Here is a 57,671-nt window from a genome sequence, read left to right as displayed (position 1 = left end):
TCGCCGAGCCCGGCGTCGTCGATCGGGCGCGGATGGCGGTGCTGCGCAAGCTCAAGCCCGCCCTCGCCGACTACACCGGCGACCGCGAGGTGCAGGACCTGCTCGCCACGCTCGCTCCGAAGGGGCGCCCCGCGGAGCGGGTGGCGTCGTTCACCGACGGTTGCGATCCGGTGCCGTTCCCGACGGCGTGACCCGTTCGAAGGGAAAAACGACGGGTTACCAGGGAATCCGCAACGCCTCCGCCATCTCCGGCGCCAACCGGTACGGCGTCGTCGCTTCGGATCGCCGCTCCGCCTGAACCCCCGCCCCCCACAGGATCATCGGGACGTGGCGGTCGGACTCCTGGACCGATCCGTGGGTCGATCCCCTCCCCTCGTACCAGTCGGGGATGAAGCCGGGCTTCGGGAAGGCGACCGCATCGGGGGATCGGCCCGGGAAGTCGGAAGCGCGAATCGCCTCGGCGCGCTCGTCGTGACGGTGGGCGATGGACGCGACGGGGATCAACTCGTCGATCCAGCTCCCCCACACCGCGCCCGCCGCGGCCCCGATCGCCGCATCGATTTTCGCGCGGTCGGCGCCCGCGGCGTACCAGACCCCCGAGCCGTCGAACGCGGCCACCTTCTCGGGGAGCGCGGCGTTGAGCTCGACCAGCGCGACGTCGACGTCGAAGCGTCGTGCCCCGCTCGGGGGGATCGGGCAGAAGCCGTGGTCGGCCGAGAGGCCGACGACGAGTCGCTCGCGGCCGACGCGGCGCACGAGCGCGTCGAGCAGATCGCCGATGTCGCGATCCAGACGGCGCACGGCGTCGAATGCGGGCTCCGTGTCGGGGCCGTACGCGTGGGCCACGTAGTCCTGCCCGGAGAACGACACGACGAGCAGGTCGGTCGCCCCGCGCCTTCCGAGGCCGAGGGCATCGTCCTCGACGAGCGCGATCGCCACGTCCGCCAGCGCGCGGTCGAGCATCGGGGAACGCGTGAAGCCGTACCCGTACCCGCGCTTCGCGGAGGCGAGGTCGAAGTCGAAGTCCGCACCCACGTACGGGTCGTACGCCGCCTTCGCCGCCGGGTCGGGCGGCCTGGCGGGAGAAACCGCGGGAGGGGGAAGGCGCGACCAGATCCTCCCGTAGGTGGCCTCGAGCCTCTCCCCCGCCCGCGCCGCGTCGAACCGCTCCACCACCTCCCGCGCCGATCCGATCCCGTCGTAATACGGCGCGGTGACGAAGGTGCGCTCGGCGGGGTCGTACCAGAACGGCTGGTGTCGCCGGTCGCGCCCCGCAGTGAGGAACGCCGAGCGGTCCTTCCCGGCGACCGTCACCACGCGCGCGCGCGGATCGCGTCTCACGAGCCGGTCGCCGAGGGTGTCGGCTTCCAGGCGCCACGGGCCGACCCCCTTCCCCGCTTCGAGGGGCGCCCCGCAGTAGACCCTGCGCAACGTGCCGTCGGAGGCACGCTCGAACCACTCGTTGGCGACGATGCCGTGTTCGTTCGGCGGCACGCCCGTCATCAGCGAGGCGTGCCCCGGCCCGGTCTCCGTCGGAACGTGCCGGTAGCGGCATTCCGTGTGGACGCGCCCCTCGTCGAGCAGCCGCCTCAGCCCGGAATCGAACGCATCGCTCCACGCCTCGACACGATGCCAGGCGAACCCGTCGACGACGATCAGCACCGCGAGGGCCGAGGGCGTCCCGGGAGCGGGACGCGTCGTGCCTTGCGGGGCGCAGGCGGCGACCGCGAGCAGGACGACCGCGGCGAACACGCGTTTCCCGATCATCGGCGACAGCGTACATTGCGGGCCATGGGTCGGAACGTCGAGATCAAGGCGAGGCTGCACGATCGGGTGACGATCGAGCGACGGGTGCGCGAGCTCGCCGGCCCCGCGGTCCGGACGATGGCGCAGGAGGACACGTTCTTCGCCTGCCCCGGCGCGCGCCTCAAGCTGAGGGTGATCGACGGCGTCGAGGGGGAGCTGATCGTCTACCGCCGCCCCGACGCGACGGGGCCGAAGGCGTCGGACTACGCGATCTACCGCACCTCCGCCCCGTCGAGCCTGAAGACCGTGATGGAGGCCGCGTGCGGGACGATCGGGGTCGTGCGCAAGCTGCGCACTCTGTACCTCGACGGCGCGATGCGGATCCACCTCGACGCGGTCGAGGGGCGCGGGGACTTCCTCGAGCTCGAATACGTCCTGCGGGACGACGAGTCGGCTGGCGAAGGGACGACGGCCGTGCACTCCTATCGGGAGGCGCTCGGTATCCCCGAGGGCGACCTCGTCGCCGGCGCCTATCTCGACCTGAAGGAGGCTCCATGAAACCGATGACGCGCGAAGCAGTGACGGGACGCATGCCGCTCGTGGCGGCCTGGTCGGTCGACGACCAGTTCCGCGAGCTCCGCAGGGAGTTCCGCTTCAAGAACTACTACGAGACGATGGCGTTCGTGAACGCCGTCGCGTGGATCGCCCACGCCGCCGACCACCACCCCGACCTCGAGGTCGGGTACAACCGTTGCGTCGTGCGGTACTCCACCCACGACGCGGGGGGGCTGACGGAGAAGGACTTCGCGTCGGTTCTGAAGGTCGAGGCGCTTTAAAGGGGTCAGGCCCCTTTTTCTTATCAACTCGCGGTGCGCTTGGGCGCGAGCAGCTTGTCGTAGGCGAGCATCAGGATCGTCGAGACGACGCCGATCGCCCCGACCCAGTACCACATCTGGCCGGGATTCCCCGCGCCGGGACCGGGGACGAGCGTTCCGTCCACCGTCCGTCCGACGTAGTGCTCGACGAGGGGGCCGGCGATCAACCCGGCGGTGAAGGTCCCGATCGCCACGGGAAGGAACGCGAACCCCATGTACGTCCCGACCTGATCGCTCGGGGCCAGGTCGGAGACGTATTCGTAGAAGCGCGGGGCCTGCGTCGCCTCGCCGATCGCGAAGAGCGCCAGCGCCCCGACGGTGACCCAGAAATCCGGAACCGATCCCATCACGAACCACGACGCCGTCGCCAGGGCGAACCCCAGCGCCATCGCCCGGATCGGGAGCATCTGCCGCGCGAGGGCCGCCGCCAGGACCGTCGTGCAGATGATCGTCAACGGCCCGACCATCTCGGTCAACTCGAAGCGCGGGTAGTGCAGGGCGTCGCGGACGTAGAGCGGAAGCGAGTAGAAGATCTGCCAGAACATCGTCCAGAAGCCGCTGAAGATGACGAGGAACGCCATGAACCGCAGGTCGGCGAAGACCTTGAACATGTCGGCGACGACTTTCGCCATCGATCGCGGCGGCGGCATGTCCGCCGGTCGGGGCGGTTCCGAGAAGAACAGCCGGGTCGCGATCAACAGGAGCAGGCTCGTCGTCGAGGACATGACGAGCACCCAGGCGATCCCCACGTTCTCCCGCACGAACAGCGCCAGCATCGGTCCGAAGAAGCCGCCGATGTTCACGAGGGTGTAGTAGATCGAGTAGCCGAGCGACTTCGTCACGTCCGACGTCGTGCGGGCCACCGTCCCGACGATGCAGGGCTTGATCAGCGATCCGCCGATCGCGGTGACGATCAGCGCGAAGATCATGTACCACCGCGCCCCGCCCAGCGCCGCGACGAGAGGCTGACCGGCCGGAAGGCCGGCGAGCCCGATCAGGAAGTAGCCGACGGAGAAGATCGCGAAACACAGCGACAGGCTGGTCTTGAAGCCGTACCGGTCGACGATCGTCCCGGCGAGCGCGGGGAGGAAGAAGACGAGAAAGCCGAAGAGGCTCCCCGCAAGCCACGTCGCCTCCGTCGGGCCGAGCCCGACCTTGTCGGCGATGTAGACGACGAGGACCGCCTTCGTGCCGTAGAACGCGAACCGCTCGAACAACTCGAGGGTATTGGCGACCCAGAAGTTGGGGGTGAACCCCGTGCGCATCGCCTGGATCGTGTCGCGAACTCCCACGCGTCCTCCTTCGGCCCGAATCGGGCGCTTATCTAACCATGCGGGCGACGCCCGTCAACGGGAACCTTGACGGGACGCCCGACTCGGGGCGGAATGGAACCACCATGCCCGTCACCTCTCGCAGCCTTCTCGCCGCCGCCGGCGGCCTCCTCGCCGTGACCGCCATCGTGCTGCTGACGATCGTGAGCATCGGGACCGTGGAGCACCGGTCCGCCACCGTGCGGTTCGTCGCGCAGGTCGGCCCGCTCGAGCCCGAGAAATACGCCCCGGAACGGGTCCCCGACATCGAGAACGCCACGCGGTGGATCCAGCGCGGGTCCGATGCGCTGCGGTTCGAGTCGGACGGCCCCGGTCTCGAGGGCGACCGTCACTGGATCGAGCGCTGCGCGACGGAGGGCCCGGCCGTGATCCCGGCCGACCGCCTCGAAACCGTGCGCGCCGCCCTCTCGCGCAACGAGCCCGCCTTCGCCGACGTGGACAAGGCGATCGCCCTCCCGCGCTCCAGCTGGAACATCGACTACGAGAACGGCGCCACAGCGGACCTCCCGGATCTCCTCGCCGGCATCCGGCTCGCCAAGGCCCTGGCGTGCGACGGCCGCCTCGCGATCGCCGAAGGGGACGCCGCTCGCGCGACGCGACGCATCGAGGCGCTCGGGCGGATGGCCCGCGCCTACCAGATCGAGCCCGCGATGGTCGTATTCCTCGTGGGGATCGCCGTCGAGCGCATCCAGCTCGTCGTCGTGAGGGACGCGCTCGCGTCGGACGCGATGCCCCCCGACGCGCTCGTGGCCGTCGACGCCTCCCTGGGCGACGCGCCGCTGCGCGATCGCTGGCGTGCCTCCATCGCCGCGGACGCGGCGGCGATCCACAGGACCCTGCAGCGCACCGGCGCCCCGGGCGACCACCACGCCGCAGGCCCGTGGGAGCGCGTCGCGCAGCGGGCGTTGTGGTCGATCGCAGGCCAGCTCTGGATGGCGGAGCACCTCGACCGCACGACGCGCCTTCACGCCGCGTTCGAGACCGTGCCCACGCGATCGGCGAAGGTGGAGGCGAGCCTCCTCGCGCCGCGCCCGTGGTGGGCGAAGCTCTTCCCCGACGTCCTGCCGAATCTGATGAACGGGCTGGAGCGCGCCGCGGCGACCGAGACGCAGCGCACGCTCGCCCGCCGCGCGATCGGCATCCGACTCGAGGCGATCGTGACCCGGACGTACCCGCCGGCTCTCGACCCGCCCTCGACCCCCGCCGACGATCCGTTCTCGGGGGAGCCGTTCGCGTGGTCGGTCGCCGCGGACGGCTCGGCGACGCTCTCGGCTCCCGCCACGGCGCGGGAAGCACCGAAGGTGCTTCTCGCGGTGGACGAGGGATGGTGGACGTTCCGGCTCCCGCCGCCGAAGGCGCCGACGCCGCCTCCTGCGCCTTCGCCCGCGCCCGGAGGACCTCCTCCCGCCCCTTGACGCGGTCGAGGATCGCGGGCCGAATAGGGGCATCTCCGGAGGCGCCACGCTTGCCCGGATCGACGCGCACGCTTCTCGCCACGCTCGGCGTCGTCGCCGCAATCGTGGCCGCGTTGGCGCTCACGCTGTTCAGCGTCGGCACCGTCGAGCGCCGGGGCGCCCTCGAGCGCTTCGTAGCGGACGTCGGGCCGATCGAGCCCGAAGCGTACGCCCCCGGCCCCGTCCCCGACGCGGAGAACGCGGCCTCGAAGATCCGCGGCGCGAGCGAAGCCCTGAGCTTCCGAACCGCCGAAGGAGACGGCAAGGGCGACCTCCACTGGATCCGGCGCTGCGCGGAAGAAGGCCCCGGGGTCGTCCCCGCGTGGAACCTCGACGAGGTGCGCTCCACGCTCGCCGGCAACGCCGCGGCGTTCGAGGCGTTCGAGTCCGCGGTTCCGCTCGCGCGCGCGGATTGGAAGATCGACTACAGACTCGGGCTCGAGGCGATGCTGCCGGACTGGCGCAGGGTCCTTCGCGGGGCCCACGCCCTGGCCTGCGACGGGCGCCTGGCGATCGCGGACGGGGAGTTCGATCGCGCGACGCGACGCATCGCCACGCTCGGCCGGCTCGCCCGCGCCGTCGAGGAGGAGCCCACCCCGCTGTTCGTCTCGATCGGCAGCGCGCTCGAGCGGATCCATCTCGCCGTGGTCCAGGACGCGGTCCGATCCCCGGTCGCCCCGGCCGAGCTGCTGACCGGTTCGGCGGCGAGCCTGCTCGACGTGGACCTGCGCGGGCGGTGGCGCACCGCCATCGCCGTGGACGCGGCGTGCACCCACCGAAGCATGGAGCGGCACGGCATGCTCCCCGACTCCATGAGCGGCAACCTCTTCCAACGAGGCATGAGCGTCGCGGTCTGGAGCGTCGCGGGGGAGGGATGGCTCGCCTACCACCTGGACCGCACGACGGCGCTGGCCGAGGCCCACGACGGGACGCCGCTGATCGAGAGCCGGACCCGCGCGCCTCTCGCCGCGGATCCGCCGTGGTGGTCGCCCTGGCTTCGCGACTTCACGGCCTTCCACCGCCTCACCCTGGAACGCGCCGCCGTCACCGAAGCGCAACGCGCGATCGCGCGCCGGGCCCTCGCTTTACGTCTCGCGTCGATGGGGGGCGACGCGTACCCCTCGCGCCTCGACCCGCCGTCCACACCGTCCGACGATCCGTTCTCCGGCGAACCCTTCTCTTGGACGGTCGCGGCCGACGGCTCGGCGGTCCTCTCGGCGCCCGTGACGGGAGAGTTCGCGGCCCGGACGCTCAGCGCGAAGCGGTCGTGGTGGAGCTGGTCGCTTCCGCCGCCGTCGCGAGCCGGTGACAAACCCCCCGCCCCCACCCGTCTTACCGAATGATGACCCTTCGCCGTGCGGCCTCGATCGCCCTCCGGGGGGTCCTCCTCCTCGCGGCCCTCGCGCTGGCCGCGGGGCTCGGTGTGCGCATTTACGGGATGTACCGCTTCAGCGAGGTCGCGAAGCAGTTCGAGCGAGACGCCGGCAGTCTCATCCCGGCGCAGTACGCCCCACCGGACGTCCCGATGCTCGAGAACGCCGCGACCTGGTTCCGTCGCGGAATCGACGCGATGGTCGTGTTTCGCGACCCGGATCATCCGATCAGCAGCCACGAGGTCGACCTCCTGGCGACCTGCGAAGACGAAGGCCCCTCGGCGCTCGACGCGCAGGCGCGGGCCCTCGTGGAAGAGGTCCTGAACCGGAATCGACCGGCACTGGCGCTCATCGAACGAGGCGCCACGCGGCCGCGGTCGCGCTGGTCCTTCTCCTACCGGGAAGGCTCGCACACCGAGATCCCCAATCTGCGGGCCGCCGTCGATGCCGCTCGCGCCCTCGCGTGCGACGCAAGACTGGCCCTCGAACGCGACCAGCTCGACGCCGCGATCGCGCGATTCGAGCAGATCGCCGCGCTCGCACGATCCCACGAACACGAGCCCATCCTGTGGATGCAGATGATCGGCGCCGCGATCGAGCGCATGCAGCTCTTCCTGGGCCGCGACCTGCTGAGCCGTGGCGACCTCGAGCTGAACCACCTCGATCGTCTCGAGCGCGGCATCTGCGTCATCGACGTCGAAGAGCAGACGCGACGAGCGTTCGCGCTCGAGGCCGCCACCTTGAACGAGGTCCTGCGCGGCGAGCTGCCTCCCATCGACGCGAACCACAAGACCTACACACCCCACTGGTCCGAGCGCGTCGAGCTCTACTTCGACGGGCACCTGCAGCGCGCGGCTCTCCTCGAGGAGCGCGGCGCCCTCGTCGCGGCGATGCGCCGCCCCTGGATCGAAGGGGCCGCCGAGGCCCGCGCGGCACTGGGGTCGCGGGGCGTCGCCGTACCGAACCTGCTCGACATCGCCGGAAGATCACAGGCGAGCCGAACCCTTCGGGAGGGGTTTCGCACCGCCCTCGCGCTGCGGCGCGAGGGTCTGCTTGCCGGACGGTATCCCGCGTCAATCCCGGAAAACCTCCAGGGGAACGCGATCGATCGACTCACGGCGCGCCCCCTCGCCTACGCCGTGCGTCCCGACGGCTCCGCGCGCCTCGAGCGGGTGGACGATCCGGAGGAAACGAAGGAGATCCTCTCCTCCACGCGGTTCGACGGGTTCTACTGGGAGCTCCCGGCCCCCGAGGTCCGCCGATGACCGCGGCCCTGGTCTGGTCGTTCGCGACCATCCCGCCGGAAGAGGACGGCGCCCCGCGCGCATGGTTCGCCACGCTGGCGGAAGGGAAGCGCGAGCCGCTCGGCGCGATCTACGACCGCTTCGCCGCGGAGCTCCACGCGCTCGCCCTCCGGCGGACCGGCTCCCGGGAGGACGCCGTGTACGCCTGGAACGTCCCCGCCCCTACCCCTCCCGCTGCACCTTCTTCGTCATCGCCCACGAAACCTGACCGCCCGGGTACACCCCCGTCTCCCCGTCCGCCCGCTCGAACCCCTCCGAGCTGAACAGGCTTCGGGCGCGGTCGTTGTCCTCGGCGACGTCGAGGCAGACCCAGCGGATCTCCCCCGGGCGCAGCGACTCCTCCGCCAGGTGCAGGGCGTGGCGCAGCAGCCGTCGGCCGAGGCCGCGGCTCTGGTGGCCGGGCGCGACGGCGATCGCGAGAAGGTGGAGCACGAAGCGGGCGTGGGGATCGTCGGAGAGCATGAAGAAGCCGATCGGCTCGCCGTCGGACTCGGCGATCACCGTCCGGTTCTCGCGCAGGTCGAAGTACTCGTCGAGGATCGTCTCGTAGTCGCCGAAGCGCGAGAACAGGGCGCGGCTGAGCGAGCGAACGAAGCCGCGGTCGGCCTCGCGGGCGACGCGAAAGACGATCGCGGGGGGCGACGGCGGGACGTGGATCACTTCCCCCCCAATCGGGTGACGATCGCCCACTCCTCCTTCGTCACCGGCATCACCGACAGGCGCATGCCGCGCTTGAGCAGGAGCATTCCCTCGAGACCGGGGGTCGAACGCAGGGCCTCGAGGCCGACGGGCGTCCTGAAGGCGCGTTCGAGCTTGATCTCCACGGCGTACCAGGTCGGTGCGTCGGACTTGGACTTGGGGTCGAATCCCGGGTGTTTCCGGTCGAATTGCGTGGGGTCCGGAAAACCCGCGCGCGCGATCGTCGCGGTCCCCACGACCGACTTGTCCGCCTGGGAGTGATAGAAGAGGACGCCGTCCCCGATGCGGACGTCGTCGCGGAGCGTGTTGCGGGCCTGGTAGTTGCGGATTCCGTCCCAGACGGTGGTTTGTCCCGGTGCCTTCTCGAGGTCGCCCCAACCGAACGTGTCGGGGTCGGACTTCATCAGCCAGAATCGCCGAGCCACTTCGATCCCCCGATAGCGGGCCCGTTCCGGATCCGCTCAGACTGCGGCAACCCTAGCACATCGCGACGGGGTTGTTTCCGAAGCGTCGATTCCTGTTACCCTTCGCGCCCTGTCGGGGGAGGGGTCGTGAGCGATCACCGTGAAGAGCGGTTGCCGGTGCGGCGCGACGCGCTGAAGTTGCGATGGCGCGAGCGGATCGAGAGCAACACCGCCGCCATCAACCGCGCCGTGCGTGAGGTGCTCAAGCGCGCGCGCGCGACGAAGTCCGTGCGGCTCGACGCCCGTTCCGAGGTCGAGATCGCCCTGCGGGAAGCGCTGGCCAACGCCGTGTTCCACGGAAACGAGGGCGATCCCGACAAGCGCGTCTTCCTCCGCGTGTACGGCGGCGGCAACTGGGGGCTCCTCGTGGTCGTGCGCGACGAAGGCCCCGGATTCGATCCGAAGGCGGTCCCCGATCCTCGCGAGGGAGACCGACTCGAGCTCACGCACGGCCGCGGCGTCTTTCTGATGAAAGAGCTGATGGATTACGTCGAGTGGCGCAAGCAGGGGCGCGAGGTCGTGCTCTTCAAGAAGCGCGCCCGCGTCCGTCGCGCCGGGTCCGGACGCACCGAACCGGCGTGAGGGGTCGGGTCTCCACCCGCGCGCCGTTCCCGGTCCTGCAACCGTCGGTAAAGACGTGACCCCTTCGCCGGGTGCTACGATTCCGGGTCGATGCGCTCCTCCTGGGTGAAGCGCCTGCTGCTCGTCGGCGCCGGGCTCGCGGCGCTGGTGGCGTTGCGATTCACGGTCTTCGAGCCCGAGTCGATTCCCGTCACCGTTTACCGCGCCGCGGCGGGACGCGTCGAGGAGACCGTCACCAACAGCAAGGCGGGGACGGTCAAGTCGAGGCGGCGCGCGACCCTCTCCACGGAGATCGGCGGCCGCGTCGCCGAGCTTCCGGCACGCGAGGGGAAGAGCGTGAAGTCCGGGGAAGTGCTCCTGCGGCTGAGCGACGACGATCCCGCCGCGCAGGTCGCGCTGCAGGAGCGCTCGGCCGAGGCCGCGGAGGCTTCCGCGCGCGAGGCGTGCGACGCCGCCGGGCAGGCCGACCGCGACCTCGAGCGCAACCGCGCGCTGGCCTCGCAGTCGATCGTGTCGCCGTCGCTCCTCGAGCAGTCGCAGAGCGTGAAGGACACCGCGCGCTCCGCGTGCGAGGCGGCGAAGGCGCGGGCGCGGCAGGCGCAGGCGGCGGTGAAGCTCGCGCGCGTCCAGCGGGACAAGTCGACGCTGCGCGCGCCGTTCGACGGCGTGATCGCGGAGATCTCGACGGAGGTCGGCGAGTGGATCACGCCGTCGCCGCCGGGCGTTCCCATCCCGCCCGTGATCGAGCTCATCGACCCGGCGGCGATCTACGTCTCGGCCCCCCTCGACGAGGTGGACGTCGCGCGCGTCACGACGGGCCGGACGGTGCGGGTGACGATGGACGCGTTCCCCGGACGGTCGTTCGGCGGGAAGGTCGTGCGGGTCGCACCGTACGTGCTGGACCGGGAGGAGCAGAACCGGACCTTCGAGATCGAGGTCGAGCTCGACGACGCCGCGTTCGCGCGCACCCTCGTGCCGGGTTCGTCGGCGGACGTCGAGGTGATCCTCGACGCGCGGGAGGGCGTCCTTCGCGTGCCGAGTTACGCGCTCCTCGAAGGGGGGCGGGTGCTCGTCGCGCGCGAGGGGCGCGTGGTCGAGAGGAAGGTGCGCACCGGGCTCCGGAACTGGGCGTTCACCGAGGTCCTCGAGGGGCTTACCGCCGGAGACGCCGTCTGCGTCACCCTCGATCGCGCCGAGATCAGGGACGGCGCCCGCGTACGCGTCGAGGGCGAGACCGACCGGTGATCGCCCTCGCCGGAGTCTCCCGCACCTACGACGTCGGCGGGAGGCCCGTGCGCGCGCTGCAGGAGGTGTCGTTCGAGATCCCGTCCGGCGGGTACGTGTCGATCATGGGACCGTCGGGATCGGGGAAGTCCACCCTCCTCAACATCCTCGGGTGCCTCGACCGGCCGACCGCCGGAACCTACGTCCTCGACGGGGAGGAGGTCGGCGGCTTCGACGACGACCGCCTCTCGCTCGTGCGGCGGCACAAGATCGGGTTCGTCTTCCAGGCGTTCCACCTCGTTCCGCGGCTGACCGCGGCGGGGAACGTCGAGTTGCCGATGGTCTTCGCCGGCGTCGCGAGCGCCGAAAGGGCCGAGCGCGTCGCCGCGGCCCTCGCCGCAGTGGGATTGTCCGATCGCGCGGATCACCGGCCCGACCAGCTCTCGGGGGGCGAGCGCCAGCGGGTCGCGATCGCGCGCGCGGTCGTGATGCGGCCGGCGATCCTGCTCGCCGACGAGCCGACCGGGAACCTCGACAGCCGATCGGGGGCGGAGGTTCTGGGGTTGCTCGAGCGGATGAACGCCGACGGGCTCACCTTGATCGTCGTCACCCACGACGCGGCCCTCGGGGCGCGGGCGAGGACGCACGTCCGCCTCGCCGACGGACGGATCGTGGAGCGGGCGTGAGCCCCGGCGACCTGCTGCGCTTCGCGTCGGGGGCCTTGCGGGGACACCGCCTGCGCACCGCGATGTCCCTGCTCGGGGTCGCGATCGGCGTCGCCTCCGTCATCTTGCTCACGAGCCTGGGCGAGGGGGCCCGGCTCTACGTCACCGGGGAGTTCACCGCGCTCGGGAGCAACCTGCTGATCCTGATCCCGGGGAAGACCGAAACCACCGGCGCGGCGCCGGTGTTCGGCGGGGCGGTCAACGACCTCATCCTCGAGGACGTGGAGGCTCTGCGGCGGCGCGTGCCGCGGGCCCGCCGGATCGCTCCCCTCGTCGTCGGGACGACGACGGTGCGCTTCGCCGAACGCTCGCGCGACGTCGTCGTCGCGGGGACGAGTCCCGACCTGCTCGAGATCCGGCACATCCGCCTGGGGAGCGGGCGATACCTTCCCGCCGGCGACGAGGCGCGGGGCTCGCGCGTGGCGGTCCTGGGCGCGAAGATCGCGACGGAGCTGTTTCCCGGGGCGAATCCGCTCGGGGAGATCGTGCGCATCGGGGACGAGCGCTACCGCGTAATCGGCGTGATGCTCCCGCGCGGGGTCTCGCTGGGCGAGAACCTCGACGAAGTGATCCACATCCCGGTCGCGTCGGGGCTGAAGCTGTTCAACCGGTCGGGCCTGTTCCGCGTCCTCGTCGAGGTTGCGGCGTTCGAGGAGGTCGACGCGGCGCGCAAGGATGTCCTGCGCGTGCTGACCGAGCGCCACGACGGGGTCGAGGACGTCACCGTGCTCACGCAGGACGCCGTGCTGTCCGCGTTCGGGAGGATCCTCGCGATCCTCACCGCCGCGCTCGCCGGGATCGCCGCGGTGTCGCTGACCGTCGCGGGGGTGGGGATCATGAACGTGATGCTCGTCTCCGTCTCCGAGCGGGTGCGGGAGATCGGGCTGCTCAAGGCGGTCGGCGTGACGCGTCGGCAGGTGCTCGCCGTGTTCCTCACGGAGGCGACGCTGCTCTCCGCCCTGGGCGGCGTCGTGGGGCTCGTGGCCGGCTTCGGCGCCACGCGGGCCCTGCGCGTGGTGTGGCCGGCGTTCCCCGCGCAGCCTCCGGTCTGGGCCGTCGTCGGCGCGCTCGCGTTGTCGGCGGTCGTGGGTGTTGCGTTCGGCTCGCTCCCCGCGCGCCGCGCGTCGCGCCTCGATCCCGTCACCGCGCTGGCGCGCCGGTAAAAAAGGGGTCAGGCCCCTTTCTCTTCCAAAGTCGCGGGCCGATCGACTTTAGAAGAAAAAGGGGCCTGACCCCTTTTCGTTAGTCGCAGACGGTCATGGAGACGACCTTGTAGAAACGCGGGTTGGCGTTTCCGAGCTCGTCTCGATCGTCCCAGAAGGTCGCGCTCGTCTCGGCCCGTTCCACGAACGGTCCCGCGGGGGAGTCCGCCCGGTAGATGACGTATTTCCCCGCGCCGGGCTGGGCCGCCCAGCTCAGGCGCAGTTGCGAGGCGTTGACCGGGTCGACGCGCAGGGTGCCGGCGACGTCCCCCGGATCGGGCTGGCTCGTGGCGTCGACCGCCGCGACCCTGACGAGGTTGGCGTCGACGACCCCGCCGTTCGCGGGCCCGCCGCCGCACGTCTCGTCGTTCTCCGCGCGGACGACGTAGTAGAGGGGGACGTCGTTCGGCGCGGCGGCGTCGGTCCATGTCGTGGCGGCGATCCCGGAGGCGATCCGGTTCGACGCCGACGGGATGAAGCCCGGGTCGGTCGAGCGGAATACCGAATAGGTCCCGCCGCGGCCGGTGCCCCATGACGGCGCGATGCTCCAGGTCAACTCGACGCCGGTGTCGGCGCAGCCGTGGAGGTCGCGCACCGACTCGAGACCGGCGAAGGTCGGAGCCCCTCCGCAGCCGCCGCACGCGTCGAACTCCGGCGTGTTCGTCCCCTTCACGACGAACCGGTCGACGTTCCAGCCGGCGCGGTTCGACGAGCCGCTGAGCCCCGCCCTCACACGGAACGCGATCTGGAGGTTGGCGTTCCCGTCGGCCCACGGGCTGATGTCCACCGTCTGCAGCGACCACGCCGATTCGGTCACCCCGGCGGCCCCCTGGTTCGTCCAGGCGGTCACCCAGGTGTTCCCCTGCTTCACCTCGACGTAAGCGATCCCGCCGCCGCCGACGTTGAGCCAGCGCCGGAACTTGATCCGCCCGCCGGTCAGCGCCGAGCCGTTCAGCACGGGGCTGATCGCCCGCGTATCCGAGTTCAGCTCGTAATCCCCCGGCTTCGCGCCGAGTCCGGTGAGGTCGAGCCCGAGCACGCTGGCGCCGGTGAACGCCGCCGTCGGGTCGCCGGGGCTCGTGCCCCTCCCCTGCGGGCCGGTGACCTGCCACTCCCCTTCGAGGGTCCAGCCGTGCGAGGCGTCGAAATTCTCGCGGTAGATCCCCGGGATCATCCCGGCGTTGAACTGGAACGGCGCCCCCGACGCATCGAGCACGCGCGTGTTCCCGTAGGTGTCGGAGGAGGTCACGCGAAAGTGGAACCGCCCGCACTCGGCGAGCGTTCCGATCGTCAAGGCGTGGGACGTGGTGAGCGTCGCGCTCTGCGCGACGTTCCCGAGCGCCGCCGTCGGGCCCCAGTCCACCCGCGAGGTCGACGGCTCCTGCGTCGTCCAGCGCACGATCGCGCTGTCGTCGGTGACGTCGGTGACGCGAACCTGGGAGAACTGCGGCCCGGAGCAATCGACGTCGGCGCTCGCGAACGAGACGGCGGGCGAACCCGTCCCGTCGTTCCCGTCGTGGTAGGTCGCGGAGATCACGTCCCCGCCGCTCACCTGCAGCACGCCGTCCCCGGGAACCGGCGCGCCCGAGGAGGTCGGGACCGTGCCCACGAACTGGGCGGTGTTCGGTCCCGTCTCGGTCAGGACGATCGTCTCCGGGGTCGGCTGGCTCGTCGACGACACCTGAACCTGCACGACGTCGGCGACGGCCGCGGAGAGATTGAGATCGATGTCGATCACCTTGACCGGCACCGCGTCGGCGCAGTCGTAGACGTTGCGCGCGAGCGAGAGCTTGCCGGCGTGGCAGGGCTGCAGGCCGTCGCCGAAGTCCCCGAGGGTTTCGAAGGAGTGGTAGAGCCCGCCGTTGTCGTCGGAGGCGACGTTCCCCGGGGCGTCGGTCGAGCTGACCCGGTACCAGTACACGGTGCACGACTGGAGCCCCGAGAGGCTCACGCTGTGCGAGGTCGTCAACCCGCCGGTGCTCGAGGTCGATCCCGGAGGTTTCGTCTCGCCCCAGGTCACGACGGAGCCCGACGCCTCGTCGGTCTGCCAGACGATCGTCGCCGCGACGTCGGAGACGTTCGTCTCCCCGACCTGCGAGATCGAAGGGCCGCGGCAGTCCGCCGCCGCCGTCGCCGTCTTGACGACGTTCGTCCCCCCCTTGCCGTCGTCGGCGTCGACGTAGCGGACGGTGATCACGTCGCCGTCCCGCACCTGCACCTTCCCGTCGGCCGCGACCCCCCCGCCGTCGGTCGCCAGCGTCCCCTTGAACACCCCCGAGGTCGGGCCGGTCTCGGTCAGCACCACCGACTCGAACGCCGCCTCGGTCGAGGAGAACGCCTGGACCGCGTGCGTCCCGAGGCCCTTGAGGTCGGAGTCGGCGAGCGTGAGGCTCAACGACCCCTGGCACGAGGCCGAGGCCTCCTTGATGCGCACCCGCCCGTCGGGATTCGCGACGTTCTGCACCGCCGCGTAGGCGTCCACGCGGCCGGAGCCGTATTCGTTGTCCTTCCCCGCCGCCCCGCGGTCGATCGCCGATTCCTCGAGGATCTGCTTGATGTCGTCGTGGCCGAGCCCCGGGCTCGCCGAGACCATCAGCGCGACCGCGCCCGCGACGTGCGGCGTCGCCATCGACGTGCCGCTCTTGAACGAGTACCCGTTGCAGACGTTGTGGCTCTTGGTGTTGTCGCCGGGGGCCGCCACGTCGGGCTTCACGAGCCCCGGCGGGAACGGCCAGTCGTTGAACGGCGCCACGGTCGACCACGAGACGGGTCCACGCGACGAGAAACCGGTGATGTTGTCCGAGCAGTCGGTCGCCGCGACGGTGATCACGCGGGGGACGTCCCCGGGGGTGCGGATGTTGTCGGGCTCGGCGCCCCACCCCTCGTTCCCCGCGGCGATGACCATCGCGGTCCCCGCCTCGATCGTCGCCTCGCAGTTCTGCCGCCAGGTCGCCCGATCGGGGTTCTGGTTGTGCGGCCAGCCCAGGGACATCGAGATCGCGTCGGCGCCGTTGTCGGCGGCGTACTGCATCGCATTCCAGACGTCGACCTCGTCGGAGAAGTTGAGCCCGACGCGCACGACCATGATCTTGGCGTCGGGGGCCATGCCGGTCTGGGTCCCCGCCGTGCCGTCGCCGGCGACCGTCCCCGCGCAGTGCGAGCCGTGCGAGTTGTCGTCGGAGGGCTGGTTGTCGAGCTGGTCGAAGTCCCAGCCGATCAGGTCGTCGACGAATCCGTTGCCGTCGTTGTCCACGCCGTTCAGGTCGTCGCCGTCCATGACGACGCCGTCGTGGTCGAGGTCCTCGCCCGGGTTGACCCAGATCTGGTTCGCGATGTCGCTGTGCGTCCAGCAGACGCCCGAGTCGATCACCGCGACGACCGCGCCCTCGCCGGTGTTCCCGAATTCGTTCCAGACTTCGGGGGCGCGCATCAATCCGACGCCGCACTCGATCTCCTCGAACCCTCTCGGCTCGACCGTGGGAAACGCCGGCGGCGCCGGGGTGAACTTGTCGAGAGACACGTCGGTCTTCGGGTTGTGGTTGACCCACGCGACCTCGGGGCGCGCGGCGATCGCGCGGATCACCTCGGGGGTCGCGTCCACGCCCACGATGTTCCCGATCCACAGTGGACGGATGCGGGAGACCTTCCCCTCGAGCTCGAGGGCGCGCAGCCGCCCGAGCAGGGGCGCCTGCGTCGCCTGCGCCGTTTCCTTGAGGAGGGCCGCGACCTGACGCCGCCCCGCACGCCGCTCGAACCCCTTCGCCGCCTCCCGCATGCGCTCGGCGGAAACCTGGTCCTTCAGCACGATGCTCACCGGCACGAGCGCGTCGGGCGCCGAGGCCTCGAGGACCTGCGCCAGCGGCGGCCGCAGCCCGGAGGGGTACTCGGGACCGGCGGCGAGAGCGGCCGGAAGGCAGACGGCAAGAACGAGGACCGGCAGGGCGCGACGGAAGAACATGGGAGCTCCTCGAAACCGGGGGTACCTCTGTATACGTCGATCCGGGGCCCGCACTCAAGCGCTACGATGCGTCCGTGCGGATTCGCGACCTCTTCCGCCTCGCCTGGGGCTCGATCGCGGCCCACCGCCTGCGTTCGGGACTGACCACCCTCGGCATCGTCATCGGGATCGCCTCGGTGATCCTCCTGACCTCCATCGGCGAGGGGACGCGCACGTTCATCCTCGCGGAGTTCACGCAGTTCGGGACCAACCTGCTCGCCGTCACCCCGGGGAAGATCAAGACCACCGGCGTCCCGGGCTCGGTCGTGAGCACCGTGAAGAAGCTGACCGTCGAGGACGCCCTCGCCCTCGAGCGCGTGCCGGGGGTGAAGCGCGTGGTGCCGCTCGCCCTGGGCATGGCGCGCGTCGAGAACGGGCCGCGCGGGCGGAGCGTCTACGTCTACGGCGTCAACGACGCCGTCCCCGAGGTCTGGAAGTTCGGCGTGCGCCAGGGACGGTTCATTCCCCCCTCCGACCCCCGGCGGGGCGCCCCCGTCGCGGTCCTCGGCCAGAAGCTCAGGAAGGAGCTCTTCGGCGACGAGAACGCCCTCGGCCGCTACGTGCGGATCGGCGGCGACCGCTACCAGGTGATCGGGATCCTCGAGCCGAAGGGGCGGTTCCTCTCCTTCGACCTGGACGACACCGCCTACATCCCCATCGGCCGCGCCCTCAAGGCGTTCAACCGGGACGAGCTCGTCGAGATCGACGTGTTGTTCGACGAGCGCCGATCCTCCGCCGAGGTCGCCGAGGGGATCCGTCGCGTCATGCTCGCCCGCCACGACGGCGAGGAGGACTTCACGATCGTCACGCAGGACGAGATGATCTCGGTCCTCGGGCGCGTGATGGACATCGTCAACGTCGCGGTCGGCGGGATCGGCGGGATCTCGCTCCTCGTCGGCGCGCTGGGGATCCTCACGATGATGTGGATCTCGGTCAGCGAGCGAACCTCCGAGATCGGACTCGCCATCGCGCTGGGGGCGGGCCGCCGTCAGGTCCTCGCGTTGTTCCTCACCGAAGCCGCGCTCCTCGCCGGCGCCGGCGGCGCGATCGGCGTCGCCACGGGGATGGGGATCGCCCGCGCGCTGCGACTCGCGGTGCCCGCGCTGCCGGTCGTCACTCCGCTCACCTTCGTCGTCGCGGCGATCGCCGTCAGCGTCGTGGTCGGGCTCGCCAGCGGCGCGCTCCCGGCGCGGCGCGCGGCGTCGCTGGATCCGGTCGAGGCGCTGCGCGCGGAGTAAGGGGGGACAGTCCCTCTTTTCCCCTCCGACCCCGTAACAGGCGCCTTCGGGGTCGGAGGGGAAAAGAGGGACAGTCCCCTCTTAATGCAGCTTCTCGACGAACAGCCGCAGGACGTGCATGAAGTCCTGGGCGTTGGTGACGACGCCGTAGGCCTGGTGGGTTCCGCGGTCCTTGAGCTTGTTGACGACGAACTCGGTCTGGTCCACGCAGATCGTCATCAGCTCGGTCGGGACGCCGTCGTAGTGGCAATGGAACGCGGGGAGCATGTTTCCGACGGCGATCGCGTGGAGCGCGGTCGCGATGAAGATCGCCCCCGTCGCCTTCACCGCGTGCTCGCGCATCGCGTCCTGCGCCGCCTGGCCGTCGCTGTAAACTCCGGGAAGCGGGCCGTCGTCGCGGATCGAGCCCGCGAGCACGTAGGGGACCTCGTTGGCGACGAGCGCGTGCATGATCCCGCTCCGGACGATCCCCTGCTCGACGGCCTTCTCGATCGAGCCGACCGCGCGGATCCGGTTGATCGCGCGCATGTGCAGGCCGTGGCCGCCCTCGGTGGGGTTCCCCTTGTGATCCATCCCGAGAGTCGTCCCGTAGATCGCCGCCTCGATGTCGTGAACGGCGACCGCGTTCCCCGCGAGGAACGCGCCGACGTAGCCGTTCGCGATGAACCACTCGAAGTCGTGGCGCGCGCGGGAGTGGACGACGGCCGGCCCCGCGACCCACAAGACGTGGCCGCCCTTCCGGCGCTCCTCGATCAGCCGCCAGGCCAGGGTCTCGTAGTTGACCGGGCGCTCGCGGCTGACTTCCGTCGACATGAACTTGAACTCGCTCGCACCGGCTCCGGGAGTCGCCGCGGCGAGGAACCCCTCGGCGTGGACGTAGATTCCCGCGCTCGCGTCCTCGTGCTCCCCCATGGCCACGGGCTCGCCCCGCTTCAGGCGCCGCGGCTCGATCACCTCGACACCCTCGCCTCGCCGGGTGATCACGCAGTCCATCCGGGGCCGCGACGGCATGACCCAGCGGCCCGAGAGCTTCACGTAGGTCGGGAGATTCGAGGTCGAGAAGAACCCCTCCGGAAGGACGCCGTCCGCGGGGCACGGCTCGAACCGCGCCTCGGGAGCGGAGGCGAATCGGGGCTGGTCGAAGTCGGGGGGTCGGTAGCTGGGGCTCGCCATGGCGGCGGAAGGTAGCATGAGCCCGATGCCCGCACCGTCAGCCGCGAAGCCGCTCCTCGCTCTCCTCGCCGTCACCGTGATCTGGGGCTGGACGTTTTCCTGGATGAAGCAGTCCCTCAACGCCGCCGAGGCGGCATGGGGTCCCGGCCGGGGCCTGCTCGCCATCGCCTGGTTCGTGGCGCTGCGCTTCGGGCTCGCGGCGATCCTGATGCTCGCCGTTCCCGCGGCGCGCCGCGGCTTCGACGGGCCGGTCCTTCGCGGGGGCGGCCTTCTCGGCGCCCTGCTCCTCGCGGGGTTCGTCCTGCAGATGGCCGGGTTGCAGGGGGTCACCCCCGCGGTGTCGGCGTTCCTGACCAGCCTCTACGTCGTCTTCACCGCGGCGTGGATCGCGCTGCGGGCGACCCATCGGCTGCGCCCGGCGCTCGTGGGCGGCGTCGTGCTCGCGACCTTCGGCGCCGGGTTCATCAACGGCCCGCCGCAGCTGACCTTCGGCACCGCCGAGTGGCTCACCGTCGCCAGCGCCGCAGTCTTCGCGATGCACATCCTGGCGACCGACGCGGTCACGAAAGCCGCCGCGCCGCTGCCGATCACGACCGTGTCCTTCGCGGCGACGTCGCTCGGGGCGATCGGCCTCACCGCAGCGGCGGTGGCGGCTCCGGGAGGTCCCGGCGTCCGCGACCTCGTGACGCTCGCGATCGATCCGGCCTTCGCGACGCCTCTGCTCCTGTCCTGCGGGCTCGCGACGGTCGTCGCGCTGTCGCTGATGAACCTCTTCCAGCGCGACCTCGACCCCGTGCGCGCCGCGGTCGTGTACGCCCTGGAGCCGGTCTGGGCGGCCATGGTCTCGATCCACCTGGGCCTCGGCGCGATGGACCGCTGGTTGTGGGTCGGCGGGGCGGCGCTGCTCGCGGGGAACCTCGTCGCGGAGCTCGGCGCCGCGCGCGATCGCGCGTCGACATCGTCCGCCGCCGGGTTGTAAACTCCCCGCTTCGCCCGGAGGCCCTCGCCCATGTCGCTGCTCGAACGGATCTCGATCGATCGCCTGTCCCCGCTGCGCCTGTGGTCGGCCCTCGACCCCGACGCGCGCCTGCTCGCCGCTCGCTCGCTCTACGCCCACGACTGGGGGCAGGCCCCGACCAAACGCGAGGCCGACCTGACGATCGCGACGGCGATGCGGTTCCGCGACGCGATGGTCCGGCAGCTCCCGGTCGACAAACGCGCGGCCTACCTCGCGAAGATCGGGAGCCCGACCGAGAACCTCGCCTCGTCGCTGCTTCTCGCGCTCCACCTCGAGCAGCGCCGCCCGATCCTGGCCGCCTTCCTCGACGCGTTGGGCGTTCCGCACGCCGACGGGCTCATCGCCGAGGACCACGAGCTGAAGGCGCCGGAGGCCCCCGCGCTCGCGAAGGCCGTCGCGGCGCTCTCGAAGGGATTCGACGCCGCGGAGGTCGACCTCTACCTCGCCACGCTTCTCGCCCTCGACCCCGACACCTGGGGCGGGCTCGCCCCGTTGCTCGCGGATCGTTCGGCCTGAGGCTCCGGAGTCGCGACCGATGCCGATCTACGAGTTCTACTGCGCGGATTGCCACACGGTCTTCAGCTTCCTCTCCCGCTCCGTGAACACGGACAAGCGTCCGGACTGCCCGAAGTGCGGGAAACCCGGGCTCGAGCGCCGGCCGTCGCGTTTCGCGGTCTCCCGCGGCCTCGAGGAGAAGCCGGACGGGGACCTTCCCGACGGGGTGGACGACGCGAAACTCGAGCAGGCGATGGCCTCCCTCGCGGGCGAGCTCGACTCGGTGGACGAAAACGACCCCCGCGGCGCCGCGCGCCTCATGCGCCGCCTGTACGAGACCGCGGGGCTGCCCGTCGGCGGCGTGCTCGCGGAGGCGCTGAAACGGATGGAGGCCGGAGAGGACCCCGACGCCATCGACGCGGAGTACGGCGACGCCCTCGACGCCGAGGACCCCTTCCTCGGCGAGCCCGGCGGCGGGAAACCCTCCGCGTCCAAGCTGGCGCGGCGGTTCCTCCCGCCGCGGACCGATCCCGAGCTGTACGAGCTCTAGGAGAGATCGCGATGAAGGTCTTCGTCACCGGCGCCACCGGTTACATCGGCTACAACGTCGCGCGGGCCTTCCGGCGCGCCGGGCACGAGGTCGTCGGACTCGCCCGCAGCGAAGGGAAGGCGCGCCGGCTCGTCGAGAACGAGATCCGCCCCGTGATCGGAACCTTGCAGGACGCCTCCATCTGGCGCCCGGTAGCCGAATCGGCGTCGGTCCTGATCCACGCGGCCGTCGACTACCAGGCCGATACGGTCGCGCTCGACCGCGCGACCGTCGCGACGCTGCTCGACGCGGCGAAACACGGTCCCGGCCCCAAGACGGTCGTCTACACGAGCGGGGTCTGGGTCAGCGGCGACACGGGGACCGACGCCGTCGACGAGACGAGCGTCCCGCACCCTCCCGCCCTCGTCGCCCATCGTCCCGAGGTCGAGCGCAGCGTCCTCGCGGCGACGCACGCCAAGGGCCTCGTCCTGCGCCCGGGCCTCGTGTACGGTCACCAGGGCGGGCTCACCGGACTGCTCTTCGCCGGGGCCGTCTCCGGCGGGTTGTCGGTCGTGGGCGACGGTCGGAACCGCTGGGCGATGGTCCACGTCGACGACCTCGCGGAAGGGTACGTGCGCGCCGTCGAGAGCGGGCTCGGCGGCGAGTTGTTCCACTTCACGGACCGGTCCCGTCACACGGTGAACGGCATGGCCGGGGCGGCGGCGCGCGCGGCGGGGTACACGGGACCGATCGAGCACCTCACGATCTCCGAGGCGGCGAAGTCGTACGGCCCCATGGCCGAATGCCTCGCCCTCGATCAGCACGTCGACTCGCGCAAGGCGGTGAGGCTGCTCGGCTGGCAGCCCAGGCACGGCGGCTTCGTCGACGAGGTCGCCACGTACCTCGCGAGCTGGCGCGCGGCTCAGGCGTGAAAATGGGGACAGCAACCCATTTCCAGTAGGGACAGTCACCGTACGACCTCAGCCCCAAAGCCCACGTTACGGGGCTGAGGTCGTACGGTGACTGTCCCTACTGGAAATGGGTTGCTGTCCCCATTTTCACGCGCGGTAACGCGCCAGCAGCCGTTCCATCCGCGCGACGCTGTCGTCGAGACCGCCGGGGCGATTGCGCGTGAGCCAGAGGCGGCGGTATTCCGCGAGGATCCGGTCGAGATCGTAGGCGAGCACGAGGCGCTCGCCGTGGAGGATCGACTCGACCCGGTGGTCCGGCGCGCGCTTGCGCGCGATGCCGAAGCGGCAGGCGTGGCGCATCAGGCTCGCCGCGAGCCCGAGCTCCGGGTCGTCGGTCGGGGGGATCGCCGCGGCGGCCCGCTCGAGCCCCTCGATCGTCAGCTCCGCCAGGCGCCCCTCCGTCATCGACCGATCGGGGAAGAGAAGCAGGATCGCGAGGACGGAGGCGTTCTTCAGGACGACCCCCGTCTCCCGGTAGACGTTGCCGAGGTCGTACGCCGTCTCGCCGACGACCGCGCGCAGGTCCAGATCGCGGTTCGCCTCGAGGCACCACGACACCGCGGCGCCGTACGCGAGACCGAGGAACGAGACGGGCAGCGGCTGCCAGTGTCCGAAGTCCCCCCAGTCGGTGATCAAGTACCCGCCCGCGCCGTGGCGCAGCCCGTTCTCCGCCGCGGAACGCAGGTTCCCGATCGCGTTGTCGGTCCGCCCGCCCAGCGACAGCCACGAGGACGTCCCCGGGCAGACGCGATACGCGATCCCCGCCCGAGCGAACCTGCTCCCCTCGGCGTCGAAGGGATGGTCGGCCTCGTACCCCCAGTTCAGCGCGATCGCGTCGGAGGGCAGCTCCCGGATCAGGTCCGGGTGATTCAGGATGATGTCCCCCCAGAAGAGCATCGTCCTGCGGTGGCGCGAGACCTCGGCGTGGATCTGCCGAAGGAAGTCGAGGTAGACCCTCCCCGCCCCCAGCCGCGCCACCGCGTCGGCGCTCCTGCCCTTGCCGAGGTCGATCGTCTCGTCGCACCCCACGTTGAGCTCCCCGCTCGTGAAACAGGGAAGCAGCTCGCGGTAAAGCGATGCGATCAGCTCGATCGATCGCGGGTCCACCGGACACAGGCTGCGATACCCGGGATCCTCCCCCTGCTCCCTCTGCGCCGGGGTGTACGGGACCTCCGCGAGGTCGGCGTAGCGCGGATGCCCGAGCCACCGCTCCATGTGGCCGAACGAGTTCTGGTTGGGAACGAGCTCGATCCCCCGCTCGCGGCAATACGCGTCGAGCTCCTCGATCTCCTCGGCGTCGAGCGGCGACGCGTGCTCCCACACCTCGCGATGCCCGCGGTACGCGAAGGTGTGCTCCATGTAGAGCTGCAGCTCGTTGACCTTCCATCCCGCGAGGAGATCGATCAGCCCCTTCAGCGTCGCGTTCGTCGGGACCTTGTCGCGGCTGATGTCGAGCATCACCCCGCGTCGCGGGAAGTCGGGCCAGTCGGCGATCGAAAGGCACGGCACCGTCCCGTCGGAGTCCGCCTGCGCCGCGATCTGCGCCCAGGTCGCGCGCGCGTTGCGGATCCCGCCGCCGTCCCTGGCCACGGCGACGACACGCCCCGGCTCGATCGCGAGCGTGTATCCCTGCGCCCTCACGTCGAGGGTCGGGTCGAGGATCGGCTCGAGCGGCTCGCGGGACGGTACGTGGCGCCCCTCCCGGAAGTCGATGCGACGGGGACGGGGAACGAGGACCAGCGGCATCCACACTCCAGTCGGCTGCATGAGCGGCGCCGAACGGGAGGCACTATCGCACGGTCGGTCGCCCGGAGGTCCCCATGACTCTCGCGCTCGTCGTCCTGCTCGCCGCCGGCTCCCCTCCCGCGCCGTGCTCCGCCCCGGAGTTCCGGCAGTTCGACTTCTGGGCGGGGGACTGGGAGGTGAGCGACCCGTCCGGGAAGAAGGTCGGCACCAACCGCATCGACGTCGTCCAGGGAGGGTGCGCGTTGCACGAGAACTGGACGAGCGTGAAGGCCTCTCGCGGCGAGTCGCTGAACTTCTACGACAAGAACACCGGGAAGTGGACGCAGGCCTGGATCGGCAACGACGGCGGCGCGCTCCTTCTCACCGGAGGGATGAAGGGAGACGCGATGGTCCTCGAAGGCGAGGCTCCCGCTCCCGACGGCACGCCCGCGAAGCAACGCATCCGCTGGACGCCGCGCCCGGACGGAACGGTACGCCAGCACTGGGAGACGTCCACCGACGGCGGGAAGAGCTGGACGACGTCGTTCGACGGGATCTACGCGAGGAAACCGGCGGGCGCGCGGCGGTGAAGCGTCCTCGAGGATGGAACCTCCGCCGCCGCAACGGCTGCCGCGGCGGGCGCGACGCGCGGCTCACCCTTCCGACGACACGAGTCCGGAGCGGATCGCGAATCGCACGAGGCCGGGAACGTCGTGGATGTCCAGGCGCTCCATGAGCCGCGCGCGGTGGGTCTCGATGGTCTTGATGCTCACGTCGAGGATCCCCGCGATCTCCTTGGTGGAGCGCCCCTCGGCGACGAGCTGGAGGATCTCGCGCTGGCGCTGGGTGAGGCCCTCGAGCGGATCGACGCCGATCGGCTCCTCCTGGAGGAATCCGTCCACGACGTAACGCTGGACCTTGGGGGTGAGATAGGTCTGCCCCGCCATCACGGCCGCGACCGCGAGCGGGAGCTCGGCGACGGCGGCCCCCTTGAGGAGGTATCCCGCGACGCCTGCGCGGATCGCCTGCTGCACGTGGGTCTTGTCGTCGTACATCGAGAGGATCACGACCTTGGTCTTCGAGGCGGTCCGCGAGACGCGTCGCGCGATCTCGATCCCGTTGAGACCGGGCATGCCGATGTCCAGGAGCGCGAGGTCGGGGCGATGGCGGTCGATCAGCTCGAGCGCCTCGTGACCGTCCCCCGACTCCGCGACCACCTCGACCTCGTCCATCGTCTCGAGCAACGAACGGATTCCGGCGCGGACCAGCGTGTGGTCGTCGGCCAACAGCACGCGGATCTTCTTCATGCGGCCTCCGCCAGCGGCAGCCGGACGTGCACGCGGGTGCCCCCTCCGGGGCTCGAATCGATCCGGATGTCCCCGTGGAGCATGCCGACGCGTTCCTGCATCCCGAGCAGGCCGAGCGCCCGTCCGGTCGCGGCGCGCTGCATCGTCTCCTCGACGTCGAATCCCCTGCCGTCGTCCTCGACCCTCAGATCGAGGCGCGCGCCGTCCCGGCGGACCGTGACCTCGATGCGCGCGGCGCCGGCATGGCGCAGGACGTTCGTGACCGACTCCTGGACGACGCGGAACGCCGTCATCGGGACGTGCGCGGGCAGCGGCCCGAGGTCCTTGTCCCCCTGCAGGTCGATCCGCATGCCCGTGCGCTCCGAGACGCTCTCGAGGTACCCGGAGAGGGCGGCCGCGAGCCCCAGCTCGTCGATGAGCGGCGGCCTCAGGTCCAGCGAGATGTCGCGGATGCGCTGGATCATGCGATCGACCAGGTCGACCGAGTCCTCGATCCGCCGCGCGAACGACTCCGTGCCCCGCTGCGTGGAGAGGAGCTGCAGGTTGATGATCACCGCGGTCAGCGACGGCCCCATCTCGTCGTGGAGCTCGCGCGCGATCCGCTGCCGCTCGTCCTCCTTCGCCGCCTCGAGGCGTCGCGTCAGACGGCGCAGGCGCTGATACGCGTCGTCGAGCTCCTGCCGGGCCTTCTCGCGCTGGCGGTGGAGCTCCATCAGCTCGCGGTTGCGCCGCTCGAGCACCGAGGTGCGCCGCCAGTGCACGCCGAACGCCGCGGCCAGCACGAGCATCGCCACCAGCACCCGGAACGGCAGCGTCATCCAGAACGGGGGCACCACCGTGATCCGCAGCGGTCCGGAAGCCTCGCCCCAGACCCCCTGGCTGTTCCGGCCGCGGACCCGGAGCTCGTGGGTTCCCGGCTGGAGCGAAGTGAAGGTGATCTCGCGTCGCGCGCCGAGGTCGATCCAGTCGTCGGCGAGACGGTACGCGTAGGCGTGGTCTCGCTCGGGGTTGAAGTCGAGGACGACGAACTCGACCGACAGCCACTCGCCGTAGGGGATCTCCACGCCGCCCGCGAAGCGGATCTCCCCTTCGCCGTTGCGGACCGACCGGACGACGACCGGAGATGCCGGGGACTCCACGAACGGCGTCCCGGCCGCGAGCTCGACCAGACCCCGGACGGTCCCGAGATAGAGGCGCGAGCCGCTGCGCGCGCCGGAGCCCGATTCGAATTCTGCGGAGGGGAGGCCGTCCGACACGAAGAGGTTGGTGAACGCCTTCCGCTCGATGTGGAGCCGGGAGAGTCCCCTTCGCGTCGAGACCCACAACGTCCCGTCGTCGTCCTCGAGGAGCGCGGTGACGTCGTCGTCGATGAGCCCGTCCCGTTCGGTCACGCGCTCGAACCGGATCCCCCCGTCTTCCGCGCGGACGAGCCGGTTCAATCCGCCCCCGCCCGTTCCCACCCACAGGTCCCCCCGTGCGTCCTCGAGGAGGGAGGTCACGTAACGGTGGCCCAGGCTCGAAGGATCCTCGGCGACCGGGAGGAACCGCCGCGCACGACCCGTCCGGGGATCGACCTCGTTGAGCCCCCCCGAGCGCGTTCCGACCCAGAGCTTCCCGCGACGGTCCTCGAGTATGGTGGTGACGTAGTCGTCGCTCAGGCTCCCCGGGTCGGCGGAATCGGAGCGGATCCGCTGCACGACGCGCCCGCCCGCGTCGAGACGCTGCAGCCCCCCTTCACCGGTTCCGACCCAGATCTGTCCGGCACGGTCCTCGAAGACCGCGGTCACGTACCCCGGTCCCAGGCTCGTCGGGTCCGCGGGGTCGTGCTCCCAGATCCGAGCCTCCCCCGAGGCGGGATCGACGCGCTCGAGACTCCCGCTCGACGCGATCCAGAGCCCCCCTCGCCGGTCCAGTTCCAGATCGATGATGATCCGTGAGATCCCCTCGGCACCGCCTCGGTAGAGGATCGTCCGCTTGCCCGTGGCGGGATCGAGGCGGAGGGCGAAGCCGGTCCGCGTCCCGACCCAAGCCCCGCCGCGCCCATCGTCGAGGAGCGCCGTCACGTCGCGGTCGCGGACGTCGGAGGGAGGGAATCCGCCGCCCCCCGGCCCGTCGAAACGTTGCGAGACGGGCGAAAGTCGGTTGAGGCCGCCGCCCCACGTCCCGATCCAGAGCGCCCCCGCGCGATCGGGGAGCAGCGCGAGGATCTTGTCCTCGGTCAGCGAGTCGCGACGGGCGGGATCCTGGCGCCAGAAGCGCATCTCCAGGTTCGCCGTGTCGACGAGGCCGAGTCCCCGGCCGTGGGTGCCGACCCAGAGGCGGCCCGGGGGGCCGGCGACGATCGCGGTCACGAGCGCGGGCTCGCGTCGTCCCGGGATCGCGGTCGAGTCGCTCACGGTTTGGAAGCTCCCCAGTTCGGGGTTCATCCGGGTGAGCCCCTGCAACGTGCCGACCCAGAGGTGGCCGGCGTCGTCCTCGAGCAGGGCGAAGACGCGGTCCCCCACGATCGACGTCGGATCGGTCGGGTCGTGGCGGAACGCGGTGAAGCGCTCGGCCTTCGGGTCCCAAAGACAAAGCCCCCCGTCGAGGGTTCCGACCCAGAGGCGTCCCGCGCGGTCCTCGTAGACCGTCAGGATGTAGTCGCTCGTCAGTCCCTCGGGACCGGACGCGAAGACTCGGGTCCACCCCTGTGTCCCGGCGTCCTGCCGGTTGAGTCCCTTCTGCGTCCCCACCCACAACGTGCCGTTCCGGTCCCGGAGGATCGTGTAGACGCTGGGATGGCTGAGCGAGCGCGGGTCGGCGCCGTCGTGACGGTGGTGCACGAACGACCGGGTCGCCGGGTCGAACCGGTCGAGGCCCCCTGCGTTGGTCCCGAACCACAAGGTGCCGTCGGGCTCCTCGTAGATGGTCCGGACCGTGTTGTCCGCGATCGAGCCGGGATCGGAGGGGTCGTGCTGGAAGCTCTCCCACCCGTACCCGTCGAATCGGAGCAGCCCGTTGCGGGAGCCGACCCAGAGGAACCCCGCCTTGTCCTGATGGAGCGCGGTGATCACCGCGGGCGGAGGGCCTCCTTCACTGCCGATCCGCTCGAAGTGCAGGTCGGGAGCGACGTGGACGGCCGGCGTCGCCAGCGCAAACACCAATGCGGTGGCCGCGATGCAGGATGGAACCACCTACCCCCTCGCTTGCGACCTTCCTTATACACACAAAGGTCGCAGCGTGGCGTCAGGGGCTTTCCCACCGGCACGCGTTCACCGACCGGACGAGGTAGAAGTGCACGCCCGGCAACGACCCGGCCCCGGCGTCGACCCACGTGGTCGGCCCACCCGTCGCGCCGCGGAAGGTCGCGCTCCCGAACTGCGGATCGGCCGAGCGCCAGACGTTGTAGTTCGACGCGCCCACGCCGACCCAGCCCAGCTGCACGTCGGCGGCTCCGGACTTGTTCACCGTGAGCGTGTTCCCGACGGCGGTGGGGACCCCCTGGCCGCACGAGCGCGGGGTGCAGTTGAACGGGATGTTGCTCTTGAGGTGGACGGTCCAGTTCTGCAGCGTGCCGTTCGCGTTGCCGCTGCTCACGGCCTTGAGCCGCCAGGTTCCCTGGGGTTCCCCGCCGACGAAGTCGTCGAGGGAGCCCGGGCCGTCCGGCTGGGTCAGCTCGTCGTACGTCGTGTGGATGCCGGAAACGCCCGGCCTCGAGTTGTTGTGGAGGTACACCGGCGGGTTGCTCGTTCCGGGGCGGTAGAAGAGGACGTCCAGCTCCGCGATGTTCGGGTGATCGATGTTGACGGTCACGTCCGCTTCGGTGAGCGGGAAGGTGACCGGCACGGTGAGCGACTGGGTGATCCCGGTCGTGTTGTTCCGCGGGATGGCGGCCGACGCGCCGGGGTACGGGTAGCTCTTCGCGTACGTCCCGATGTCGAGCGTGAACGCGCTGCCGACCTCGAACCCGCTCCCCGTGATCCCCATGTTCGCGCCCAGGATCTGCCCGCAGGCCGCCGAGGGCTCGAGGGTGACGTCGTAGTGCGGTGCTGCGGAGCCCGCCTGCGCCCCGACCGCCATGTCGGCGTACGAGGCGACGCCGTCGTAGACCTTCAGCAGATTCGGATAGGCGGAGTAGAGGTAGCCGAGCACCGACTGCGCGGGGGCGTCCCCGGCGTTGCGCAGCGTGACCTGGATCTTCGCCGACTCGCCGGGGTCCAGCACGCCGTCCCCGTTCCCGTTCGGCCCGGTGTCGTCCACGACGTGCGACCAGTGGGACGGGTGCGGACCGGAGGTCACCGAGAACGTCCCCCCGGTGACGACGAGGGAGAACGACTGCGGTCCGGAGGGGATCGCGTGCGGCGAGATCTGGATCGCGTAGTTCCCCGGGGCCGGATTGGCGATCAGAACCTGCTCGAGGTTGTTCAGCCGGTCGGGGCCTCCCCCCACTCGCGACACCCCCTGGAAGAAGTGGTTCCCCCAGAAGCCGCCGCTGGGGCCGTCCACGCGCAGGTCGAGGTCGTTGACGAGGTTCGTCGCGGCCGCCGGGGTCGAGGGGTAGTCGGTCCAGGCGAGGGTCACCTTCAGCGGCTCGCCGTTCGTCTGCACCTGGAGCTGGTAGATCACCGGGGCGTCGGTGGGCGACGTGAAGTCGCCCGCGTCGTCGGCGACCCACAACCCGCGCTTGTCGCCGGCGAAGTGGAGGACGTTGTCGAGCAGCACGCGCCCCCAGCCCTGCTCGTTCGAAGGGATCGTGATCGGGCGCCCTTCCGCGTCGAACGAGATCGCAACCGCCGAGTTGACGAGCATCGCCTTGACCAGCGCCGCGCTGGGCGCGACGGCGTTCGCCGGGACCGGCGCCCCGGTCGGGTACCAGCCCTTCACGAAGTACTCGCGGGTCAGCAGGGCCAGCCCCGAGACCGCGGGGGCGGTCATCGAGGTGCCGGTCGAGCCGCCGGTCCCGCAGTTGTTCGTCCCTGTGTTCGTGTCGTTCTGCGCGGACTGGATGCTCGCGCCGGGGAAGACGACGTCGGGCTTGATGCGCCCGTCGGCCGTCGGCCCCCACGCCGAGATGTCGGATAGATAACTCGCGCTCGTGCCGTTGTACGTTCCGCCGGTGGCCATTCCGTTCTTGGCGGTCGAGGGACTTCCCATCGTCCCGACCCCGCCGAGCACGTTGTTGCCGCAGGCGAAGACGATCAGGAAGTCGGGGTGGCTCCACATGAACTCGTCGACGTCCACCGAGGCGTCGGTGTAGTTGTTCTGCACCGCCCCGTTCTCGTTGTCGTTCCACGAGTTCGAGTGGACCCGCGCCCCCTGCGTGTACGCCTGCTGGAAGACCGGGATGAGGTCGCCGACGGGGCAGCCGATCCCGGGGAGGTCGCCGCAGCTGTCGGCGGCGTAGCCGGCGTCCTGGATCACGAGCTTGGCCGCGGGGGCGTGGCCATCCGCGGTGTCGTGCACGATCGGGTTGGCGAGGTTGTCCCCCGCGAGCGTCCCCGCCACGTGGGATCCGTGCCCCTGGTTGTCCCAATCGGCGGGGTCGAGAGGATCGTCGGCGCTCCAGAGGAAATCGACCGCCAGGACCTTGCGGTGGTTCGGGTCCACCGCCGTGCCGGAGCCGGTGTTGGTCAGCGGCAGGCCGAGGGCGCCGTCCCGGAAGTAGCACATGTCCGCGTCGAGCCCGGTGTCGAGGACGGCGGCGATCTGCCCCTCGCCGTAGAGGCCGCGGTTGAAGACCGGGGTCGTCTGGCCGGCGTTGAGGCCGGACTGTCCCACCCAGATCGCCTGATCGTTCTGGAGGGTGCGCCGGCCGCGCAGGCCGATCCAGAAGACGTCGCCGCGCTCCGCCAGCGTCGCCGCGATTCCCCGCGCCTCGTCCACGCCCGAGAGGATCACGAGCCGTCCGAAGCGTCCGCCGCGACTCGAGCCCTCGACGCGCAGCCCCGCGGCGCGCAGCTCGGCCGCGACGGCGTGCGGGTCGGCGTCGGGGAAGAGGTGAACGACGACGGGGATCGCCTCCGACCCCGTCGCGGCGCCGATCTCCGGCGCGATCTTGTCCTGCGGCAGGTACGGCACGGCCCAATCGACCCCGGCGATCGACGCGAGGTTCACCGAGCGTCCGGCGGGCACGGTCACGAGGTACGCCTGTCCCGGAAGCGGCGCTTCGACCCGCGCTCCCGCCGTCTCGAGCGCGCCGCGCTCGAGCCAGCCGGGGGCCCGCTGGAAGCGCACGATCCAGCGCCCGGACGCTCCGGCGGTCGCGGTCCGGCTCGCGTCGACGGTGCCGGAGCGGAGCGCAACCGTCCCGGCGACGGAGGAGACGAGCGCCCCCGCGATCGCGAGGCTTCCCAGACCGAGGATCACCGACCTCATGGCGTCTCCCTCATTCGCAGGCCGTTCCCTGCCGCGGTGTTCCGTTGCTCGAAGTGCCCATCGGCGCCGTCCCGCAGGCACTGCGCGCGCGGACCAGGTAGAAGAGGATCTGTCCGGGAGCCGGTTCCGTGTCCCAGGCCGCGGGCACCGACGTCTCCGGCGTGCCGGAGGCGACGCAGGTCGCGTTCCAGAAATCCGCGGCGTCGCCCGTGCGCAGAAGGTCGTAAACGGCGTTGGCCGCGCTCTGCGGCGTGCTCCAGTCGAACCCGGTGACGCCCTTGGCCAGCCGCAGGTCGGTCACCGCGGACGGGGCGGTCCAGACGGCGGCGTCGCCGGCGTCGCAGTCCTGGGCGTTGGCCACGCCGTCCCCGTCGCCGTCGACGGCCGCGAGGCCGTCGCACCACTGCAGGAAGCGCAACAGCGTCTTCTCGCGATCCGTGTTCCGGAAGAGACGCTCCGCGCCGAAGCCCAGGAACGCGGTGCGGTAGTGGGCGCCGTTCCTGTCCACGCCGGCGTTGCCGGTGGTCGAAGAGAAGGCCAGCTCGCTCGTCGCGTCCGGGGAGACCGTATCCGAGTAGTCCTCGGCCAGGTTCTTGAGCGTGATCGTGCCCAGGCCGCCGAAGACCGTTCCCTGTCCGGTCACCTGGCTCTTGCCGGTGTCCTGCACCACGGAGCCGACGCCCAGGCGCTGCCGCATGAAGTCGTTCACTCCGCCCTGCGCGAAGACGTAGTCGGAGCTGCTGAGGAACAGACAGCCCCCCTTCCGGTCGAACCACCGCTGCAGCTCGAGCTCGGAGAAGTCGTCGGGGCCGGGGTAGAAGTCCTCCCTCCCGGACCACCAGATCACCTTCTCGTAGAGCGCGAGCGTCGACAGGTCCGGCTCCTCCTGCTGCATGACGGCGTAGACGTCCCAGACGTCGTAGGTGACCGGGTAGAAGTAGGGGGAAAGAGGCAGGGCGTTCATCGCGGCGACGTAGTCGGCCTGGAAGTCCCCCCAGTAGTCCCAGTCGTCGTCGACGAGGAGGACGGGCGGCACGTTGCGCGTCGTGAAGCTCCACGTCGGCGAGAAGGGTCCGAAGCCGCAGACGTTCCGGGAACGGACGCGCCAGTGGTACGTGACGCCCTGCGCGAGGATCTGCTCCACCTTGTGCGTCGGGGTCGTCGTCGCGGCGCTGTAGAAGACGGTCTGGAACGTCGGATCGGCCGAGACCTCGACGACGTAGCTGGCCGCCCACGGAACCGCCGCCCACTCCAGGGTGGGCTGCGGCGAGACGTCCGTGGCCCCCGCCGTGGGTGCGCTTAGCGCCGCCGCCGCCGGCGACGCGGTGCGGAGGTGAAGGTAGAGCGGATGCTCGCGGTGAAGCCCGGCCGCGTCGCCGTCCAGGCGCATCGTGTAGTTCCCGTCGCCGACGGCGCCGGGCCCGACCGTCAGGGTCGAGGATGCGCCGGGAGCGACGGGGTTGACGTCGAAACCGTGGCTCATCCCCGGCGGGAGGTTCACGAGCGACAGCGTGACCGGGGTCGCGTAGCCGGACAGCGCCTCGACTTCCACCGTGAAGCGTCCGGCGGCGGGGGCGCACACGTCGGCGGTGACCGGGCGCGGGTCGAGGTCGAATCCCGGCGCGTAGGCGCAGTTGCGGCACACCAGGGCGAAGTCCTGGTCGATCGCGTCTCCGAATCGGGGTACGCCGTCGGAGTTGAGGTTCGACGCGACGACGCGGATCGTGGCCTGCCCGGGCGGGACCGCGAAGGCGACCCCCTCGGCGTTGTTCTTTCCGTCGGCGACTCCGCCCGTCACGGACCAGCCGTCGGCGCCGAAGACGTTGCCCCGGTAAGTGTTGCCGCCGGACTCGACCACGAGGTCGAGGTCGTTGTTCCACGCCGGCGTGTTGCCGCCGAGGCCGGGTCCCGGGGCGTCGGTCCAGACGAGCTGGATCCGCATCGGCTCGGCCGGGTTCACCGGGACGACCTCCCGCAGCCAGTTCTCCCCGCTCTCCTCGAAGACCCGCGCCTGGTCGTAGTAGAGGACGGACCCGGCAGGCGGTCGCACGAGCGCGTCGAGATCCATCCGTCCCCAACCCTGCTTGTCGTCGGGGCGGTGCCCCATCGTCACGCCGTCCGCGTCCTGGTTCCCCGCGAGGTCGCGCGCCGTCGCGAGCAGCGCCGCCTTGACGAGGGCCGGGCTGGGGTCGCCCGCGACCGCCGGGAGACCGCGGTAGTACTGCGTGAAGAGTGCGGCCGCTCCCGAGACCTGCGGCGCCGCCATCGAGGTTCCGCAGAGCAGGCCGTGTTCGTATCCCGCGCCGACGTCGGGGAACGTCGAATCGACGTGACACCCGGGTGCGACCAGATGCGGGATCCGCCGCCCGTCGAGGGCGGGGCCGTGCGCGCTGTTGTCGGAGAGGCTGTCGATGTTCGGATTCGGATTCCCGTCCGCGAGGTTGACCGCCCAGGTCGAGCCGACGACGACGACGTTCTTGGCCTCGTCGGGCGTCCCCTGCGACGAGACGCCTCCGTTGCCGTTCCCGAGCGCCTGCACGTAGAGAAGGGGCTGATTGCCGGGCGTCGTCGGGTCGGCGTCCCGCACTCCCGCGTCGATCATCATCGCGTCGGCGTCGTACCCGCGCGCCGTCGACGACGTTCCCCAGCTGTTGTTCGAGATCGTCGCCCCGTTGCGGGACGAGTCGGAGATCAGCTCGAAGACGCCGCCGGGGACGAACTTGAACTGGATGAACTCCTGCTCGAGGATGCTCGACTCCGGAGCGACGCCCAGTCCCCGCAGGAAGCCGTTGGCGTCGGTGATGCCGCTCGCGCCGCTGCCGGTCACGATGCCCGCGACGTGGGTGCCGTGACGGCTCCCGGCTGCGGTGCAGGTGGCCCCGATGCACGCGAGGCGGCTCCCCTCCAGATCGGGATGGCCCTCATCCACCCCCTCGTCGACGACGGCGACCGTGACCCCGACGCCGCTCAGGCCGACGAACGACAACCAGCCCTGATACCCGGGGTACGCGACGTTGAGCTCGTCCACGTAGTTGACGTTGATCTCGTCGGAGACCTCGGCACGCGAGGCCCACTCCCCGTGAAGCGGCTGGATCGAGTAGACCCCCGGGATCGCCGCCGCGAAACGCATGAGCGCCCCAGGCAGACGGAAGCCGGCGACGGCGAACGTGTCGTCGACGATCGTGCGCGCGCCGATCTCGGTCCCGAGCCGCGAGAGCGCCGAGGCGACGGCGTCGACCCCCGCGCCGCGGTAGATCAGCACCCTCATGTCGAGCATCTCGCCCGAACGCTCGCGCCACGGCGACAGGACGCGGTAGGCCGGCGCGAAGTCCCCCGTCCAGCGGATCCTCGCCGCGCCGCGGAGCGCGTCCCGATCGGCGGCACGCCCCCAGACGACGTAGGTGTCGGGGTGGACGTAGCGAACCGGCTCGACGCTGGCCGCACGGAGACGATCGAGGGCGTCGCCGGGGATCGCCCCGTCGAACTGCACGAGGTGAAGGTCCGGCGCGGTCGCGTGTGAGCGGCTCCACCCGTCGGGGAGCGCCGGCGACTGCACCTTCGGATCGAAGGCGAACCCGCCGAGACGGAGGGTGTGGTCCGCAGGGGCGGCGAGCGCGGCCGTGCCGAGCAGGACCACGCACGCGACCGCAAGCCCGGAGTTTCGACTCACGATGAACACCCGCCCTCGAGCCTCACTTAACGACAACGGCGGCGGCTCCCGCGGGAGCCGCCGCCGTCCTGGTTGGAACCGTAACGGACCCGGACTCAGTCCTGGCGCCGCGGGTTCTTGACACGCTCACCCGTGCGACCGCCCACGAACTTGCGGACGCCCGGGGTCGGCGACCACGGAGCGCCGATCTCGGAGGTGGTCGGGTCGATCTGGGTCGAGCTCGCCGCGTTGGCGGCGGCCTTGTTGGCCAGCTCGCGCCGCATGTCGGCGGCGCGGGAAAGCCCGCCCGCGTTCAGGAACTCGCAGGTCCCGAGGAAGTCGCCGTGCGCGACGTGGTCGGCGGCGCTGCCGAGCTCGATCCCGAGCGTGCGGGCGCTCTCCGGGTTGCCGGAGGGCGAGTGGCAAACCCAGAGCTTCTTCATGTCGACGATGAACCCTTCCATCCTGTTGTCGGGGTTGAAGCCGTAGCCGGCGACGACCGTGCCGTCGGCGCTCACGGTGTTCGCCTGCGCGAGGTACCAGAAGTACAGCTCGTCGAGCCCCTGCGAGATGAGGAAGAGCTGGAGGTCGATCGTGCCCACCCCCTCGATCCATACGATCGGGGCGGTGCCGGTGAGACGCGTCCCCGCGACGCCGACCGCGACCTTGCCGTCCTCGCTGACCCCGCCGTACGGGTCGACCAGGTAGGGCCAGGTCTCCGGCGGCGGGATCTCGGTGAAGGTCCCGTCGGGGTTGCGGCGGAAGCCGCTGTTGAACTTCGCGCCGTAGTCGAAGTTGCGGCCGACGACGTAGCTGCCGTCGCCGGTCATGTCGTAGACCTCCCCCTTGAAGAGGTCGTCGGTCCAGTCGGGGTTGTTGATGCAGACCAGCGTGTCGGGGCAGGCGCCGTTCGACGTGCAGGTCGCGCCGGCGTTCGGGCCGGTGCAGGTGCCGGCGCAGACGCTGTCGCTGGTGCACTGCGTGCCGGGATTCGACCCGCCGGCGCAGGCGCCGCGGCACTGGCTGTTGCTCGTGCAGCTCGTCCCGGGGTTGGTCCCGCCGACGCAGACGTTGGAGACGCAGGTCCCCTTGTTCTGGCAGGTCCCGCGGCTCGCGCAGGTGCCGTCGTCGACGAACTCGGGGCAACCGTTGGTCCCGGATCCGTTGAACGTGCATCCCTGTCCGGACTGCGCGCAGATCTTCGGCTCACGGCCGTCCGGGTCGCCGAGGAAGGTCCAGGACCCTCCCTGCCAGGTCGCGCCGCGCCGCAGGCCCTGGAGGTTCGTGCCCCAACCCGCGACCGTGCTCCCGTCGTGCGTGACGGCATTCGCGCGCGTGCTCTTGCCGTTCGGCCGGCCGAGCGCGATCGTCGTGTTCGTCGCCTTGTCCCAGAGCCAGCCCTGCGCGATCGAGCACCCCTGCCAGGTGAGGCCGACCGCGTAGTCCCCTTCGCCGCCCATGTCGTAGTACGTCATGCGCGAGCTGCCGCAGGGGGCGTAGCCCGCGTCGGGCGGGATCGGCGTCCACTGGTCGACGACGCCGTTCCAGGTCCCCGGCCAGAGGTAGAGGGGGTTCGAGCCGGGGTAGATCCCGTTCCCCATGATCACGCCGCCGGAGGACATGTCCCCCGGGCCGCCGTTGCCGACGAGCGCGCCCCAGCCGTCCTCACGGGTCCACAAGGTCGTGTACGCGCCGCTGGCGTTAGGCGACACGAGGAAAACCGTCCCTTCCGGGTTCATGTCCCAGACCGACGAGTAGTTGCTCGGAGCCGGATTCTGGATGAACCCGATCGGCGTGAAGGTGACCCCGCGGTTGGCCGCGAAGGCCGAGGTGGCCAGGAACGCGACCAACGCCGCCACTCCCAGCAGAACGATCCGATTTCTCATGTGACCCCCTGTCGCCGTTCTCGCCCCCCGACTCACTCCGAGTCCTCCCTGGGCTTCGCCGGCATGGTTGAATCGACCGGAACCTGTTCGCGAACACGAACGTTCTTCGGGCGGAGGAGGTCGCCGACGAGCGGCCTCAGGCACTCCGCCATCTCCGAGGTGGGGACGAATCCGTCCGCCCCCGCCGCCCAGGACTCCAGGCGTGCGACCCGGCTGTCGTAGAACGAGAGCAACACGACGAGCGGCGCCGAGGGGCGCGACTTGATCCGTCGCGCCACCTCGAACCCGCTCAAGTCGGGAAGGCTCACGTCCATCAGCACCAGATCGACCCGCAGCGCGTCGATGCGCTCCAGAGCCTCGGAACCCGAATGCGCCCTGCCGATCACGTCGATCCGGGCGTCGTCCGCCATCCACGCGACGACGCCGTCGAGAAACGTGTCGTTTCCGGCAACCAGGAGCGTCCGGGCCCGGCTCATGCTTGCTCTCTTCTCCTCTCGATCGCGCAGCCCGCGTCGAGAGCCCCGAGTATTCGGGGAACGCTCCCCGCCGTCTGTCAGGGACTTCCTGACTTCCGGAGGAAATAACCCCTCGTTCGGAGTCATGCGGAAAACTGCTCGGACTCAGGGTTTCCCTGACGGGCACCGTTTGCGATTCGCTCTATAAGGAGCGCGACTTCCACGGGGGGCGTGTGCGCGCCGTACGAACCATTCTCTCGGCTTGCGCCCTGGCGCTCACGATCCCGGCGACGGCGGGGACGTTGTCGCCGGAGCTGCGCCGCGCCATGGATCGCGCGGAACCCGGCGAGCTCCTGCCGATCGTCGTCCTGATGGACGCGTTTCCGGAGCGGAACGCGCTGCTCGAGGAAGTCCGCGGGATGGGCCGCGAGCGTCGCCGCGCGCACGTCGTCGCGACGATGAAGGCCCTCGCGAGCCGCAGCCAGCAAAGCGCGCGGGAGATCGCCGGCGGAAACGTCCGCGTCCTTTGGGGAGTGAACGGCTTCGCGCTGGATGCCGAACCGCGAACGATCGAAAGGCTCGCCGCCCTCGAGGACGTGAAGTGGGTCCTCCACGACGGCGGACGGGGCGAGCCCGCGGTCGGCGGCGAGCCGGAGAGGACCGGCCCGACCGGCGGCGACGCCTCGGGGCCGAACCCCGACGCGACGATCCGCGGCGAGCTGACCGCGATGGGTGCGCCGCAGGTCTGGAACGACCTCGGTTACACGGGGGCGGGCGTCATCGTCGCGGTGCTCGACACGGGCGTCTACCGCAGCCATCCGGACCTCGCCGATCACATCTGGACCAACCTCGACGAGGTCCCGGCGAACGGGCTCGACGACGACGCCAACGGCTACGTCGACGACACCTGGGGCTGGGACCTGTGCAACGACGACAACGAGCCGACGAGCGGCTCGCACGGGACCCAGGTCGCGGGACAGGTCGCCGGAGACGGGACCAACGGCGTCGTCACCGGGATGGCCCCCGACGCCGAGCTGATGGTCCTCGGTTTCGATTGCTCCCCTCCCGACTCGATCGGCTGGGAGGCGTCGGATTACGCGATCGCCAACGGCGCGCACGTGATCACCGAATCGTTCATCTGGCCGTGGGAGGACCCGCCCGACTACGAGGGGTGGCGCCGGCAGAGCGACACCGAGCTCGCGGCGGGGATCCTCCACCTCAACGCCGCGGGGAACGACGGCCAGAACCAGGTCAACCGGCCGATCCCCTACAACGTCGCCGCTCCGGCCAACTGCCCACCGCCGTGGCTGCACCCCGACCAGGCGATCGCCGGCGGGATCTCGTCGGTCGTCGCGGTGGCCAACGTCAGCTGGACGACGGACCTGCTCGAGCCCTCGTCGTCGCGGGGGCCATCGGCGTGGGAGGACATCCGGGCCTGGAGCAATCCGCTCTACCCCTTCCCGCTCACCGCGGAGTACATGGACTACCCGCACCACGACGGCGCGCTTCAGGGCCTGCTCAAACCCGACCTCGCCGCGTACGGGAACGGGACGTCCACGACCTGCCCCGGCACCGGGTACTGCTCGTTCAGCGGCACCTCGTCGGCGACGCCGCACGTCGCGGGGGCCGTGGCGCTGATGCTGCAGGCGAATCCCGAGGCCACCCCCGAGCAGCTCGCCGAGGCGCTGATGACGACCGCGCAGCACCGCGGCAACCCGGGCAAGAACCTCGACTACGGAGCCGGTCTGCTCCAGGCGCACGCGGCGGTCCTCGCCGTCGAGTCGGGGGTCGTCCACGGCGGCCACGCCTTCGACGACACGGCCCTCGGCAACGGCGATCTCTCCCTCGACCCCGGGGAGCAGCTCGTCCTGAGCGTCACCGCGGAGAGCCGGACCGACGTCGCGATCGACGGACTGCATGCGATCCTGACCACGACGACCCCCGGGATCACGATCCACGACGCAGTCGGGTCCTTCCCGACGCTCCCCGCGCGCGGGACCGCGACGACCCTCGCCCCGCACTTCTCGCTGAGCGTCGATCCGTCGGCGTGCGCCGCGGTCGCCGTCTTCGACCTCGAGTTCCGGTACGGCGCCTCGGTGCGCCGGTCCACCTTCAGCGTCCGCGTCGGCACCGAACGCCCCCTCGCCGGCCTCGACTGGGACATGGAGTCGGCCGCGGGGTGGAGCGCCGATCCCGGCACCGCGACGCGCGGGACGTTCACCCGCGAGGATCCCGTCGGCGTCGCCGTCACCGGCGGCTTCAGCAATCCCGAGGACGACACGACTCCGGCCCCCGGCGTCGCCTGCTGGGTCACGGGAAGCGGCGGCGGGAACCCCAACGGCAACGATGTCGACGGCGGCTCGACCTTCCTCTACTCCCCGACCTTCGGGGCGCCGCACGTCCTCCAGATGACCCTCGCCTACGACCGCTGGTACTACGACGACAGCTCGAGCAGCGACGCGTTCAAGGCCGAGATCTCCAACGACGGCGGCTCCACGTGGACCCTGCTGGAGCAGCGGGTGTCCCCGACCGGCGGCTGGGGGCGCTTCTCCGTCGACCTGATGCACGTGGTCCCGCCGAGCGAGGACATGCGCCTGCGCTACACCGCGACCGACGGCGGCACCGACAGCGTCGTCGAGGCGGCGGTGGACGAGGTGCACGTCGTCGGGACCTGGGTCGACTGCCAGGCGTACACGCCTCCGGCGACGCTGCGGCCGAATCCCGTCGGGAACACCGTGCGCGTCGACAAGGACGCCGCGGGACACGTGGTGCTCGCGTGGAGCGCCCCGCCGGTCGACGCCGGTCACGGGGCCGCGACGCTTTATCGCATCACCCGCGCGCCCGCACCGAACGGGCCGTGGACCGAGGTCGGCTCCGCCACGTCGACCCGCTGGGTCGACGTGGACGCGCTCGCCTCCCCCGCTTCCGACCACTACCGCGTCGCCGCGGAAAACGCCGGAGGAACGGAGTGATCGCAGCCTCGATCCTGCTCGCCGCCGCGCTTTCCCCCGACCTCCGGGCTGCGATGGACGCCGCCGTTCCCGGAGAGCGCCTCCCCGTCGTCGTGCTGATGGACGAGTTCCCCGATCAGGAGGCGCTCCTCAACGAAGTGCGGCCGATGAGCCGCGCCCGCAGGCGCCAGCACGTCGTGTCCACGATGACGGCCCTGGCCGCGCGCAGCCAGCGCCGCGTCCGCGCCCTCCTCGCCGAGGAAGCCGACGTCGTCGACGACGTGCGCGTCCTCTGGGGGGTGAACGGCGTGGCCCTGCGTGCCACCCGCGCCGCGATCGAGCGACTCGCGGCGCTCCCCGAGGTCCGCGGGGTGCTGCACGACCGCGCCCCCGCGCACGCCGACGGCGGAGTCGAGGCCGGCGGTGCGAACCCCGAGGCGACGGTGACGTCGGACGTGATCGCCCACGGCGCGAAACAGGTCTGGGACGGGCCGGGGTACACGGGGGTGGGCGTGCTCGTCGCCGTGATCGACACGGGGTTCGACCGGACCCACCCCGACCTCGCGGACCACGTCTGGAGCAACCCGCTCGAGATCGCGGGGAACGCCCTCGACGACGACGGCAACGGCCTCGTCGACGACAGCTGGGGGTGGGATTTCTGCGCCAACGGGCAGCCGGTCGTCGGCACGCACGGCACGCAGGTCGCCGGGCAGGTCGCGGGGGACGGGACGAACGGAACCGTCACCGGCATGGCCCCCGACGCGACGCTGATGTCCCTCGGCATCGACTGCGACACCCCGTCCCGCGCCTGGCAGGCGAGCGACTACGCCCTCGCCCACGGAGCGGACGTGATCACGCAGTCGTACAGCTGGTGGTGGACCGACCGCCCCGACTACGGGGCGTTCCGCCGCCAGACCGACGTCGAGCTCGCGGCCGGGGTGCTCCACGCCAACTCCGCGGGGAACAACGGCGGGGACCTGCTCAACTACCCGCTTCCCTACAACATCTCGACCCCGGCGAACTGCCCCGCCCCGTGGATCCACCCCGACCAGACGATCGTCGGGGGGCTCTCGTCGATCCTCGCGGTCGGTGACATCCATCGAGGCACCGACGTCATCGCCTCGTCGTCGTCGCGCGGGCCCTCGGCCTGGGAGGACATCCGCGTCTACACCGAACCCGTCTACCCGTACCCGATGCCCCTCGAGTACCAGGACTACCCCTACCAGAACGGCGCGCAGCCGGGGCTGATCAAGCCGGACCTGTCCGCTTACGGAAGCGGGACGACTTCCACCTGTCCCGGCGCGAGCTACTGCAATTTCAGCGGGACCTCGTCGGCGACGCCCCACGTGTCGGGCGCGGTGGCGCTGATGCTCCAGGCGAATCCCGAGGCCGCTCCGGCCGAGCTCGCCCGGGCGCTGATGACCACGGCGACGGACCGCGGGGCACCGGGCAAGGACAACGTGTACGGCGCGGGGTTCCTCGAGGCCTTCGCCGCGGTCCTCCAGGTGGAATCCGGGGTGGTCTACGTGGGGCACGCGTTCGACGACACGGCGCTGGGAAACGGCGATCTCGGCCTCGACCCCGGAGAGCAGGTCGTCCTGTCGGTCACCGCGGAGAGCCGGACCGACGCGCCGATCGAGGGGCTCCAGGCGATCCTCTCCACGACGACCCCGGGGATCACGATCCACGACCGCCTGGCGTATTTCCCGACCCTCCCCGCGCGAGGAGTCGCGCCGACCCTGGCGCCGCACTTCTCGCTGACGATCGATCCGTCCGCCTGCTCGGCGGTCGCCGTCTTCGATCTCGAGTTCCGGTACGGCGCCGCCGTGCGTCGCTCGAGCTTCAGCGTCCGCGTCGGCGACGAGCTCCCGCTGACCGGCCTCGACTGGGACATGGAGACCGCCGCCGGCTGGACCGCCGACCCGGGAACCGCCACCCGAGGGACGTTCACGCGCGAGGACCCCGTCGGCGTCGCCGTCACCGGCGGCTTCAGCAACCCCGAGAACGACACGACCCCGGATCCCGGCGTCGCCTGCTGGGTCACCGGCAGCGGCGGCGGGAACCCCAACGGCAACGACGTCGACGCGGGCGCGACCTACCTCCATTCCCCGACCTTCGGCGCCCCCTTCATCCAGACGCTCTCGCTCCGCTACGACCGCTGGTACTACGACGACAGCTCGAGCAGCGACGCGTTCAAGGCGGAGATCTCCAACGACGGCGGGAGCACCTGGACGCTCCTCGAGCAGCGCGTCTCGCCGACCGGCGGCTGGGGGAGCTTCTCGGTCGACCTGATGACCCTGCTCCCCCCGAGCGCGTCGATGCGCCTGCGCTTCACGGCGACCGACGGCGGCACCGACAACGTCGTCGAGGCGGCGGTCGACGAGGTGCACCTCGCCGGGACGTGGGTCGACTGCCAGTCGTACACGCCGCCGGCGGTGCCGCGGCCGAATCCCGTCGGGAACACCGTGCGCGTCGACAAGGACGCGGCGGGACACGTGGTGCTCGCGTGGACCGCCCCTCCGGTCGACGCCGGTCACGGCGCGGCCACGCTCTACCGCATCGCGCGCGCGACGACGCCGCAGGGGCCCTGGACCGAGGCCGGCTCGGCCGCCTCGACCCGCTGGGTCGACGTCGATGCGCTCCTGTCCGCCGTCCCGCACCACTACCGCGTCGCCGCGGAAAACGCCGGAGGAACCGAATGACGACCCCCCGACTCCTTGCCGCCGCCCTGATCCTCGCCGCGGCGATCCCCGCCGGGGCGGACGAACCGGGCGCGTGCTCCGCGGAAAGCGCCGCGAAGCCCGGGCAGGCGCGCGACACGGTCGAGGCGACGCGACCGGGACCCTGGCGGCAGGACGCGAAGCGGGTGCCGCCGCGCCTGCGCGTTCCCGGGACGCGAACCGTCGCCCCGAAGGACCGGATGTCGTTCGACGCGACGGCCGCGGGGCGCTGGGTCCGCGGCTACCGACCGGCGACGCCGGAAGCCGAAGCCGCCTTCGAGGCCTGGAAGGCCGCGCAGGCCGCCCACCTCGGAACGGCCGACCTGTCTGGGGTCCCGAACCAGCCCACCAGCAACTTCGCCGCGAACCTCCTCCGCGGCGGGCGCGCCGGTGCGGTCGCCGACGAGACGATCGAGCACGTGGTGCGGGACGCGCGGTATTCCGTCTCCCCCGTCGACCTTCGCCGGCTCGCGCCGCCGGAAGAGACCGTCGCGAAGCCGAAGGGAAAGAAGCCCGAGAGCGACACCGGGTACGACCACCATTCCGGCCTGACGTGGTCCGAGTATCGATGGGTGAAAGCGCAGGCGCAGGACGCTCCGGAGACTCGGGACGGGCAGGAAGCCGTGGCCTCGTCCTCGCGCGCGCCCGGAGCCGGCGGCGTCGGGTTCGACGCCATCGTCTCGAACCAGACCTACACCCCGCCGGACCCGATCCTCGCGGCCGGCCCCGGACACCTCGTCGCCGTCGTCAACTCGCGTTACCAGGTCTGGGACAAGACAGGCACGCCCCTGTCGACGCCGATTCCCCTCGAACAGTTCTTCAACGGGGTCCCCCACTGCGCCGGCCTGTTCGATCCCTATGTCGACTACGACGAGGCGTCCAACCGGTTCGTGATGGGAGCGATGTCCCTCGAGACCGGGGCCGGCACCAACTCGTACCTGTGCGTGGCCGCCTCCGCGACCAACGATCCGACCGGGACCTGGAACCGGATCTCCTTCCGCGCCGATGTCGTGGACCCACTGACCTGGATCGACTACCCGCACATGGGGATCGGCCTCGACGCGATCTACATCGCCGGGAACATGTTCCTCGACGGCGGCGGCCTCGACTCCGTCCGCGCCTTCGCCGTCGACAAGGCGGCGCTTTACGCGGGAACCGCCGTGGGCGTCGCGGAGGCGGGGCTCGGCTCCATGTTCTTCACGGCGCAGCCGGCGAAGCTCCACGGCTACGCCTCCGGCGGCTGGCCTGCGCCGGGGACGCCGCACCATCTCATCGCACACGACGGCGGCGGGAACAGCCGGATCTGGCGCTGGAGCGACCCCTTCGCCTCGCCGCCCGTGATCTACGGCACGCTCACCGAGGCGTACGTCGGCTCCGCGCCGCCGAGCGCCGCGGAGCTCGGCGCCGGGGTCGCCGGCCTCAACGACACGGGGACGGGACGCTGGCTCGACGCGGAGGTTCGCGCCGGGAAGCTCTGGGCGACCCGCAACACCGCCTGCAATTTCGGGGGCGGCAACGCGGAGAGCTGCATCGACTGGGTGGAGATCGACGTCTCCGGGACCGCGCCCGTTCTCCTGCAGCAGCAGTCGGGCGGCGCCTACGGGAGCACCGGCGACTTCCGCTACTACCCCGACCTCTCGATCGACCGGAACGGGAACGTGGCGATCGGGTACACGAAGTCGAGCGCGGCGACCTACACCCAGGTCTGGGTCACCGGGCGCGAGTTCGGCGACCCGCCGGGGACGCTCCAGCCGGAGGTCCTGCAGCGCGCCGGCCTCGGCAACTACAACGACGGCGGCGGCTGCGGCGGCAGCTGCGACCGCTGGGGGGACTACACGGGAATGACCGTCGACCCCGACGGCTGCACCTTCTGGTACCTCGGGCAGTACTCCGACGGCGGGTACTACAACTGGGGCACGCGCATCGGGAACTTCCGGTTCGCCTCGTGCAGCACCGACTCGCTCGTGCAGGTCGACAAGGGGACCTACACCTGCGACGACACGATCGAGGTCACCGTGACCGACACCGTGGCGATCGACGCCGCGACCGTCGCGGACCGGACGACGGTCGCGACCACCGCGGGCGACGCGGAGACGATCCCCGCGGGATCGTGGACGGGCTCGGACTGCGCGGGGACGGCCTGCGGCACCTGGACCGCGACGATGCCGGTTCTCGGCACGGCCGGCGCGGACGGCGACGGGGTGGTCAACGCGGGGGACGGCCAGACGATCACGGTCCTCTACACCGATCCGCACGCGGGGCACGCGACCCGCTCGGTCGAGGCCGCCGTCGGCTGCAGGACGCGCCTCGAGGACGGCGGCTACCTCACGACGGGCGGCTGCGAGGCCGGCACGGGGGCGGAGGTCTACCGCGACTACATGGACGGCGGCGAGTTCATCGCCTACACGTTCGGCGTCTACAACCCTCCGACGGCCACGCCGCTCACGGACGTCGTCGCCGAGCTCGTCATCACCGGCCCGGCCGCCGACCGGATCACGATCTTCAACCCGATCGTGCAGCTCGGCTCCATCGGCACGGATCAGCTGACGGCGCCCGTCTTCTCGCTCTACATCTCCCCGACGATCGACGCGGCGGGACTGCGGATGAGCGAGCACGCCTTCAACCTGCGCGTCACCTCGGCGGCCGACGGGTTCACCACCGCGCAGACGCTGACCCAGCGCCACCTTCTGCAGACCGACGACACCATCGTCGCGGAAGGCGAGTGCTGGAACTTCGAGTCGGGCGCCCAGGGGTTCGTGGAGGACCGGATCCGGTACCAGTACACGTGCGGCCCCGCAGCGTGCGGGACGCAGACGCAGGTGTCCACCGTGGCCGCCCCGTTCAGCCGCGGCGCCGGTTGCGGGAGCGAGATCCGCACTGACGATCCGGGGATCTCCTGCGACACCGGGGGCACCCAGGCGTTCAAGTCGAACGGCGACCCCGCGACCTGCGGCGCGTTTGCGCAGAGCAAGGGCGGGGGGCTCGGCACGATCACCGACACCGTCCTCTACTCGCCGATCTTCCGCCCCGCGCACACCGGGCTCGCGGCGAACGGCCAGCCGTGGAATTACGAGTGGCTGGGCGCCTCCTGGTACTACCGCTCGGACATGGTCGCGTTCATCGACCCGGCGATGGCCGTCGGCTTCTTCTGGGACCGGAACTATCCCGGCACGGACACGCCGGGGATCAACGAGATCTACGACTGGTATCCGTACGCCTACGGGTACTTCTTCTACGAGAACCGGGGTTGGGACGGCGGAACGCCTTGGGACCCGCTCGTCGGTCCCGCGAACCGCGACGGGATCGGCTTCGGCAACGCGCGCGGCGCGGCCACCGCGGGCCTCCAGTGGCGGTGGGCCATCGAGGTCTACGACACCGACATGGACGGGGATCCCACCGCCACCCCCGCAACGGCGGGTCTGGCGCTCGACAACCTCAACTTCGCGTACAACCAGTACCACGCCGACGGGCAGGTCGGGACCTGCTCGGCGTCGAATGCCGTCGTGACGTTCGACCGTTACACCTATCCGCAGTGCCCGGGCCAGGCGGTGGGAATCCGGGTCTTCGACGGCTCGACCGCCGGCTCGGTCCAGGTGACGGTCGAGTCCGAGACCACGGGGGATCTCGAGACCTTCACCTTGCACGGGACCGGCCCCGACTTCGCGGCGACGCTCCCCTCCTCCACCGCCGACGGGCCGCGCGCGAACGACGGGACCTTGCTCGTCGCCCCCTCCGATCGAATCCGAGCGACCTACCACGGCGACTCCGGCCCGTACTCGGTGGCGTACGCCTACGTCGACTGCCGGGGAGGCGACGTCGTCGCGGACGGGATCGCCGGGCTCGCGGACAACGGCGACGGCGACGCCTGGGCCGACGCGAACGAGACGGTTCACTTCTCGATCAAGCTCCGGAACAACACCGGCCAGCCTCTCCAGAACGTCCGGGCGATCGTCGATTCGGACGATCCCTCGGTCGACTGCCTCCGCAAGAACACCGCGTCGTTCGGCACGATCGCCGCCGGGGCGACCGCGACGAACCCGCTCGCCACCGACCCGTTCACCTTCAAGGTGTCGGGGAGCGTCGCGTGCACGGATCCGATGGCGCCCCCGACCGCCACCTTCCGCGTCCTCATCCTCGCGGACGGCTTCGCGGGGCCCCTCGAGCCGCAGGAGGTGACGCTGTTCCTCGACCTGAACGACGTCCCCGGAACGACGACGTACCTCGAGCCGTTCACCACCAACCCGACGGGATTCGTCCACCGCCTCGGTCCGGGCGACGACGACGGCGCGACGGTGAACCCCAGCGGCTCCCCGTGCAGCCCCTACGCCGATCGCTTCTTCTGGCGGGCGACCGGCGGGAACTCGGGCGGCGGTTATTTCTGCTGGCAGAACCAGGCCGATAACTTCCCGACCGGCAATTACGGCGACCTTTCGGACTCCGTCCTGTATTCGCCCGTCCTCAAGATCGGCACGACCGGCACGACCCTCTCCTTCGACCACGAGTACCTCTTCGGGTACTCGGGGACCTATCGCGTCGACGGCGCGCGGGTCGACTACCGGATCAACGGCGGGGTCTGGCGCAAGCTCACGACGCTCCCGTACGACGGCGCGCTCATCTTCAACCACTACTGCAACCCGTTGTGCAACATGGGCGGCGAGTACAACCGCGACTGCTTCTCGGAGAACGCCGCGAACGGCGAGAACATCTTCAACCAGCTCGACCAGGGAACCGTGAACTGGCGGGCGGTCTCGGGGGCGCTCTCCGGCCTGAACCCGGGGGACCTCGTCCAGTTCCGGTGGCGCGTCGGCTCGATGCGCAGCTCGTCGTACGGCATCTCGACCGCCGGGGGTTACGGCCTCGACAACGTGAGCCTCACGGGCGTCGTCCAGCGGACCTGCGACGCGGCCGTGCGCCCCGACGTGGGGTGCGGCGTCGTCTTCGACCGATCCGGCAACCTCGTCCAGCGCTGCGGCGACGGCGACGCCCTCGTGGAGCCGACGGAGCGCTGGGCGGTGGACGTCACGCTGCGGAACTCGGCGGCGACTCCGTCGGTCGGGACGACCGCGGAGCTCGCGATCTCGGCCGGGTCGCGCAACCCGGCGACCGTCGTCGGCAATCCGGCGTCGTTCGGGACGATCGCCGCCGCGGGCGGGACCGCGACCGCGACGTACGAGTTCGTGGTGGGTCCCGGGGCCGCCTGCATCGAGGAGGTCCTCTTCGACCTCCGGAACGTCGCGGACGTCCAGGGATCTTACGGCGACGCCCCCTCGGTCTTCTCGGTGCCGGTCGGCGGAACCGGGTCGCAGCAGACCGCGACGCAAAGCCTCGATCCGCTGAGCGCCTCGGACTCGACGGGCTTCTCGGCCCTCGCGCCGGCGCTGGGCGTGCCGACCCCCGTCTACGGCGCGACGGTCGATTACGACTTCGCCTACACCAACGTCGCCCCGGTGCAGAGCGAGTCGCAGGTCGTGAACCCGTTGACCGTCGAGAACGCCACGATCACGACGCTCCTGGGCGATCCCTTCGCGATCTCGCCGGACTCGGCCGTCTCGGCGGTCGTCGACTGGACGACCCTCAGTCACTCCAGCGTGACCGATTGCACCCGCGTCTTCCTCCAGACGCCTTCCGGCTCCAACTGGACGCTGAAGGCGATCGGCGCCGCTCCGGCGAACCCCTACAACGTCCTGACCGTCTACAAGAACTCCAGCGGAGGCGCCGGGCAGTACCGCATCGGACTCGAGGAGGTCGCAAGCGGTCCCTGCAAGAACCAGGCGTCGCTGACGGGCGCGACCATGACGGTGACCGACGCCGCCCCCACCGGGACCTGGACGGCGAACGCCAGGGTGTCGCTGTGGGACGGGACGAGGGCGTACGTGCTCAAGCCGTTCGGGGCCGCCGACGCCGCTCCCTACGACGTGAAGGCGAGCTACGACGCCGGCGGTCCCGGGAACTGGTCGATCCGCCTCGAGGAGAACGGCGGCGGGGGCGAGGCGCGGCTCGCGGCGGCGAGCCTGACCGCGGTCGGCATCCAGTGCGACGCGGGGTGCGCCGTCTCGTCGCCCGCGGCACCGCCGATGGCCGACGGGGAGATCGGCGCGCCCGTGCTCTTCGGCAAGGGACTCGGCCCGGACGAGCTCACGGTGTCGATCGACAACGCGACGTGCTCGTCGAGTCGCGCCGTCGTCCTCTACGGGAGCATCGGCAACTACGCCGGATACCAGGGCGCGGTGACCGGGTGCGATCTCGGTGCGGGACCGATCGGGACGATCACCGCTCCGGCGGGGAGCGTCTGGTTCAACGTGATCTGGGTGAACGACGCCGGCGCCGCCGGCCACCCCGGTTTCAGCAGCTCGGGAGCGCGCACCTGGCCGGCGGCGGGGCTGTGCGGCTCGATCTCGGACGACGCGTCCGACGCGGTGTGCAACTGATGAAGCGACTCCTCGCGGCGACGATCCTCCTCACCACCTTCGCGGCGGCGCTCGCGGCCTCGGACCGGCGCGAGCCTTCGCCCCTCGACGACCGGGTCCGGCATCGGGAGGGCGGGTCGATCTCGACGCACCCCCGCGACGTGGACGACCTGGCACCGTCCGACGCGCTGCGCTCGCGCTGGCGGCGGTTCCGCGAGCGCCATGCGGGCGACTGGTCCGTCCACGTGGACGGGCGGACGGGCATGCCGACGCTCCTCTCCGGGAGCGGGATCCCGTGGCTTTCGGAGCCCGCCGCGGCGGGCGCGACGCTCGAGGAGCTCGATCGGCTCGCGCGGACGTTCCTGGAGACCAACGCGGACGTCTTCGGCTCCTGGTCCGATCTGCTCGATCTCGATCGCGCCGCCAGCCGGCAGCTGCGGGAGGCGCACTGGCAGATCGTCTACCGCCAGGTCGTGGGCGGGGTGCGCGTGGAGAACGCGAGGCTCGATCTCCACGTGGTTCGCGGTCGCCTGGTGATGGCGGGTGCGGAGCACTGGAGCCGCCCGGCGGCGGGAGGCGTGCCCGAGCTCGACGCGCCCGCCGCCCGCGAGCGCCTCGACGCGTACGTCGGCGAGGCGGCGGCGGGCCTCATCGCCGTCGGGGAGCCGCAACTCGTCCTCATGGCGGCGGAGGCGGGTCGAGGGCTGACCCACACGCTGGCGTGGCGCTTCACCTTCGACGAGGCCGACGCACCGCGCAGCTGGATCGGCGAGGTGGACGCCCGCGACGGCTCGATCCTCTCGTTCTACGAGGGGACCCGGTACGGCTCCGTGCGCGGCGGCGTCTTTCCGTTGAGCCCCGACGGCGACTGCACGAACGGCGGTTGCGAAGCGGCGGAGATGCCGATGCCCTACGCCGACGCGACGGAGGCCGGGCAGGCCGAGCAGTTCGGCGACGCGTACGGCAACCTCGTCTGCGTCGAACCGGCCGGGGCGACCGAGACGAACCTCGTGGGTCGTTACATCCGCATCGTCGACGCCTGCGGCGCGTTGACCCAGACGGCGACGTGCGGCGGCGGCCTCACGCTCGGCACGAAGGCCGGGGAGAACTGCGCCGTCGCGCCGGGCGCGTCGCCGGGGAACACCGCGGCCACGCGCACCGCCTTTTACCACATGAACCGCGTCGCCCAGATCGCGCGCTTCTACGATCCGGCGAACGTCTGGCTCAACGGCACGCTCACCGTCAACGTGAACGTCACCCAGTCGTGCAACGCCAACTGGACCGGCACGGTCGTGAACATGTTCCGCGCCGGCAGCAACTGCAACAACACGGGCGAGAACGCCGGGATCCTCGTGCACGAGTGGGGCCACGGCTACGACCAGAACGACGGCGGCGGGGTGGACAAACCCTCGGAGGCCTACTCGGACATCGTCAACATCCTCGCCACGCGCGCCTCGTGCCAGGGGCACGGGACGTACAACGACGGCAGCACGTGCAGCGGCTACGGCGACGCCTGCCTGACCTGCACCGGCTTCCGCGAGTTCGACTGGAACCAGCGCCAGTCCCGCACCCCGGCGACTCCGGCCAACTTCGCCTTCGCCCGCTGCTCCCAGGACTTCTCGAGCTTCAGCGGCCCGTGCAAGCGCGAGCCCCACTGCGAGTCGTACGTGTCGTCCGAGGCGATCTACGACCTCGCGACCCGCGATCTCCCGGCGGCCGGATTGGACCAGGCCAGCGCGTGGCAGCTGGTGGACCGGCTCTGGTACGCCACCCGGCCCGGGTCGGGGGGCAACGCCTACACCTGCTCGGCATCCGCGTCCGATTCGTGCCTGGCCACGAGCTGGTACCAGCGCATGCGCGTGGCCGACGACGACGACGGCAACCTCGCGAACGGGACGCCGCACGCCGCGGCGCTCTTCGCCGCGTTCAAGCGGCACGAGATCGCCTGCGGGCTCGCCTCGGACACCAGGAACCAGAACCACACCAGCTGTCCCGCCCTCGCCGCCCCGGTCGTGACGAAGACCGTGTCCCCCGCCGGCGTCGAGCTGGCCTGGGGGCCGGTTTCGGGCGCCGCGTCCTACCGGGTCTTTCGCGGCGAGCTCGGCTGCGGTCGGCAGCAGGTCCCGATCGCGACGCGGACCTCGGCGCAGACGAGCTACCTCGACGACAGCGCCGACTCCTCCGCCGTGCGCCACTACCGCGTCCAGGCCTTCGGCTCCAACGGGGCCTGCTTCAGCCCGGTCTCGAACTGCGTGGGCGCCCCCGCCGGCGGCCGACTCCGGCAAACGGCCCATCGCGTGATCGACGGCGGAAACACGACCCCCGAGCCGGGTGAGACGATCGAACTGGCCGCCACCCTGCTCAACGAAGGGGCCGAGGCCGCCCTCTCCCCCGTCGCGAGCGTCTCCGTCGTCGCTCCCGCGCACGTGCGCGTCCTGAACCCGACGGCGACGTGGCCGACGATCGCCGCGTCGGCGACGGCGGAGAGCGTCGCCCCGCAGGCGCGCCTCGTCATCCTCCCCGAGGCGCAGTGCGGCCAGACGCTCACCGTCGATCTCGCCGGGGCGGCGTCGAACTCGCCGTCGTTCGGCAGCCGGATCGCGATCCCGATGGGGAACCCGAACCGCGACTACACCCAGGAGGACATCGTCATCGTTCCGCCGCTGACGACCACCCCCGCCGTGGCGCAGTTCGTGATCGCCGACGACCGCCCGATCGCCGAGCTCGACCTCTCGGTGGACATCTTCCACCAGGACCCCACGCAGCTCGTCGTCTCGCTGACCTCGCCGCAGGGCACCACGGTCCGCCTGCACGATCGCGGGCCGGCCGTCGGCAACGGCATCGTGACCCGCTACGATCGCGACACGGCCCCGTCCGGGCCCGGAAGCATGGCCGACTTCGTCGGGCAATCGACCCTGGGGACGTGGACGCTTTCGGTCGAAGACCTCGACGGGAGCGGCATCACGACCGACGGCTACATCCGCCCGCGCACGCTGCACGTGACGGCCCGGGGCGCCTACGGCTGCGACGTCCAGGGGTGCGCCGACCCGGTGCCGGCTGCGGCGCCCGCGCTCCAGGTCCAGAAGGTCGACGACGGGAGCCAGCTCGATCTCGTCTTCTCGTGGAGCGCGGTCGCGGGGGCCGGGTACCACGTGCTGCAGTCCACGGGCCCGACGTTCGCGAGCGACGTGACGCTCCTGGCGAACCCGGCGACCGCGACGACGTTCACGCTCCAGGACGGCGTCAACACGACCCCGGCGCTGACCTTCTTCCAGGTGAAGGCGGTGAACAGCTGTCATCACGAGGGGCCGTAGGACGCTGCTAGAGTGCGGGCGTGCGCAAGCGCCTCGCGATCGCCCTGGGACTTCTGGCGGGCGTCCTCGCGGTCGGGACCCTCGGCTACGTCCTGATCGAGGGCGCCTCCCCCTGGGACGCGTTCTACATGACCGCGATCACGCTGACGACCGTCGGGTACGGCGAGGTCTTCCCGCTCTCCCGCGCCGGCGAGGTCTTCACGGTCGTCGTCCTGTTCGCGGGGCTCGGTATTCTCCTGTTCGGCCTCACCGACCTCGCGCGGTGGGTGATCGAGGGGGAGATGCGCGATGCGTTCGGACGCCGGCGGAGGACGCGCATGCTGGAGAAGCTCTCGGGACACGAGATCGTGTGCGGCTGGGGACGGATGGGCCAGGCGGTCGTCGAGGAGCTCGTCCGCGAAGGACGACCCTTCGTCGTGATCGAGCGGGCGGTCGAGAAGGTCGCGCGGCTCACCGAGCGCGGCGTCCCGGTCGTGGAGGGGGACGCGGTCTCCGAGGACGTGCTCAAGACGGCGGGGGTCGCCCGCGCGCGGGGGCTCGTGGCCTGCCTCAACGACGACGCGCACAACGTCTACACGGTGCTGACCGCGCGGTCGCTCAACCCGTCGCTCTTCATCGTCGCGCGCGCGGGTGAGGCCGGCGCGGACGCGAGGCTCCGACGCGCCGGAGCGAACAAGGTCGTCAATCCGTACCATCTCGGCGGGCTGCGCCTGGCGCACATGCTCACGAAGCCCGCCGTCGTGGACTTCCTCGACGTGTCGTTCGACGCCGAGGGGGGAGAGCTCCAGCTCGAGCAGCTCCAGATCGACGGGGGGACGCCGATCTCCGGGACGACGCTCGCCGGCGCCGACCTCCGCCGGAAGTGGGGGGTCGCGGTCGTCGGCGTGAAGCGCGCCGGGCGCGTCATCCCCAACCCGGAAGCCGACTTCCGGCTGCAGGAGGGGGACGTCCTCATCGTCGCCGGGGCACGCGCCGCGCTCGAGTCGTTCGAGCGTGCGATGCTGTCCCCGGCATGAGTTGGAAGACCGGCGACCGCGTCCGCCATCGCGACAACCCCGACCTCGGTCCCGGTCGCGTCCTGCACGCGACGGCCCGGGAGGTCGTCGTCGAGTTCCCGGCGCGCGGGACCACGCTGAAGCTCGCGGCCGCCACGGGGGGGCTCGTCCCGCTGCGCCTCGCGCCGGGGACCTGGGCGCGCGACGAGCAGACCGGCGACCGCGTGCTCATCGAGGCGGAGCTTCCCGGCGGGAGGTTCCGTCTCACCGGGGGCCGGATCGCAGAAGGCCGCTTCCTGTGGCCGCTCGACGTCGCCGACTCCCCCGTCGACCTCCTCGCCCACGGCGAGATCGGGAGCGTCGAGGCGTTCGGACTGCGCCTCGACGCGCTCCACCTGAAAACGGTGCGCGAGGCGGAGGGGCTCGGCTCGTTCCTCGGGGGGCGCATCCGCCTGTTCCCCCACCAGCTCTACGTCGCCGAGCGCGCGACCCGCACCGACCCGGTGCGCTGGCTGCTCGCCGACGAGGTGGGGCTCGGGAAAACGGTCGAGGCCTGCCTGATCCTCAACCACCTCGTGCGCGTGCGGCGGACCGAGCGCACCCTCGTCGTCGCCCCGGAGACGCTCGTGGTGCAGTGGCTCGGGGAGCTGTGGCGGAAATACCACCAGGTCTTCGTCCTCCTCGACGAGCCTCGCCTGGCCGACGTCGCGAAGGACCACGGCGCCGACTTCAATCCCTTCGACGCGCACCGGCAGGTGGTCGTCTCGATGGAGACGCTCGTCAAGCGGCCGAAGCTCACCGAGCAGGCCGTCGAGGCCGGGATCGATCTGCTGATCGTGGACGAGGCGCATCACCTCCAGCGGGCGAAGGGGCATCCCGGAAACGCCGCCTACCGCGCGATCGCGCCGATCTGCGCCCTCGGACGGCACGTGTTGCTGCTGACCGCGACCCCCCTCGAGGACGACGCGCACGGATTCTTCCGGCTGCTGCAGCTGCTGCGTCCCGAGGAGTTCCCCGAAGGGGAGTCGTTCGAGGCGCGCCTTCAGGAGCGGAGGCCCCTTCCTCCGTGCACGAGCCAGACGCGCCGCGCCGACATCGGCGGGCTCCCGCCGCGCGCCCCGGCCCCGGTCACGATCGACGATCCCGGCGGTTGGGAGGCGCTGCGCGAGCTCGAACGGACGATGCTGGAGCTTCCCGCGCCGCACGCGGTCGCCCGACGCCAGAAGGCCGACAAGGTCGCGCGCGCCCTCGCCTCCCCCTGGGCGATCGACGCGGGGGCCGCGTCGCGCGACGCGCAGGCCGCCGACCCCCGCGTGGTGTGGCTGGCCGACGCCGCCCGCGAGTGGCAGACGAAGCGGCAGAAGACGCTCGTCTTCGTCGCGCACCGCGAGACCCTCGAGGCGCTCCGGGCGGCGCTCTCCCGGATCGCCCAGATCCGCACCGGGGCCTTCCACGAGGCCCTCTCGACCGCCGCGCGGGACATCGAGGTCGCGCAGTTCCGGACTCCCGCGGGCCCGTCCCTGCTCATCTCGACCGAATGCGGCGGCGAGGGGCGGAACTTCGAGTTCTGCCGGCGGATCGTGCTGTTCGACCTCCCCTGGAACCCCGTGCAGGTCGAGCAACGGATCGGACGGCTCGACAGGATCGGGCGCACGCGCGACGTGGAGATCGTCTACTTCAGGCCGCCCTCCGGGCTCGGCGCGTCGGTCGCGGCGCTGTACGAGTCGATCGGCCTGTTCCGCGAGCCGCTCGGCGGGCTCGAGCGTGAGCTCGCCCACGTCGAGCAGGCGGTGCGCGAGGCGGCGGCCGACGGTCGCGACACGCTCCCGCCGGACGTCCTCCGGCGCGTCGTCGACGAGATGCACGGTGCGCGCGAGCGTTCGCGGGCCGCGGCCTACCACGAGCTCCACCGCGAGCCGTACCGCCCCGAGCTCGCCGAAGCGATCCTCGCGCGCGTTCCCGCGGATCTCGAGGAGCTCACGCAGGACTTCGTGGTGTCCGCGTGCGAGCAGCTCGGACTGATGGTCGAGCCGCACCGCGACGGCAGCGTCTGGTCGATCGCCTTCGGCACCGCGTCGCGGGTGGAGAACCTCCCCGGCGTCCCCGGCGACGCATCCTTCCTCGGCGCCTTCGACCGCGAGGAGGCGGTCGCCGACGAAGCGCTCGACTTCTTCGCCTCGGGGCACCCCCTCGTCGAGGGGCTTCTCGCCGAGATCGAGGATGGTCGTATCGGCCGCACCGCGATCCTCGGCGTGGACGGCAGGGGAACGACCGGTTTCGGCCTGCTCGCGATCTACGCGAAGGAAGGCGGCTTCGACGCGGTGTGCGTCGATCTCCACGGAAAGCGCCGCGACGACTGGGCGGCACAGCTCACCGCACGGCCGCTGCGCACGAGACGGATCAAGACGGCGTCGATCGTCGACGCGCCCACGTGGGGCCCGATGGTGCGCAAGCTCGCCGCCGCGCTCGGACGGGAGGACCGTCCCGCGGCCGCCGCAGCGGTCGTCGCGCTCTGAAAATAGGGACAGTCCCTCATTAAATGGGGACAGCAACCTATTTCCGAATAGGGTGACTGTCCCCTATTCGGAAATAGGTTGCTGTCCCCATTTAATGAGGGACTGTCCCTGTTTTCAGAGCGCGACGCACGAGCTCGTGGAAATGGTGGAGGCCGTTCTCGCGCTTCGCGGAGTACCGGCCGGCCTCGTAGGCGCGCGAGCGGAGGTTGCGCTGCACCGATTCGCAGATCGCGATGTCCTCGGCCTGGATCCCGTCGGAAAACGCCACCGCCTCGGCGTCCTCCGCCCCGGCGAAGAAGTAGTCGAAGACGCACACGGTCCGCTCGGGACCGTCCGGCAGGATCAGGTTCGTCTGCGCGTACCCCGGCGAGACGTTCAGCATGAAGTTCGGCCATACCCACACGTAGAGGTAGCGCTCGTCCGCGCGGTCCTCCCCGCGTCCGGGGGAGCGCTGGATCACGATCGGCCCGTCCGTCTCGACCTCGTACCGCCGATAGTCGAGGATCCGGTTCAGCCCCGGGTGCGCCGCGGGGATGTGGTACCCCTCGAGGTAGTTGTCGACGTAGACCTTCCAATTGCAGGCGATCCGGTAGACGTCGCGGCGGCCGAAACGCATGGTCGCGAACGCCGTCTTCGCCGCGAGGTCCCCCACGCGGCCGAGCGCCCGGGCCAGCGGCTTCGCCTGCGGGTCGAGGTTCACGAAGACGAGTCCCGACCAGACTTCGCAGCGCACCGGGCGGAGCCCGAAGTCCTTCGCCTCGAACCGCTCCACGCCCTCCATCTCGGGAGCGGTGCGCAGCGTCCCGTCGAGCCGGTACGTCCAGCCGTGGTAGGTGCAGCGGAACGCCTTCACGCAACCGGACTCGCCGGGAGCGACGGTCCCGGCGCGGTGCCGGCAGACGTTGAAGAACGCCCGCACCCCCCCGCGGTCGTCGCGGACGACGACGACGGGCTCGCCGGCGACCTCGACGGCGACGTAGTCGCCGGGGTTC

The 57,671-nt window shown here is 71.1% G+C and carries 36 protein-coding genes (2 of these 36 cut by a window edge); 22 read left to right on the top strand and 14 right to left on the bottom strand.

Annotation, left to right across the window (positions count from 1 at the left end):
* Positions 1-191, top strand: partial view of a hypothetical protein gene (locus tag VF139_17910; protein ID HEX6853277.1) — the final stretch only. It extends 889 nt beyond the left edge of the window; the window shows 191 of its 1,080 coding nt (coding positions 890-1,080); its start codon lies beyond the left edge, outside the window; it ends in the stop codon at positions 189-191.
* A gap of 25 nt (positions 192-216) precedes the next feature.
* Here the strand turns inward: VF139_17910 and VF139_17905 are convergent, their stop codons facing one another.
* A complete protein-coding gene (locus VF139_17905; GenBank protein ID HEX6853276.1) occupies positions 217-1,767 on the bottom strand; it encodes an alkaline phosphatase family protein in 1,551 nt (516 codons plus the stop codon).
* Between the two features lie 24 nt (positions 1,768-1,791).
* Between VF139_17905 and VF139_17900 the strand changes: the two genes are divergently transcribed.
* Positions 1,792-2,304 carry a class IV adenylate cyclase gene (locus VF139_17900; GenBank protein HEX6853275.1) on the top strand — a complete coding sequence of 171 codons (513 nt, stop codon included), beginning with the start codon at positions 1,792-1,794 and terminating at the stop codon, positions 2,302-2,304.
* Positions 2,301-2,582, top strand: a complete 282-nt coding sequence (locus tag VF139_17895) for a 4a-hydroxytetrahydrobiopterin dehydratase (protein HEX6853274.1) — start codon at positions 2,301-2,303, stop codon at positions 2,580-2,582. The genes VF139_17900 and VF139_17895 overlap by 4 nt, the downstream gene beginning before the upstream one ends.
* A 23-nt stretch (positions 2,583-2,605) precedes the next feature.
* Here the strand turns inward: VF139_17895 and VF139_17890 are convergent, their stop codons facing one another.
* Complete coding sequence (locus VF139_17890) at positions 2,606-3,913, bottom strand: MFS transporter (protein HEX6853273.1); 1,308 nt, start codon at positions 3,911-3,913, stop codon at positions 2,606-2,608.
* A gap of 104 nt (positions 3,914-4,017) precedes the next feature.
* On the opposite strand from VF139_17890, the gene VF139_17885 reads away from it, so the two are divergent.
* From VF139_17885 to VF139_17875, 3 genes are read left to right on the top strand one after another with little or no spacing between them, the layout of a single operon-like run.
* Positions 4,018-5,367 (top strand): hypothetical protein, encoded by a 1,350-nt coding sequence (locus VF139_17885; GenBank protein ID HEX6853272.1) that lies wholly within the window; start codon positions 4,018-4,020, stop codon positions 5,365-5,367.
* 50 nt (positions 5,368-5,417) lie between these two features.
* Complete coding sequence (locus VF139_17880) at positions 5,418-6,749, top strand: hypothetical protein (protein ID HEX6853271.1); 1,332 nt, start codon at positions 5,418-5,420, stop codon at positions 6,747-6,749.
* The gene (locus tag VF139_17875) at positions 6,749-8,044 is read left to right on the top strand and encodes a hypothetical protein (protein ID HEX6853270.1); all 1,296 of its coding nucleotides are present in this window, start codon (positions 6,749-6,751) and stop codon (positions 8,042-8,044) included. Before VF139_17880 ends, VF139_17875 begins: the two co-directional genes overlap by 1 nt.
* A gap of 201 nt (positions 8,045-8,245) precedes the next feature.
* On the opposite strand, the gene VF139_17870 is transcribed toward VF139_17875, so the two are convergent.
* Together VF139_17870 and VF139_17865 are read right to left on the bottom strand one after the other, a co-directional pair.
* Complete coding sequence (locus VF139_17870) at positions 8,246-8,743, bottom strand: GNAT family N-acetyltransferase (protein ID HEX6853269.1); 498 nt, start codon at positions 8,741-8,743, stop codon at positions 8,246-8,248.
* Positions 8,740-9,207 (bottom strand): EVE domain-containing protein, encoded by a 468-nt coding sequence (locus VF139_17865; GenBank protein HEX6853268.1) that lies wholly within the window; start codon positions 9,205-9,207, stop codon positions 8,740-8,742. Before VF139_17865 ends, VF139_17870 begins: the two co-directional genes overlap by 4 nt.
* Before the next feature lie 126 nt (positions 9,208-9,333).
* Between VF139_17865 and VF139_17860 the strand changes: the two genes are divergently transcribed.
* From VF139_17860 to VF139_17845, 4 genes are all read left to right on the top strand, one after another.
* Positions 9,334-9,828, top strand: coding sequence for an ATP-binding protein (locus VF139_17860; GenBank protein HEX6853267.1), 495 nt, complete (start codon positions 9,334-9,336; stop codon positions 9,826-9,828).
* A gap of 90 nt (positions 9,829-9,918) precedes the next feature.
* Complete coding sequence (locus VF139_17855; GenBank protein ID HEX6853266.1) at positions 9,919-11,073, top strand: efflux RND transporter periplasmic adaptor subunit; 1,155 nt, start codon at positions 9,919-9,921, stop codon at positions 11,071-11,073.
* Entirely contained in the window at positions 11,070-11,738 is a 669-nt protein-coding gene (locus VF139_17850; GenBank protein ID HEX6853265.1) for an ABC transporter ATP-binding protein, read from the top strand. Before VF139_17855 ends, VF139_17850 begins: the two co-directional genes overlap by 4 nt.
* Positions 11,735-12,940 carry an ABC transporter permease gene (locus VF139_17845; protein ID HEX6853264.1) on the top strand — a complete coding sequence of 402 codons (1,206 nt, stop codon included), beginning with the start codon at positions 11,735-11,737 and terminating at the stop codon, positions 12,938-12,940. The genes VF139_17850 and VF139_17845 overlap by 4 nt, the downstream gene beginning before the upstream one ends.
* A gap of 79 nt (positions 12,941-13,019) precedes the next feature.
* Here VF139_17845 and VF139_17840 read toward each other — a convergent pair whose 3' ends face one another.
* Positions 13,020-16,937: a S8 family serine peptidase gene (locus VF139_17840; protein ID HEX6853263.1), complete on the bottom strand. Its 3,918-nt coding sequence runs from the start codon at positions 16,935-16,937 to the stop codon at positions 13,020-13,022.
* A gap of 74 nt (positions 16,938-17,011) precedes the next feature.
* Here VF139_17840 and VF139_17835 point away from each other — a divergent pair, with 74 nt between their 5' ends.
* Positions 17,012-18,214: an ABC transporter permease gene (locus VF139_17835; GenBank protein ID HEX6853262.1), complete on the top strand. Its 1,203-nt coding sequence runs from the start codon at positions 17,012-17,014 to the stop codon at positions 18,212-18,214.
* A gap of 81 nt (positions 18,215-18,295) precedes the next feature.
* On the opposite strand, the gene VF139_17830 is transcribed toward VF139_17835, so the two are convergent.
* The gene (locus VF139_17830; GenBank protein ID HEX6853261.1) at positions 18,296-19,387 is read right to left on the bottom strand and encodes a hypothetical protein; all 1,092 of its coding nucleotides are present in this window, start codon (positions 19,385-19,387) and stop codon (positions 18,296-18,298) included.
* 25 nt (positions 19,388-19,412) lie between these two features.
* Between VF139_17830 and VF139_17825 the strand changes: the two genes are divergently transcribed.
* Genes VF139_17825 through VF139_17810 form a run of 4 tightly spaced genes read left to right on the top strand, consistent with a single transcriptional unit; the run spans position 19,413 to position 22,361 of the window.
* Complete coding sequence (locus VF139_17825) at positions 19,413-20,366, top strand: DMT family transporter (protein ID HEX6853260.1); 954 nt, start codon at positions 19,413-19,415, stop codon at positions 20,364-20,366.
* Between the two features lie 30 nt (positions 20,367-20,396).
* Entirely contained in the window at positions 20,397-20,921 is a 525-nt protein-coding gene (locus VF139_17820) for a hypothetical protein (GenBank protein ID HEX6853259.1), read from the top strand.
* 19 nt (positions 20,922-20,940) lie between these two features.
* Positions 20,941-21,450, top strand: coding sequence for a zinc ribbon domain-containing protein (locus VF139_17815; GenBank protein HEX6853258.1), 510 nt, complete (start codon positions 20,941-20,943; stop codon positions 21,448-21,450).
* Positions 21,451-21,461: 11 nt separating this feature from the next.
* A complete protein-coding gene (locus VF139_17810; GenBank protein ID HEX6853257.1) occupies positions 21,462-22,361 on the top strand; it encodes an NAD-dependent epimerase/dehydratase family protein in 900 nt (299 codons plus the stop codon).
* Between the two features lie 126 nt (positions 22,362-22,487).
* Here the strand turns inward: VF139_17810 and VF139_17805 are convergent, their stop codons facing one another.
* Positions 22,488-24,146 carry a family 20 glycosylhydrolase gene (locus VF139_17805; protein ID HEX6853256.1) on the bottom strand — a complete coding sequence of 553 codons (1,659 nt, stop codon included), beginning with the start codon at positions 24,144-24,146 and terminating at the stop codon, positions 22,488-22,490.
* Between the two features lie 74 nt (positions 24,147-24,220).
* On the opposite strand from VF139_17805, the gene VF139_17800 reads away from it, so the two are divergent.
* A complete protein-coding gene (locus VF139_17800) occupies positions 24,221-24,715 on the top strand; it encodes a hypothetical protein (protein ID HEX6853255.1) in 495 nt (164 codons plus the stop codon).
* A 63-nt stretch (positions 24,716-24,778) separates the two neighbouring features.
* Here the strand turns inward: VF139_17800 and VF139_17795 are convergent, their stop codons facing one another.
* The 6 genes from VF139_17795 to VF139_17770 all read right to left on the bottom strand — a co-directional run bounded on the left by VF139_17795 (position 24,779) and on the right by VF139_17770 (position 37,797).
* Positions 24,779-25,432 carry a response regulator transcription factor gene (locus VF139_17795; protein HEX6853254.1) on the bottom strand — a complete coding sequence of 218 codons (654 nt, stop codon included), beginning with the start codon at positions 25,430-25,432 and terminating at the stop codon, positions 24,779-24,781.
* Positions 25,429-28,605, bottom strand: a complete 3,177-nt coding sequence (locus VF139_17790) for a two-component regulator propeller domain-containing protein (protein ID HEX6853253.1) — start codon at positions 28,603-28,605, stop codon at positions 25,429-25,431. The genes VF139_17795 and VF139_17790 overlap by 4 nt, the downstream gene beginning before the upstream one ends.
* Before the next feature lie 52 nt (positions 28,606-28,657).
* Positions 28,658-31,786 carry a S8 family serine peptidase gene (locus tag VF139_17785; protein HEX6853252.1) on the bottom strand — a complete coding sequence of 1,043 codons (3,129 nt, stop codon included), beginning with the start codon at positions 31,784-31,786 and terminating at the stop codon, positions 28,658-28,660.
* 10 nt (positions 31,787-31,796) lie between these two features.
* On the bottom strand, positions 31,797-35,456 hold the full coding sequence (locus tag VF139_17780) for a S8 family serine peptidase (GenBank protein HEX6853251.1): 3,660 nt from the start codon (positions 35,454-35,456) through the stop codon (positions 31,797-31,799).
* A gap of 95 nt (positions 35,457-35,551) precedes the next feature.
* The gene (locus VF139_17775; protein HEX6853250.1) at positions 35,552-37,321 is read right to left on the bottom strand and encodes a hypothetical protein; all 1,770 of its coding nucleotides are present in this window, start codon (positions 37,319-37,321) and stop codon (positions 35,552-35,554) included.
* A 32-nt stretch (positions 37,322-37,353) separates the two neighbouring features.
* Entirely contained in the window at positions 37,354-37,797 is a 444-nt protein-coding gene (locus VF139_17770; GenBank protein HEX6853249.1) for a response regulator transcription factor, read from the bottom strand.
* Positions 37,798-38,009: 212 nt separating this feature from the next.
* Between VF139_17770 and VF139_17765 the strand changes: the two genes are divergently transcribed.
* Genes VF139_17765 through VF139_17740 form a run of 6 tightly spaced genes read left to right on the top strand, consistent with a single transcriptional unit; the run spans position 38,010 to position 56,679 of the window.
* Positions 38,010-40,748, top strand: coding sequence for a S8 family serine peptidase (locus VF139_17765; GenBank protein ID HEX6853248.1), 2,739 nt, complete (start codon positions 38,010-38,012; stop codon positions 40,746-40,748).
* Entirely contained in the window at positions 40,745-43,429 is a 2,685-nt protein-coding gene (locus tag VF139_17760) for a S8 family serine peptidase (protein ID HEX6853247.1), read from the top strand. Before VF139_17765 ends, VF139_17760 begins: the two co-directional genes overlap by 4 nt.
* Entirely contained in the window at positions 43,426-49,875 is a 6,450-nt protein-coding gene (locus tag VF139_17755) for a hypothetical protein (GenBank protein HEX6853246.1), read from the top strand. Before VF139_17760 ends, VF139_17755 begins: the two co-directional genes overlap by 4 nt.
* Positions 49,875-53,168 (top strand): proprotein convertase P-domain-containing protein, encoded by a 3,294-nt coding sequence (locus VF139_17750; protein ID HEX6853245.1) that lies wholly within the window; start codon positions 49,875-49,877, stop codon positions 53,166-53,168. Before VF139_17755 ends, VF139_17750 begins: the two co-directional genes overlap by 1 nt.
* Positions 53,169-53,188: 20 nt before the next feature.
* Positions 53,189-54,184, top strand: coding sequence for a potassium channel protein (locus tag VF139_17745; GenBank protein HEX6853244.1), 996 nt, complete (start codon positions 53,189-53,191; stop codon positions 54,182-54,184).
* Positions 54,181-56,679 (top strand): SNF2-related protein, encoded by a 2,499-nt coding sequence (locus VF139_17740; GenBank protein HEX6853243.1) that lies wholly within the window; start codon positions 54,181-54,183, stop codon positions 56,677-56,679. Before VF139_17745 ends, VF139_17740 begins: the two co-directional genes overlap by 4 nt.
* A gap of 91 nt (positions 56,680-56,770) precedes the next feature.
* Here the strand turns inward: VF139_17740 and VF139_17735 are convergent, their stop codons facing one another.
* Positions 56,771-57,671, bottom strand: partial view of an SRPBCC family protein gene (locus VF139_17735; GenBank protein ID HEX6853242.1) — the 3' portion only. Its footprint extends 146 nt past the window's final position; only the last 901 of its 1,047 coding nucleotides appear in the window; the start codon falls outside the window, past its right edge — the gene reads right to left on this strand; the stop codon is at positions 56,771-56,773.

This window comes from Candidatus Polarisedimenticolaceae bacterium (genome assembly GCA_036376135.1).
In the GTDB taxonomy this organism is placed as follows: Bacteria; Acidobacteriota; Polarisedimenticolia; order Polarisedimenticolales; family DASRJG01; genus DASVAW01.
The sequence above is the reverse complement of the archived record's forward strand: the minus strand, read 5'-3'. Positions and strand labels throughout refer to the sequence as shown.

Bases quoted from the DNA above. Each gene is read 5' to 3' on its own strand.
- VF139_17895 (HEX6853274.1), top strand. From the start codon at position 2,301: ATGAAACCGATGACGCGCGAAGCAGTGACGGGACGCATGCCGCTCGTG.
- VF139_17815 (HEX6853258.1), top strand. From the start codon at position 20,941: ATGCCGATCTACGAGTTCTACTGCGCGGATTGCCACACGGTCTTCAGC.
- VF139_17855 (HEX6853266.1), top strand. From the start codon at position 9,919: ATGCGCTCCTCCTGGGTGAAGCGCCTGCTGCTCGTCGGCGCCGGGCTC.
- VF139_17795 (HEX6853254.1), bottom strand. From the start codon at position 25,432: ATGAAGAAGATCCGCGTGCTGTTGGCCGACGACCACACGCTGGTCCGC.
- VF139_17840 (HEX6853263.1), bottom strand. From the start codon at position 16,937: ATGTTCTTCCGTCGCGCCCTGCCGGTCCTCGTTCTTGCCGTCTGCCTT.
- VF139_17755 (HEX6853246.1), top strand. From the start codon at position 43,426: ATGACGACCCCCCGACTCCTTGCCGCCGCCCTGATCCTCGCCGCGGCG.
- VF139_17770 (HEX6853249.1), bottom strand. From the start codon at position 37,797: ATGAGCCGGGCCCGGACGCTCCTGGTTGCCGGAAACGACACGTTTCTC.
- VF139_17900 (HEX6853275.1), top strand. From the start codon at position 1,792: ATGGGTCGGAACGTCGAGATCAAGGCGAGGCTGCACGATCGGGTGACG.
- VF139_17820 (HEX6853259.1), top strand. From the start codon at position 20,397: ATGTCGCTGCTCGAACGGATCTCGATCGATCGCCTGTCCCCGCTGCGC.
- VF139_17800 (HEX6853255.1), top strand. From the start codon at position 24,221: ATGACTCTCGCGCTCGTCGTCCTGCTCGCCGCCGGCTCCCCTCCCGCG.
- VF139_17885 (HEX6853272.1), top strand. From the start codon at position 4,018: ATGCCCGTCACCTCTCGCAGCCTTCTCGCCGCCGCCGGCGGCCTCCTC.
- VF139_17740 (HEX6853243.1), top strand. From the start codon at position 54,181: ATGAGTTGGAAGACCGGCGACCGCGTCCGCCATCGCGACAACCCCGAC.
- VF139_17905 (HEX6853276.1), bottom strand. From the start codon at position 1,767: ATGATCGGGAAACGCGTGTTCGCCGCGGTCGTCCTGCTCGCGGTCGCC.
- VF139_17805 (HEX6853256.1), bottom strand. From the start codon at position 24,146: ATGCCGCTGGTCCTCGTTCCCCGTCCCCGTCGCATCGACTTCCGGGAG.
- VF139_17775 (HEX6853250.1), bottom strand. From the start codon at position 37,321: ATGAGAAATCGGATCGTTCTGCTGGGAGTGGCGGCGTTGGTCGCGTTC.
- VF139_17825 (HEX6853260.1), top strand. From the start codon at position 19,413: ATGCCCGCACCGTCAGCCGCGAAGCCGCTCCTCGCTCTCCTCGCCGTC.
- VF139_17830 (HEX6853261.1), bottom strand. From the start codon at position 19,387: ATGGCGAGCCCCAGCTACCGACCCCCCGACTTCGACCAGCCCCGATTC.
- VF139_17785 (HEX6853252.1), bottom strand. From the start codon at position 31,786: ATGAGGTCGGTGATCCTCGGTCTGGGAAGCCTCGCGATCGCGGGGGCG.
- VF139_17875 (HEX6853270.1), top strand. From the start codon at position 6,749: ATGACCCTTCGCCGTGCGGCCTCGATCGCCCTCCGGGGGGTCCTCCTC.
- VF139_17810 (HEX6853257.1), top strand. From the start codon at position 21,462: ATGAAGGTCTTCGTCACCGGCGCCACCGGTTACATCGGCTACAACGTC.
- VF139_17750 (HEX6853245.1), top strand. From the start codon at position 49,875: ATGAAGCGACTCCTCGCGGCGACGATCCTCCTCACCACCTTCGCGGCG.